Source organism: Polaromonas sp. C04 (assembly GCF_002002705.1).
In the GTDB taxonomy this organism is placed as follows: Bacteria; Pseudomonadota; Gammaproteobacteria; order Burkholderiales; family Burkholderiaceae_C; genus Rhodoferax_A.
Map to the genome: position 1 here is coordinate 110,165 of NZ_MUNS01000030.1, position 54,942 is coordinate 165,106.

At 65.1% G+C, this 54,942-nt stretch carries 56 protein-coding genes (2 of these 56 only partly in view); 30 read left to right on the forward strand and 26 right to left on the reverse strand.

Features of this window, described 5'->3' with window-relative positions:
- Positions 1-24, reverse strand: the start of a protein-coding gene (locus tag B0E49_RS10490) for an ABC transporter substrate-binding protein (protein WP_077562146.1). 963 nt of this gene lie to the left of the window's left edge; only the first 24 of its 987 coding nucleotides appear in the window; the start codon lies at positions 22-24; its stop codon lies off the left edge, out of view.
- A 150-nt stretch (positions 25-174) separates the two neighbouring features.
- Between B0E49_RS10490 and B0E49_RS10495 the strand changes: the two genes are divergently transcribed.
- The gene (locus B0E49_RS10495; RefSeq protein ID WP_077562147.1) at positions 175-1,086 is read left to right on the forward strand and encodes a LysR family transcriptional regulator; all 912 of its coding nucleotides are present in this window, start codon (positions 175-177) and stop codon (positions 1,084-1,086) included.
- Between the two features lie 7 nt (positions 1,087-1,093).
- On the opposite strand, the gene B0E49_RS10500 is transcribed toward B0E49_RS10495, so the two are convergent.
- A complete protein-coding gene (locus B0E49_RS10500) occupies positions 1,094-2,317 on the reverse strand; it encodes an MFS transporter (RefSeq protein ID WP_077562148.1) in 1,224 nt (407 codons plus the stop codon).
- A gap of 263 nt (positions 2,318-2,580) precedes the next feature.
- Here B0E49_RS10500 and B0E49_RS10505 point away from each other — a divergent pair, with 263 nt between their 5' ends.
- From B0E49_RS10505 to B0E49_RS10540, 8 genes are all read left to right on the forward strand, one after another.
- Positions 2,581-3,666, forward strand: coding sequence for a TauD/TfdA dioxygenase family protein (locus B0E49_RS10505; protein ID WP_168175033.1), 1,086 nt, complete (start codon positions 2,581-2,583; stop codon positions 3,664-3,666).
- 13 nt (positions 3,667-3,679) lie between these two features.
- Positions 3,680-5,149 (forward strand): aldehyde dehydrogenase family protein, encoded by a 1,470-nt coding sequence (locus B0E49_RS10510; RefSeq protein WP_077562150.1) that lies wholly within the window; start codon positions 3,680-3,682, stop codon positions 5,147-5,149.
- Positions 5,146-5,754: a BMC domain-containing protein gene (locus tag B0E49_RS10515; RefSeq protein WP_077562151.1), complete on the forward strand. Its 609-nt coding sequence runs from the start codon at positions 5,146-5,148 to the stop codon at positions 5,752-5,754. The genes B0E49_RS10510 and B0E49_RS10515 overlap by 4 nt, the downstream gene beginning before the upstream one ends.
- Positions 5,754-6,218 (forward strand): hypothetical protein, encoded by a 465-nt coding sequence (locus B0E49_RS10520; protein ID WP_077562152.1) that lies wholly within the window; start codon positions 5,754-5,756, stop codon positions 6,216-6,218. The genes B0E49_RS10515 and B0E49_RS10520 overlap by 1 nt, the downstream gene beginning before the upstream one ends.
- Entirely contained in the window at positions 6,215-6,454 is a 240-nt protein-coding gene (locus B0E49_RS10525; RefSeq protein WP_077562153.1) for a EutN/CcmL family microcompartment protein, read from the forward strand. The genes B0E49_RS10520 and B0E49_RS10525 overlap by 4 nt, the downstream gene beginning before the upstream one ends.
- Positions 6,455-6,502: 48 nt before the next feature.
- On the forward strand, positions 6,503-6,781 hold the full coding sequence (locus B0E49_RS10530) for a BMC domain-containing protein (RefSeq protein WP_077562154.1): 279 nt from the start codon (positions 6,503-6,505) through the stop codon (positions 6,779-6,781).
- 36 nt (positions 6,782-6,817) lie between these two features.
- Positions 6,818-7,468 (forward strand): microcompartment protein, encoded by a 651-nt coding sequence (locus B0E49_RS10535; protein ID WP_077562155.1) that lies wholly within the window; start codon positions 6,818-6,820, stop codon positions 7,466-7,468.
- A gap of 252 nt (positions 7,469-7,720) precedes the next feature.
- Entirely contained in the window at positions 7,721-9,001 is a 1,281-nt protein-coding gene (locus tag B0E49_RS10540) for an MFS transporter (protein WP_077562156.1), read from the forward strand.
- Positions 9,002-9,034: 33 nt separating this feature from the next.
- On the opposite strand, the gene B0E49_RS10545 is transcribed toward B0E49_RS10540, so the two are convergent.
- Positions 9,035-9,955 carry a ketopantoate reductase family protein gene (locus B0E49_RS10545; protein WP_077562157.1) on the reverse strand — a complete coding sequence of 307 codons (921 nt, stop codon included), beginning with the start codon at positions 9,953-9,955 and terminating at the stop codon, positions 9,035-9,037.
- Positions 9,956-10,272: 317 nt separating this feature from the next.
- Between B0E49_RS10545 and B0E49_RS10550 the strand changes: the two genes are divergently transcribed.
- The 4 genes from B0E49_RS10550 to B0E49_RS10560 all read left to right on the forward strand — a co-directional run bounded on the left by B0E49_RS10550 (position 10,273) and on the right by B0E49_RS10560 (position 16,860).
- Positions 10,273-12,099, forward strand: coding sequence for a 3'-5' exonuclease (locus B0E49_RS10550; protein ID WP_174571092.1), 1,827 nt, complete (start codon positions 10,273-10,275; stop codon positions 12,097-12,099).
- 75 nt (positions 12,100-12,174) lie between these two features.
- On the forward strand, positions 12,175-13,494 hold the full coding sequence (locus B0E49_RS20165; RefSeq protein WP_144264518.1) for an AAA family ATPase: 1,320 nt from the start codon (positions 12,175-12,177) through the stop codon (positions 13,492-13,494).
- A gap of 73 nt (positions 13,495-13,567) precedes the next feature.
- Positions 13,568-15,448, forward strand: a complete 1,881-nt coding sequence (locus tag B0E49_RS10555; RefSeq protein WP_077562158.1) for an ATP-dependent nuclease — start codon at positions 13,568-13,570, stop codon at positions 15,446-15,448.
- A 2-nt stretch (positions 15,449-15,450) separates the two neighbouring features.
- A complete protein-coding gene (locus B0E49_RS10560) occupies positions 15,451-16,860 on the forward strand; it encodes a DUF2130 domain-containing protein (protein ID WP_077562159.1) in 1,410 nt (469 codons plus the stop codon).
- A 111-nt stretch (positions 16,861-16,971) separates the two neighbouring features.
- Here the strand turns inward: B0E49_RS10560 and B0E49_RS10565 are convergent, their stop codons facing one another.
- Positions 16,972-17,199 (reverse strand): hypothetical protein, encoded by a 228-nt coding sequence (locus tag B0E49_RS10565; protein ID WP_077562214.1) that lies wholly within the window; start codon positions 17,197-17,199, stop codon positions 16,972-16,974.
- A 373-nt stretch (positions 17,200-17,572) separates the two neighbouring features.
- On the opposite strand from B0E49_RS10565, the gene B0E49_RS10570 reads away from it, so the two are divergent.
- Both B0E49_RS10570 and B0E49_RS10575 read left to right on the forward strand, forming a co-directional pair.
- A complete protein-coding gene (locus tag B0E49_RS10570) occupies positions 17,573-18,277 on the forward strand; it encodes a glutathione binding-like protein (RefSeq protein WP_077562160.1) in 705 nt (234 codons plus the stop codon).
- 163 nt (positions 18,278-18,440) lie between these two features.
- The gene (locus B0E49_RS10575; protein ID WP_077562161.1) at positions 18,441-18,809 is read left to right on the forward strand and encodes a DsrE family protein; all 369 of its coding nucleotides are present in this window, start codon (positions 18,441-18,443) and stop codon (positions 18,807-18,809) included.
- 194 nt (positions 18,810-19,003) lie between these two features.
- Here B0E49_RS10575 and B0E49_RS10580 read toward each other — a convergent pair whose 3' ends face one another.
- The 3 genes from B0E49_RS10580 to B0E49_RS10590 all read right to left on the reverse strand — a co-directional run bounded on the left by B0E49_RS10580 (position 19,004) and on the right by B0E49_RS10590 (position 22,541).
- Positions 19,004-20,119, reverse strand: coding sequence for a Fic family protein (locus B0E49_RS10580; protein ID WP_077562162.1), 1,116 nt, complete (start codon positions 20,117-20,119; stop codon positions 19,004-19,006).
- A 136-nt stretch (positions 20,120-20,255) separates the two neighbouring features.
- Positions 20,256-20,981: an aspartate/glutamate racemase family protein gene (locus tag B0E49_RS10585; protein ID WP_077562163.1), complete on the reverse strand. Its 726-nt coding sequence runs from the start codon at positions 20,979-20,981 to the stop codon at positions 20,256-20,258.
- Positions 20,982-21,017: 36 nt separating this feature from the next.
- Positions 21,018-22,541 carry a YifB family Mg chelatase-like AAA ATPase gene (locus B0E49_RS10590; protein ID WP_077562215.1) on the reverse strand — a complete coding sequence of 508 codons (1,524 nt, stop codon included), beginning with the start codon at positions 22,539-22,541 and terminating at the stop codon, positions 21,018-21,020.
- Positions 22,542-22,747: 206 nt separating this feature from the next.
- On the opposite strand from B0E49_RS10590, the gene B0E49_RS10595 reads away from it, so the two are divergent.
- The 4 genes from B0E49_RS10595 to B0E49_RS10610 all read left to right on the forward strand — a co-directional run bounded on the left by B0E49_RS10595 (position 22,748) and on the right by B0E49_RS10610 (position 26,571).
- Complete coding sequence (locus B0E49_RS10595) at positions 22,748-23,554, forward strand: TorF family putative porin (RefSeq protein WP_077562164.1); 807 nt, start codon at positions 22,748-22,750, stop codon at positions 23,552-23,554.
- Between the two features lie 27 nt (positions 23,555-23,581).
- A complete protein-coding gene (gene glnK / locus B0E49_RS10600; protein WP_077562165.1) occupies positions 23,582-23,920 on the forward strand; it encodes a P-II family nitrogen regulator in 339 nt (112 codons plus the stop codon).
- Between the two features lie 29 nt (positions 23,921-23,949).
- A complete protein-coding gene (locus tag B0E49_RS10605) occupies positions 23,950-25,491 on the forward strand; it encodes an ammonium transporter (RefSeq protein ID WP_077562166.1) in 1,542 nt (513 codons plus the stop codon).
- 156 nt (positions 25,492-25,647) lie between these two features.
- On the forward strand, positions 25,648-26,571 hold the full coding sequence (locus tag B0E49_RS10610; RefSeq protein ID WP_077562167.1) for an SMP-30/gluconolactonase/LRE family protein: 924 nt from the start codon (positions 25,648-25,650) through the stop codon (positions 26,569-26,571).
- 77 nt (positions 26,572-26,648) lie between these two features.
- Here B0E49_RS10610 and B0E49_RS10615 read toward each other — a convergent pair whose 3' ends face one another.
- Positions 26,649-27,134, reverse strand: coding sequence for a glutathione peroxidase (locus B0E49_RS10615; RefSeq protein ID WP_077562168.1), 486 nt, complete (start codon positions 27,132-27,134; stop codon positions 26,649-26,651).
- Between the two features lie 174 nt (positions 27,135-27,308).
- On the opposite strand from B0E49_RS10615, the gene B0E49_RS10620 reads away from it, so the two are divergent.
- Positions 27,309-28,430, forward strand: a complete 1,122-nt coding sequence (locus B0E49_RS10620; RefSeq protein ID WP_168175034.1) for a response regulator transcription factor — start codon at positions 27,309-27,311, stop codon at positions 28,428-28,430.
- Between the two features lie 77 nt (positions 28,431-28,507).
- On the opposite strand, the gene B0E49_RS10625 is transcribed toward B0E49_RS10620, so the two are convergent.
- Together B0E49_RS10625 and lplT are read right to left on the reverse strand one after the other, a co-directional pair.
- A complete protein-coding gene (locus tag B0E49_RS10625) occupies positions 28,508-29,425 on the reverse strand; it encodes a DMT family transporter (protein ID WP_174571093.1) in 918 nt (305 codons plus the stop codon).
- A complete protein-coding gene (gene lplT, locus B0E49_RS10630; RefSeq protein WP_077562170.1) occupies positions 29,422-30,705 on the reverse strand; it encodes a lysophospholipid transporter LplT in 1,284 nt (427 codons plus the stop codon). The genes B0E49_RS10625 and lplT overlap by 4 nt, the downstream gene beginning before the upstream one ends.
- A 126-nt stretch (positions 30,706-30,831) precedes the next feature.
- Between lplT and alr the strand changes: the two genes are divergently transcribed.
- On the forward strand, positions 30,832-31,926 hold the full coding sequence (gene alr, locus B0E49_RS10635; protein ID WP_077562171.1) for an alanine racemase: 1,095 nt from the start codon (positions 30,832-30,834) through the stop codon (positions 31,924-31,926).
- Positions 31,927-32,604: 678 nt separating this feature from the next.
- Here alr and B0E49_RS10640 read toward each other — a convergent pair.
- The 11 genes from B0E49_RS10640 to hpaR form a co-directional block, all read right to left on the reverse strand.
- On the reverse strand, positions 32,605-33,597 hold the full coding sequence (locus B0E49_RS10640; RefSeq protein ID WP_077562172.1) for a 2-dehydropantoate 2-reductase: 993 nt from the start codon (positions 33,595-33,597) through the stop codon (positions 32,605-32,607).
- A 38-nt stretch (positions 33,598-33,635) separates the two neighbouring features.
- Positions 33,636-34,403, reverse strand: coding sequence for a class II aldolase/adducin family protein (locus B0E49_RS10645; RefSeq protein ID WP_077562173.1), 768 nt, complete (start codon positions 34,401-34,403; stop codon positions 33,636-33,638).
- 21 nt (positions 34,404-34,424) lie between these two features.
- Positions 34,425-35,231, reverse strand: coding sequence for a 4-hydroxy-2-oxoheptanedioate aldolase (gene hpaI, locus B0E49_RS10650; protein ID WP_077562174.1), 807 nt, complete (start codon positions 35,229-35,231; stop codon positions 34,425-34,427).
- A 17-nt stretch (positions 35,232-35,248) separates the two neighbouring features.
- Positions 35,249-36,052, reverse strand: coding sequence for a 2-oxo-hept-4-ene-1,7-dioate hydratase (hpaH, locus tag B0E49_RS10655; protein WP_077562175.1), 804 nt, complete (start codon positions 36,050-36,052; stop codon positions 35,249-35,251).
- Positions 36,053-36,062: 10 nt separating this feature from the next.
- Positions 36,063-36,515, reverse strand: coding sequence for a 5-carboxymethyl-2-hydroxymuconate Delta-isomerase (locus B0E49_RS10660; protein ID WP_077562176.1), 453 nt, complete (start codon positions 36,513-36,515; stop codon positions 36,063-36,065).
- Between the two features lie 7 nt (positions 36,516-36,522).
- Complete coding sequence (hpaD, locus tag B0E49_RS10665) at positions 36,523-37,446, reverse strand: 3,4-dihydroxyphenylacetate 2,3-dioxygenase (RefSeq protein ID WP_077562177.1); 924 nt, start codon at positions 37,444-37,446, stop codon at positions 36,523-36,525.
- A gap of 21 nt (positions 37,447-37,467) precedes the next feature.
- On the reverse strand, positions 37,468-38,427 hold the full coding sequence (locus B0E49_RS10670; protein ID WP_077562178.1) for a tripartite tricarboxylate transporter substrate binding protein: 960 nt from the start codon (positions 38,425-38,427) through the stop codon (positions 37,468-37,470).
- A gap of 5 nt (positions 38,428-38,432) precedes the next feature.
- The gene (hpaE, locus tag B0E49_RS10675; RefSeq protein ID WP_077562179.1) at positions 38,433-39,893 is read right to left on the reverse strand and encodes a 5-carboxymethyl-2-hydroxymuconate semialdehyde dehydrogenase; all 1,461 of its coding nucleotides are present in this window, start codon (positions 39,891-39,893) and stop codon (positions 38,433-38,435) included.
- Entirely contained in the window at positions 39,890-40,660 is a 771-nt protein-coding gene (locus tag B0E49_RS10680) for a fumarylacetoacetate hydrolase family protein (protein ID WP_077562180.1), read from the reverse strand. The genes hpaE and B0E49_RS10680 overlap by 4 nt, the downstream gene beginning before the upstream one ends.
- Positions 40,661-40,739: 79 nt before the next feature.
- A complete protein-coding gene (locus B0E49_RS10685) occupies positions 40,740-41,408 on the reverse strand; it encodes a fumarylacetoacetate hydrolase family protein (RefSeq protein WP_077562181.1) in 669 nt (222 codons plus the stop codon).
- Positions 41,405-41,836, reverse strand: a complete 432-nt coding sequence (gene hpaR, locus B0E49_RS10690) for a homoprotocatechuate degradation operon regulator HpaR (protein ID WP_077562182.1) — start codon at positions 41,834-41,836, stop codon at positions 41,405-41,407. Before hpaR ends, B0E49_RS10685 begins: the two co-directional genes overlap by 4 nt.
- Before the next feature lie 115 nt (positions 41,837-41,951).
- Here hpaR and radA point away from each other — a divergent pair, with 115 nt between their 5' ends.
- The 6 genes from radA (at position 41,952) to B0E49_RS10720 (ending at position 46,739) form a co-directional block, all read left to right on the forward strand.
- Complete coding sequence (gene radA / locus B0E49_RS10695; protein ID WP_077562183.1) at positions 41,952-43,331, forward strand: DNA repair protein RadA; 1,380 nt, start codon at positions 41,952-41,954, stop codon at positions 43,329-43,331.
- A gap of 65 nt (positions 43,332-43,396) precedes the next feature.
- Positions 43,397-43,831 (forward strand): glycerate kinase, encoded by a 435-nt coding sequence (locus tag B0E49_RS10700; RefSeq protein ID WP_077562184.1) that lies wholly within the window; start codon positions 43,397-43,399, stop codon positions 43,829-43,831.
- A 48-nt stretch (positions 43,832-43,879) separates the two neighbouring features.
- Positions 43,880-44,818, forward strand: coding sequence for a branched-chain amino acid transaminase (locus B0E49_RS10705; RefSeq protein ID WP_077562185.1), 939 nt, complete (start codon positions 43,880-43,882; stop codon positions 44,816-44,818).
- Complete coding sequence (locus B0E49_RS10710; protein ID WP_077562186.1) at positions 44,815-45,027, forward strand: zinc-finger domain-containing protein; 213 nt, start codon at positions 44,815-44,817, stop codon at positions 45,025-45,027. The genes B0E49_RS10705 and B0E49_RS10710 overlap by 4 nt, the downstream gene beginning before the upstream one ends.
- The gene (locus B0E49_RS10715; protein WP_077562187.1) at positions 45,024-45,935 is read left to right on the forward strand and encodes a glycosyltransferase family 2 protein; all 912 of its coding nucleotides are present in this window, start codon (positions 45,024-45,026) and stop codon (positions 45,933-45,935) included. The genes B0E49_RS10710 and B0E49_RS10715 overlap by 4 nt, the downstream gene beginning before the upstream one ends.
- A 21-nt stretch (positions 45,936-45,956) precedes the next feature.
- Positions 45,957-46,739 (forward strand): glycosyltransferase family 2 protein, encoded by a 783-nt coding sequence (locus B0E49_RS10720; protein WP_077562188.1) that lies wholly within the window; start codon positions 45,957-45,959, stop codon positions 46,737-46,739.
- Here the strand turns inward: B0E49_RS10720 and B0E49_RS10725 are convergent.
- From B0E49_RS10725 to B0E49_RS10740, 4 genes are all read right to left on the reverse strand, one after another.
- A complete protein-coding gene (locus tag B0E49_RS10725; RefSeq protein ID WP_168175035.1) occupies positions 46,711-47,964 on the reverse strand; it encodes an O-antigen ligase family protein in 1,254 nt (417 codons plus the stop codon). The genes B0E49_RS10720 and B0E49_RS10725 overlap by 29 nt on opposite strands.
- Positions 47,965-48,104: 140 nt before the next feature.
- A complete protein-coding gene (locus B0E49_RS10730) occupies positions 48,105-49,100 on the reverse strand; it encodes an NAD(P)H-dependent flavin oxidoreductase (protein ID WP_077562190.1) in 996 nt (331 codons plus the stop codon).
- Between the two features lie 278 nt (positions 49,101-49,378).
- Positions 49,379-50,581, reverse strand: coding sequence for an ATP-binding protein (locus tag B0E49_RS10735; protein ID WP_077562191.1), 1,203 nt, complete (start codon positions 50,579-50,581; stop codon positions 49,379-49,381).
- A gap of 22 nt (positions 50,582-50,603) precedes the next feature.
- Entirely contained in the window at positions 50,604-51,308 is a 705-nt protein-coding gene (locus B0E49_RS10740; protein WP_077562192.1) for a response regulator, read from the reverse strand.
- A 103-nt stretch (positions 51,309-51,411) separates the two neighbouring features.
- Here B0E49_RS10740 and B0E49_RS10745 point away from each other — a divergent pair, with 103 nt between their 5' ends.
- Positions 51,412-52,923, forward strand: a complete 1,512-nt coding sequence (locus tag B0E49_RS10745) for a class I adenylate-forming enzyme family protein (protein ID WP_077562193.1) — start codon at positions 51,412-51,414, stop codon at positions 52,921-52,923.
- Positions 52,924-52,940: 17 nt separating this feature from the next.
- On the opposite strand, the gene B0E49_RS10750 is transcribed toward B0E49_RS10745, so the two are convergent.
- Positions 52,941-54,290 (reverse strand): AmpG family muropeptide MFS transporter, encoded by a 1,350-nt coding sequence (locus B0E49_RS10750; RefSeq protein ID WP_077562217.1) that lies wholly within the window; start codon positions 54,288-54,290, stop codon positions 52,941-52,943.
- Positions 54,291-54,470: 180 nt separating this feature from the next.
- Between B0E49_RS10750 and B0E49_RS10755 the strand changes: the two genes are divergently transcribed.
- Positions 54,471-54,917, forward strand: coding sequence for a peptidase associated/transthyretin-like domain-containing protein (locus B0E49_RS10755; protein WP_077562194.1), 447 nt, complete (start codon positions 54,471-54,473; stop codon positions 54,915-54,917).
- A protein-coding gene (locus tag B0E49_RS10760; RefSeq protein ID WP_286137927.1) for a hypothetical protein crosses the window boundary here: on the forward strand, positions 54,914-54,942 show its 5' portion. Its footprint extends 337 nt past the window's final position; 29 of the gene's 366 nt are visible here — the first part of the coding sequence; its start codon is at positions 54,914-54,916; the stop codon falls past the right edge of the window. Before B0E49_RS10755 ends, B0E49_RS10760 begins: the two co-directional genes overlap by 4 nt.

The following is a 54,942-nucleotide window of genomic DNA, read 5'->3' on the forward strand; positions in this document are numbered from 1 at the left end:
CCAGCGTGGAAGTGAACGCGTCATCAATGTCTCCTATATATATCGCTGGTTCAAATGCTCGACCGGCGTGGCGCCAGTGTATGGATGGATTATTTATGCGTCTATTGCATTTTTTCTTGCATTTATATGCAATGTCTGCAAAATTAGGCACAGGTCAACTACGAATGTTTCACCATGAACCTGCGCAAGTTTGCCCACTTCCTGGCCGTGGTGGAAAACCGCAGCTTTCGCAAGGCATCCGAGGCGGTGCACCTGTCGCAGCCAGCCTTGAGCCGCAGCCTGAAATCCCTGGAAGACGAGCTGGGAATTCCGCTGCTGGACCGCGCCTACGGCCGCATCGTGCCCACCGCCTACAGCAAGCCCATCGTCGACCATATCCGCCGGATGACAGCCGAGGCCCGCGCGCTGGAAGAGTCGGTGCGGCGCATCAAGGGCCTGGAGGAAGGCGAGATCGGCATCGGCTTCGGCCCCTTCGCGGCAGTGACAGCCCTGGGGCCTGTGATGCGCGACATGGTGTCGCGCTACCCGAAGCTGCGTGTGCGCATCGAGATCGCCAACTCGGGCCTGTTGCTCGAGTTGCTCAAGCAGGACCGGCTGGACCTCGTGGTCGGCGATTCGCGCTACCAGACCGAGCTGGAAAATGTGGCCATCATCAAGTTGCCCAAACAGCTGATCGCGGTGGTCGCCAGCCGCGACAATGAGCTCGCGCGGCGGCCGGGGCGGCTGTCGCTGGCCGACCTGAAAGACCGCTCGACCGGATCGCCGACGCTGCCCGGCGAACTGCTGCAGATGATCAGGGGCCAGGGTTTGGCGGAGTTCCCCACGGTCACTTGCGACGACATGCGGGTCTTGCTGGAGCTGGCGGAAAACACGCAGTTGATCGCGCTGGTGCCGCAGCTGGTGGTCGACGATCTGGGCGATCGTGATGCGCTGGTGGCGCTGCGCATGCCGATGCCGTTCGACCGCTATGCCCACCCCTGCATCATGCATACAAAAGGGCGCACGCTGGGGCCGGCGGGCAACCTGTTGATTGAACTGGTGAGCGAGCGTTTCGGCGCGGTACGGGCAAAGGGTCGCCTCGGCTGACGGCCGCTCACACCTTCTTCAGTGTGCGCCATTGCGCGAGCAAGCCCGCCAGGCCGGCTGCACCTGCCAGCGCGGCGGCGCAAAAGGCGAGGCCATAGTCTCCCGAGTGATCGCGCAGAACTCCGCCGGCCCAGGTGCCGGCGCCGGCGGCGATGAAGGCCAGGAAATAAATCTCGGCGATACGCCTGCCGGCCTGGCTCACGGGAAACAGTTCGCGTGCGAGCACGGCATAGCCGGGCAGGTAGGCGCCGAAGCCCAGTCCGATCAGTGCGACGCCGATTGCCGTGGCCGCATAGCCGCCGCTGAATGACAGCCAGAGCAGGCCAAGCACATGCAGCATTGATGCGGCGACCAGCACGCGATAGCGGCCCAGTCGCAGGCTCAGTTGCGCCACGCCCAGGCGCGTGGCAAGGCTGGCGCCCAGCATGACGGAAAGCAGCGCCGCTGCGGCAGCCGGCGTGGCACCCAATTCTTCGCCGGCGGCGGTGATGTGGCCCATCACCAGAAAGGTGGCCACGCTGGACAGGCCCAGACAAATGCCCAGATTCGCCAACAGGCCGTTCGGCCCGCGGTGACCGCGTGTCTGGCCGCCAATGGACTCGCACTCCTGCGTGCTGGATTGGTGCCGTTGCGCGCTGGCTGGCGGCGCCCTGCGGAACGCGAAGGCGCAGGCAAGCAGCAGCACCCCGCCTACGACACCGAAGCCGAGCAGCGTAGCGCGCCAGCCATGGTCGCGCGCGGCGATGCGCAGCAGGGGCGGAAACAGCAGACCGCCCACGCTTTGGCCGGTGGCCGCGATGGCGATGGCCAGTGGCCGACGGCGATCGAACCACTGACTGAGCGCCGCCGTCAGAGGGCCAAAAAAGATGCCCTGGCCGCACGCACCCACCAACAGACCGAAGGCCAGATACAAGCCGCCAATGCTTTGCGAGAACGATGCGGCAACAAGACCCGAGGCCGTGGCCAGCGAGCCGACCACTGCCAGCGGGAAAAAGCCGAAGCGATCATGCATGCGGCCGAACACCAGGCCGCCGAACCCCGCACCTATCAGCATGAAGGTGTGGGCCAGGGCCAGCGCCGCCGTGCTCGCGCCCAACTCCCGCGACAGAGGCTTGAGCAGGATGGGCACGCAGGTCGCCGCGCCGAATCCGATGGAGGCGATCAGCAACGTCAGGGCCGCGAGCCACCAGCCATAGGCGGTTTCGATCGAGGGCAGCGGAGTGCGTTGCATGGGAAATGCCTTGGTGGTGTAAAGGGATGCATCGACTCTCGCAGACCGAAGGCTCGCGCGGCACGGGTCGGCCCTGCGCCATGGCGCAAATGCCCCTGTGCATGCATCCCTTTCGCCATGCCCTCATCGCGCCGCGTCTCTCTCGGGAGAACGCAACACGGTGTCGCAATAGCCACTAACGCCGCTTGCCCTGCTCCGCGCAGAATTGTTTCAATCCAAGGCGCTTCGCTGCGATGCGAGGCACAGCAAAAGGAAGCAATGCAATGAAGTTTCGACACATTGAAGTGACACGGATGACGCCCACCATCGGCGCGCTCATCTCCGGCGTGGACCTGAATGCGGTGAAGAACCCCGCGGTCTATGACGAGATCCGCAACGCTCTCTGGGAAAACAAGGCGATCTTCTTTCGCAAGCAGCCGCTGACGCCGCAAGCACACCTGGCGCTGGGCCGCGCGTTCGGCGAGATGGAGAGGCACGAGTTTTTTCCGCACGTGGATGGCCACCCCGAGATCCAGACCATCGCCAACACCGGCAAGAAGTCTCCCGATACCGACCGCTGGCACGCGGATTGCACGTTCCGGGAAAAGCCCAATGCAGTGTCCATCCTGCGCGCCGTGGAGATTCCTCCCGAGGGCGGCGACACACTGTGGGCGTGCATGAACACGGCCTACGAGGCGCTGGACGAGCCGATGAAGAAGATGCTGCTGGAGCTCGATGCGGAGCACGACATCTCCTACGCCTTTCGCAGGATGGGCTACACCGGCGAGGCGCGCCGGCTCGATGCGAGCAACCCGCCCTATATCCATCCTGCTGTGATCAATCATCCAGTGACGGGCAAGCTGTGCCTGTTCGTGAATTCGATCTGGACCAAGCGCTTCACCAATCTCATCGACCGGTATGGCGAGAACCTGCTCAAGTTGCTGCATGAGTGGGTGATGAAGCCCGACTTCCAGGTGCGTTTCCGCTGGGAGCAGGACTCCATCGCGATCTGGGACAACATGGCGACGCAGCATTACGCGGTGTTCGACTATGCGGGGCACAACCGGCGCATGCACCGGGTGACTTGTGAGCCGACGAAGGTTCGCCTGAATGCACGCCCAGAGGCCTCGCGCCCCGCACCGATCGCCGATTTCGGCGAGGCGTCGATGATGACTGCGATGCGGCCCACGCTGCAGGAGTCCATGCAAGGCAACGGCGCACGCCCGCAACCGCAACCAGGCATGGGCATGCTGGACGATTCGCGCATGCAGCGCCTGTCGGACACCGAGCGCCGAGCCGTGAAGGCCGTCTTCGAGGCGATCAGCTCGCTCGACCTGGCCGACATCGCTCGCCGCAGCGCAAACGTCTGAAGAGGGCCGCCTCGTGAACGAAACCTTTGACGACGACCTGGCCGCCCTGCAGGAGACGCGCACCCTGGTGGCCCGCGCGCTGCCTGCCGCGCAGGCCCTGGCGCGCCTTGAGCCAGCCGAGGCCTGGCGCATCGCCGAGCGGGTCTGCCGCGCTTGCGAAGACCGCGCCGAGCACTATGCGCGCCTGGCCGTCGAAGAGACGGGCATTGGCCGCGTGCAGGACAAGGTGTTCAAGAACCTGCTCGCCAGCCGCGATCTCATGGCCTTTTACCAAAACACCGTGCTGGGCGGCATGCGCGTGGATGAAGAACGCAAGATGCTGCTGGTCGGCCGGCCTGCGGGGGTGGTGATGGGCCTGGTTGCGTCGACCAGCCCGATCGCTACCCTGTATTTCAAGGTGCTGTCCTGCCTGATGTCGCGCAACGCCATCATCCTGAGCCCGCATCCGCTGGCGCTGCATTGCTCCATCGACGCGGCGGAGTACCTGCGCGAGGTGGCGCGCGAGGCCGGCGCCCCTGCTGACGCCATCCAGATCCAGAAGACGCCGACGCTGGACGCCACGCACGCGATGATGCGCAACCGTGGCGTGAACCTGATCCTCGCCACTGGTGGCACCCCCATGGTGCGGGCCGCCTACAGCTCTGGCACGCCTTCACTGGGCGTGGGGCCAGGCAACGTCCCGGTGTACGTGGACGCGAGCGCCGACCTTGGACTCGCTGTGGACGAGACGATGGCCGCCAAGACCTTCGACTACGGCTCGGCCTGCTCTACCCCCTCGGCGGTGTTCGTGCACCGCAATGTCGAGGCTGACTTCACCGACAAGATGAAGCGCGCGGGCGCCTTTTATTGCAACGCCGAGCAGCAGCAGCGCCTGGAGGCATTCGCCTTCCCAGAGGGTCGCCTGAATCCGAAGATCGTGGGGCGCGCGGCCGCGTGGATTGCGCAGCAGGCGGGTCTGTCCGGTGCGGGCCACGCGACGGTGCTGGTCGGCACGCTGAACGAAGTCTCGCGCGCCTCGTCAATGGCCAAGGAAAAGCTCTCTCCCATTCTTGGGTTCAAGCGCGTGGACGATCGCGAGCACGCAATCCGCGAGGCGCGCGCCATGCTGGCCGTCTCGGGTGCGGGGCACACATCGGGCATCTTCGCGGAAGACCTCGAAACCATCGCCTTGTGGGGTGGCACGCTGGACGTGAACCGCACGGTCGTGAACAAGGGCACGTCCATGGGCGTGATCGGCGCCGGCACCGGTCTGGCTCCCACTTTCACCATCGGCACGGGCTTCGCGGGCCGCAGCTCCATCGCCGAGAACGTGGGTCCCGAGCATCTCATCAACTGGAAAAAGATCGCCTTCCCCACCGGCGCGGCCGCGCCTCGCAGCGAAGCATCGCCGTCGCAGCGCACCGGCGATGCGCACGACGAGCACATTCGCGACACCGTCCGGGCCATCCTGGCCTTGGCCCTCGAATCCCGGACTACCCCATGACCACATTGCGCTCTTTCGACTTCCTGGACCGCCTGCAGCCCCAGACCATGTGCTATCTCGGCAGCATGGTGCGCGGTTTCCTGCCACGTGCCAACGATGCGGCAATGATCATCGAGATCGCGCCCGGGTTGGACGTCGAATGGCTGACCGATATCGTGCTCAAAGAGATCGACGTGAAGCCCGGCGTGCTCATGGTGGAGCGGCAGTTCGGCTACCTCGAGTTCCATGCGCGCCACGCAGCTTCGGTGAAAGCGGCGGGGGCGGCGGTTCTTCAGGCCCTGGGGCTGTCATCGCCCGAGCTCCCGCAGCGGCAGATCCTGGCCTCGCGGCAGATCGATCGTGTCGACAGCCTGCATTCCTTCCTGGTCAACCGCAACAAGTCTGGCTCGATGCTGCTGCCGGGACAGTCGCTCTTTCTGCTGGAAACCACGCCCGCGGCCGGCGCGCTGCTGGCCGCGAACGAGGCCGAGAAGGCGGCTGACATCACGCTGGTGGACTGCCGCTTCATGGGAGCGAGCGGGCGCCTGTACGTGAGCGGAACCGAGTCCGCCGTGCGCGCGGCCAGCGAGGCCGCGATCGCGGCGCTGACGCCGGAGGCGCGATGATGAGCACGCCGCGCTCCCCAGAGTTCGAAAGCCTCGTCGGCGAAGCGGTGCGCGGCTTTATGCAGACACGCCGCGCTCCCCCGGCGCCGGCGCCATCGGTGCGGTTGCCGCTCACCATTCGCAGCGATGCGGACCTGGCCGAACTTGTTCGCTGGTTCAAGTTGCTGTGTACGAGCGATGCCTTGCGCGAACGTTTCGTGAGTGGGGCGATTGCGCTGGACCTGAAATTGCTGGCGCCCGAGCCTGCGGCTGCGCCCATGCCTGTGGCCATGGCCGCGCCCGGAAATGGCGCGCCGCAAGCCGGCTTGCCCATGACGATCGATGAATCGGTGATTACCGAGGCTGTCTTGCGGCGCCAGCACGCCCGCGGCCAGGTTGTGAGCTTGAGGCGCGGCGCCGTCATCACGCCGGCGGCGCGCGATTACGCCAGGACGGCGGGTATACGAATGGAGCGCAGCGAATGAAAACAGGTACTGTGACCGGTCGCATCTGGGCCACCAAACGACATGAACTGCTGCCGCCGGGCGCCCTGGTGCGCCTGGAGATGGATGGCGGCGGCTCTCTGGTCGCGCTCGACGGATTCGGTGTGGGCATCGGTGACGAAGCCCTCGTGATCCAGGGTTCGGTGGCGGCGCATTACTGCGGTAGTCCGGTGGACGCCATGGTGGTCGGGATCATCGATCCCAGCGGCGAGCGCTAGGCCGCCCCCCTCATTTTTGATCGTAGTTTTTTTAACAGGAGAGATGACATGTCCCAGGCAGTTGGATTGATCGAGACGGTTGGCTACGTGGCGGCTTACGCTGCAGCGGACGCCATGGTGAAGGCGGCGAACGTGACCCTGGTGGGCCGCGAGCAGGTGGGGGCGGGGCTGGTGGCGATTACCGTGACCGGCGACGTCGGGGCCGTCAAGGCCGCCACCGACGCGGGCGCCGAGGCGGCGCGGCATGTGGGTGAAGTCAAGTCCTGCCATGTGATTCCACGGCCGCACGCCGACGTGCTCAAGTATTTCGAAGCCGCCAAGAAGTAAACGCCCTGCCGCCCGGGGGGCGTTGCGAAAGCCGATATGCAAAACGAACTACGCGTTTATCTGATCCTCGAACGCCTGGAGCGGCAGTTTGCCGCCTACCTGAGTTCGCCCACGGGCGGGCGCGGCTACGTTCCGCTGGAAGGCATGAGCTCGCTGATTCTCGAGATCGCACCGGGCCTGGCCATCGAGCGCGTGACCGACACGGCGCTGAAGGCGGCGCCCGAACTGGAGCCGGGCCTGCTGGTCGTCGAACGGCAGTTCGGCGTGCTGGAGGTCCACGCCGACCAGCCCGCAGATCTGGCCCGTGCCGGCGAGGCGATCCTGGCATCGCTGGGCGTGCGCGCCGAGGACCAGCTCAAACCGGAAATCCTGGTGATGGACGTCGTCGAGGACATCACCGACCGCCACGCCGTCATCATCAATCGCAACAAGCAGGCATCCATGGTGCTGCCCGGCGAGAGCGTGCTTCTGCTTGAGCTGGTGCCGGCACTGTTTGCTTCGTACGCGGCGAATGAGGCGGAAAAGGCGGTGCCTGGCATCCGCCTGATCGATCTCCGGATGATCGGGGCCACGGGACGGCTTTACCTCTCGGGGTCACACGAAGATGTGCTGGCAGCGGCAAAGCACATCCAGGCGAAGCTGGCAAAGATTCCGGGTCGGGCGTCGCGCACGGAGAAGAGCCGTTAGGGGTCCGGGTTATCGAATCGGCTCACGCATGACGGCGGCGCTGGAACTGGCCAACAGCGGGCGCGAGGAACGGCCGTAACGCCGGTGCACGCGGTGCACTGGCGAGAGACTATAGTTTTCATAGCTGATTGTGCAGGCCACGCAAGGGCTGCGGGGCCTTTTTGCTTAAGAAACAGGTTGCCGGGCAAGCCGGCGCCAGCCGCAGGGTGAGCCGCGGGCCAAGCCGGTGTACGCTTGGGCGCTGACACCGCCATGAAACCTACCGCTGCGCCACTGCCCCGCTCGCCCTTGGCCACCGCGCCACCCCACGCGTCAATCGACGTCCCGATCTGGCCCATGCTGCTGGCGCTGACCACGGCGTTTGCGCTGAGCCAGGCCTACCGCACCGTGATCGCGCTGATGGCCGTTTCGGTGCAGGGCGACTTTCATCTGGACGAGGAGGCGCTGGGCCTGTTTGCCGCGTGCTATCACTTCGCATTCGCCGGCATGCAGTTATTCATGGGGATTGGCATTGACCTGCACGGCGTGCGCCGCACCGTGCTGGCGGCATTCCCGCTGGCAATTATTGGGGCGGTGGTCTCGGCCATGGCGCATAACTACGCCATGCTGGTGCTGGGCCAGATCCTCATCGGCGTGGGTTGCGCGCCCACGTTCCTGGTCTGCACCGTGTTCATCGCGCGGCACCTGCCGCCGCTGCGCTTTGCGGCCGTGTCCGGCATGGTGCTGGGGCTCGGCGGCATCGGCATGCTGATTACCGGCACGCCGCTGGCGTGGCTGATCCAGGCCACGTCCTGGCGCGGCGGCTACTGGGCACTGGGCGCATTTTCCGTGCTGTCGTGGCTGCTGATCTACGCCCTGGTGCATGAGCCGTCGACTCCCGCGCTGCATGTGGGCGGTGCAGCCCCGCAGCGCGAAACGGTGGGCCAGGCGATCAGGAAATTTGGCGCGCTCTTCATGCTGCCGCACACCTGGGGCATCTTGCTGCTGGCCAGCGTGGGCTATGCATCGTTCATTGCGCTGCGCGGCCTGTGGCTGGGGCCGATGCTGATCCAGCGCCATGGCTTCTCGCTGGTGCAAAGTGGCAATGTGGCGCTGGCGATGTCGTTTTCGTCCATGTTCGGGCCGCCGCTGTTCGGCCGGTTCGACCCCGGCCCGGCGCATCGCCGTCGCTGGATCGTCGGCTTCACGCTGCTGATGGCGGGCCTGTTCGCGATCTTCGTGGTGACGCACAGCGCCGTCATCGATGTGATCGATCCGATCGTGATCGGCCTGCTTTCGGGTTTCATGGTGCTGCAGTACGCCGATGTGCGCGCTGCCTACCCCGCCGCGCTGACCGGGCGCGCCATGGCGCTGTTTACCATGGCCATGTTCATGGGCGTGGCGCTCATGCAATGGTTCACCGGCTTCGTGGCCACGCTGGCCACGGCGCATGGCATCGAGCCCTATGCCGCCGTGCTGGGCAGCATTGCCGCGATCGTGGCCGCGGGCGCGCTGGCGTTCGTGGTGTTGCCGGGGCCGGCCAGGCGGGACTGAAGCGCGCTGACCGTGTGCGCTCGGGGCCAGCCGTCACACCGGCGTGCCGTGCTCGTACAGCACCAGTGCGCGGTACACGGCGCTGTGCGCCGGCGTCGGTACGCCGTGCTGCAGCCCCAGGCCATGCACGCGGCCCGACAGCCATTGCAACTCCAGCGGCTTGCCGCGCTCCAGGTCCTCAGACATGGAGGAGCGGAACGAGCCCGGCAGCGAAGTCAGCCGGCTCATGACGTCATCGGCCAGATCGGCGCGCAGCAACTGGCCCGCGGCGCGCCCCACCGCAACGCCTTCGTCGATCAGCTGGCGCTGGAAGATGCGCGTCTCGGGGTGGCCCATGATTTGCCCCATGCGTGCGCGCAGCAGCGACGTGGCGCCGGCGATGGCGGCCAGCGTGACGAACTTCTCCCAGATCGCGACGCCGATGGCATCAAGGGCCGTGGCCTCCAGCGCGGTGGCCCGCTCGCAGGCCGCGCAAAACGCGGCAATCACCGGGTCGCCGCCGGCCGCATCCACCACGATGCGGTGCATGCCGCCCGGGCTGCGGATGACGCCGGGGCTCTCGATCACGGCCGAGACGTAGATCACCCCGCCCAGCACCCGCGCGCCGGGCAACGCGCCCGAGATCAGCCCGACGCTGTCGATGCCGTTTTGCAGCGTCACGACGCGCGTTTGCGGCCCGAGCAGCGGCGCCATGGCGCGCGCGGCGGCCTCGGTGTCCCACAGCTTGACGGCAAAGATCACGAGGTCCACCGGCCCGATGCTGGAGGGATCGTCGGTGGCCGTGACGCGCTCCAGGTGAAGCGCATGCTCAGGGGTTTCAATTCGCAAGCCGCTTTTCTGCAGCGCCTGCAGATGGGCGCCGCGCGCGATGAAGGCGACGTCTTCCCCCGCGGCCTGCAGCCGCGCGCCGACGTAGGCGCCGACTCCTCCAGAACCCATGATAGCGATGCGCATTCCATTTCTCCTTTTGATGTTTGGGCAATGGTACGCCGGCAAGGCAGGTCAGCGCGTCACGCTACAGTATTCGTAGCTGCTCGCGCATAACCTGTATGGGCCAGACGGTGTTTTGATGATGAAAACCCAAGCGCTCCAGCGAATGAACACCGGCACGTCCATGGAAGCCCGCCATCGGCTTTGGTGAATAAGTCACATAAATGGTCTGTGCAATTGAGTACCTTTGGCGTACTGCACAGGCATAACCACAATGGCCGAGCCAACCATTCAATGCGAGGATGATTGTTGCAAAGTGTTAACAGGTTAGTGACTCCCGGATGGCGACCCTTATTCCTTCGATCGGTACCTGCGTTTCGCGCATGACCGGCGGCGAGCGACGGCTTGCCGAGCGCCTTGAACAAAAGCTCGACGACGATTACCTGCTCTGGTACGACGTGCCGATTGGCCCCCGGCATCTGCATCCCGACTTTGTCGTGATGCACCCGCGCCGTGGCCTGCTGATTCTGGAAGTCAAGGACTGGAGCCCCAAAACCATCCAGCAGGCCAACAAGCAAAGCTGGCAAGTCTTTATTGACGGCACGCTCAAGACCCAGCCGAACCCGGCGGAGCAGGCACGGCAGTATGCGCATGCCGTGGTGGATGCCCTCAAGCGCGACCCGCAACTGGTGCAGCCAGGCGGCGACCATCAGGGCAATCTCGCATTTCCCTGGAGCTATGGCGTCGTGTTTCCCAACATGACGCGCAAGCAGTTCACAGAGGGCCAGCTGGATCAGGTCATCGAGCCGCATCAGGTGATTTGCAGTGACGAGATGCTGGAGAAGGTGGGCGCCGAAGACCTGCAAAGCCGCCTGTGGGACATGTTTCCGTACCTGATGCGCGGCGTCATGTCGCTGCCGCAGCTTGATCGCGTGCGCTGGATTCTGTTCCCGGAAGTGCGCGTGCAAACGCAAGGCGCGCTGTTTGACGATAGCGACGTCGATGCCGAACTGCCCAGCATCATGCGCGTGATGGACCTGCAGCAGGAGCAACTCGCGCGGTCCCTGGGCGACGGCCACCGCGTGATTCACGGCGTGGCCGGCTCGGGCAAGACCATGATCCTCGGCTACCGCGCCGAATACCTGGCCAAGGCCAACACGCCCGCGTCCAAACCCATCCTGATCCTTTGCTACAACGAGCCGCTGGCGGTCAAGCTCGAATCGGTGATGCAGGCCAAGGGCCTTGGCGACAAGGTGCACGCGCGCCACTTTCACAAATGGTGCCGCGATCAATTGGTCACGTACGGCCAAACACTACCGGGGCAGGTCGGGCGCGATCAGTACGTTGCCGAGCTGGTTCAACGCGTCATTCACGGCGTGGACCGCAAGCAGATCCCGTCAGGCCAGTACCAGGCCATCCTGATCGACGAAGGCCACGACTTCGCGCCCGAGTGGCTCCGGCTCGTCACGCAAATGGTGGACCCAACCACCAACAGCTTGCTGCTGCTGTACGACGACGCGCAGAGCATTTACGAACGCTCGCGTTCCAAGCAGTTCAGCTTCAAGAGTGTCGGCGTGCAAGCGCAAGGCCGCACGACGATCTTGAAGATCAACTACCGCAACACCAAACAGATCCTGCAAACCGCCAGCCTGATTGCGGCTGATTTGCTGACGGCCGACGACAAGGACGATGACGGCATTCCGCTGCTCAAGCCGATCAGTTGCGGACGCGATGGCGAAGCGCCCATCCTCATCAAACTGCCCAGCTTGCGCGAAGAGGCATTAGCCATTGCTGACCAACTGAGCAATGCCTACGGCGAGGGCCACGCTTGGGGCGACATGGCCATCCTGTGCACAGATCGCCACACGCGCGACCTATGTGCCAAGGTGCTGCACCAGCGCAAGATTCCCGTGCAAATGCGCATAGGGACAGGCGACTTCGACCCGGCCAGTGACACGGTCAAGGTCATGACCATGAAGGTCAGCAAGGGTCTGGAGTTCCCCGTGGTGGCGCTGCCCGGTGTGGGGCATATGCCTGCGGAGGGTGAAGATGAACAAGAGGCGGCACGGGTGTTTTATGTAGCGGCGACAAGGGCTACGCATCGGCTGGTGATTGGGGTTAGCGGGGATAGAGGGTTTGGCGCCAAGCTTCATGCGCGCGCCATCTAGGGATAGAGGAGATTGCGGGGAAGTCTGCAACGACAGAGAAAATCTGATTGGTGGAACCAAGAGAGGAAACGAAAAATGCATCCAACACTAATGCTTGTTAATGAGGAGTTAGCACAACTAGTTGTGTCGTTAAAAGTTATCAGAAGCAATGAACCCTTCAGCGTCGCTCACGGCGGTTGGAATATTCCTGGGACTACTCGAGACGAACTAGTGGAAGCTGTTGACCGTTTGTTGTCCTTAATTGCCGACCGTGGAACTGATCAACTAACTTCGAATGAGGCGTTAATTGCCGACTATCCACGCAGATTGAATTTCTTACGGGCAAATACAGTGCCCCAGTTATGGAGTGGAAATGCGGCACAGGCCGTTCCTGCTTTCATGATCACAATTCAAGCCTTAAGGGATGCTATCGAAAAAACGCTGCCAGAAAGCGAGGGTCTGACAGAAGCAATTGCGCAAGAGCGCGCCAACGCCAAGACAGCGGCGACTCGTTTGCGTGCACTCGAAGCCCGAATCGCCGATTTGGAGCCTCGATCCACATCTCTCGCTGAGATGGTCGATCGGATTGAAAAAGCGAACGCGGCGGCGGACCAGCTACCCGTTGATCTTCAGGCGCTGAGGGAAGCTCGCAAGACTATTAGTGAGTCGTTGGCAGCCGTCACTCTGGACAGGGGTAAGGTCGGCGTATTTACCACCGCTGCTGATGCCGACAAAGCCACCTTATCGGCACGGGTCAAGGAAGCGGAAGATATCGTTGCGCGTTGCGATTCCGCGTATGCCGCATCAACGAGTCATGGCTTGGCTGCAGCATTCACAGAGCGGTCCGGGGCATTGGCAAAATCCATGTGGGTTTGGGTCGCGGGTCTTGTTGTCGCCCTTGGCCTTGGATCTTGGATTGGTTCGACCCAGCTGCGTAATTTTTCAGAAATAATAAAACAGCCCGGTTCGAATCCGACCGGCGCCTTCATAGACCTTGTTCTGGCGCTCTTGTCTGTAGGTGCAACAGTCTGGTTCTCATGGCTGGCCACCAAGCAGATCGGACAGCGGTTTCGACTTGCTGAAGATTACGCATTCAAAGCATCAGTATCCAGAGCGTATGAGGGGTACCGACGTGAGGCCGCAAACATTGACGAGGAGTTCGTTTCAAGGCTGTTTTCATCGGCGTTGAGCCGGCTTGATGAGCAGCCCCTTCGTTTGGTAGAGACAACGACTCATGGGAGCCCATGGCACGAGCTAGCATCATCCGGTCTCATCAAAAAAGCTGCTGCATTGGTCCCTGATTTCACCGCATCAGTGACACAAATGGCTAAAGACAGCCTTGCTGCGTTAAGGTCTGCTGGCAAAACAACGCCCGTTGTAACGATCTCTAAAGAGATTTCACCAAGCAGTCACTGACTGTTAACGTCACAGTAGTCAGCTTCTCGCGCGCTCGCACTGAGGCGAGATGCACAGGGAGGGAGAACCAACAATGAATATCCAATCCGTTCGTATCAAGAACTTTCGTACATTGAAAGACGTGAAGATCCCCTTCGATTCCGTCACCACATTCATCGGTCCGAACGGCGCCGGCAAATCTACAGTGCTTCGTGCACTCGACTGGTTCTTCAACGGAAAGCCTGGCTCGCTGACGGAAAAGGACTGCTCCTTCGGTGCTGTTGACGAAGACGTCGAGGTCCAAGTCACATTCGCTGACCTTACCGAAAAGGATCGAAATGAGCTTGGGAAATACGCTCCAGCAGGAGTCGCGACTTTTACAGCATGGAAGCTTCGCAGCCCGAGCGGGGCTGAAACCCTATCAGCTAACTCGAAGAGTTATGCACCGTTCAATGGCATCCGCAGTAAGGGATCGGCTGCCGAGAAGAAGGCCGCCTACAACGAACTGCGAACCGCAGATCCATCGATTGGTCTCACGGCCTGGAGTAATTCCGACGCGGCCAACCAAGCAATGACGGCGTGGGAGGCAGGGCATACCGAACAACTCGTCGAAGCGCCTGAGTCTCTGCAGACCAACTTCTTCGGCTTCAACAGCGGCGGAAAGATGAGTGGCCTTTTCGACTTCGTCCTGGTCACTGCCGACCTCCGGGCAAGCGAGGAGTCGATGGACGGGAAGTCTAGCATCATCGGCCGAATCCTTGAGCGTTCAGTCGATCGCGCTGCTGCAGATGAGGAGATTGCGAAGATCGTCGAAGAGTCGCGCGAAAAGCAGCAGAAAGTCTACGAGGAGAAATTTAAGGGGCAGCTTGAGACCATAACGACGCAGCTCAACGAGGTCGTTAAGTCTTACTCGCCTGGTCGCGTTGTCACAGTTTCCCCTGCCGAGGTGGAACTCAAGGCTCCTCGCACGACATTCGACGTGGCCGTGCTAGATGGCAAAACCGAGACTGCTGTGGAACGGCAGGGGCATGGTTTTCAGCGCACACTTCTGATCTCGGCTCTGCAGCTCTTGGCGCAATCGGGCGCGGCTTCAGCAGAGGGCGTCATCTGCCTGGCGATCGAGGAGCCGGAGCTCTTTCAGCACCCGATCCAGGCGCAGGCGTTCGCAAAGGTGCTCCGATCGCTAGCCGAAAACACCGGAAAGCGCATCCAAGTAACCTATGCGACTCATAGCCCTTACTTCCTTGAGGCGCGACATTTCGACCAAGTCAGGCGACTGACGAGGTCGTCTGACGAGACACCTGTGGTCACTGTCCACCTTGCCACGATCGCAGGGGTAAAAGCCAAGTTGAACGGGGTTCTCAACGCCGATACAGTTGATCGCCAGCTTGACGGCATGGTGGCGAATCAGCTTGCCGTGGCGCTTTTCGCGCACCGCACCTTCCTCGTGGAAGGCACAACAGAGTCGTCAGTGTTCTACGGTATTGGCGACAAGACTTCACTCGGATCACTCGAGGCCGCTGGCGTTTCCATCGTCCCCGTGGGAGGCAAGACATCGATCCCCCTCGCACACGCAATCCTGACGTCAATCGGTATCCCGGTCTATGTACTCTTCGATGCGGATGGCGGGTTTGAAGCGCGTGCAATGGCCAAGAGGAAAGCGCAAGAGAAGATTGATGAAGAACGTGGCGGTCACGTGAAAGCGAATCGCGCGCTGCTGAAGTACTTTGGTCGACCTGAAGAGGACTTTCCATCTGCCATCGTGGCTGGCGAGGTAGCGATCTTTGATGATCACCTTGAGGCCTTCCTTTCGACAAACTGGACCGAATGGATCACAGCCTGCAACAACGTCGAAGCTGCCGCAGGCATCAGTCTCGCGAAGAATCAATTTGCGTACCGGACGGCAACACTCAAGGCCGAGGGAACGGTGCCGGATATGCTCATGCAGATTCTGGCCAAGGCGGAGGGTAAGTAATCATGCATGAAATCATCTGCCCGCACTGCGGGAAAGCATTCAAAATTGACGAGGCCGGGTATGCGGACATCATCAAACAGGTTCGCGACGGCGAGTTTGAGCAGCAGTTGCACGAGCGGCTTGAGCTGGCCGAGCGAGACAAGCAGAACGCCGTCGAGCTTGCCCAGGCGAAGGTCGCCAGCGAAATGCAGAAGGCGGCCGTGGCCAAGGACTCCGAGATACAGGAACTGAAGGCCAGACTCGACGCCGGTGAGGTCACGCGGAAGCTCGCTGTGACCGAGGCCCTAAGCGCCGTGGAAAAAGAGCGTGACACACTCGCGAACGAACTTGAGCAGGCGAGACGTGACAAGCAAGCCGCTTCCGAACTGGCCGCGGCAAGGCTCTTGAACGAACTGCAGAAGGCCGCTGCTATGAAGGACGCGGAAATCCAGGGCTTAAAGGCCGAGCTCAGTGCCAAAGAGGTTGCGCAGAAACTCGCTGTGACCGAGGCAGTTGGTGCGGTCGAGAAGGAGCGCGAGGAACTGAAGAGTGGCCTCGAGCGCGCGGAGCTTGAGAATCAGCTCGCCGAAAAGTCGCTCAAAGACAAGTATGAGACGCAGATCAGGGATCGCGAGGACACAATAGAGCGCCTTCGGGACCTGAAAGCTCGTCTGTCGACCAAGATGGTTGGTGAAACCCTGGAGCAGCACTGCGAGACCGAGTTCAACCGCATTCGAGCAACCGCGTTTCCCAGGGCCTATTTCGAGAAGGACAATGACGCTCGGACGGGCAGCAAGGGGGACTACATTTTCCGTGACTCGGATGAGGCGAGCACCGAGATTGTCTCGATCATGTTCGAAATGAAGAACGAGAGCGATCGCACTGCGACGAAAAACAAGAACGAGGACTTCCTGAAGGAGCTCGACAAGGATCGCACCGAAAAGGGCTGCGAGTATGCCGTGCTGGTATCGCTGCTTGAGCCCGATAGCGAGCTCTACAACACCGGAATTGTCGACATGTTCCACCGCCACCCCAAGATGTACATCGTCCGGCCCCAGTTCTTTCTTCCCATCATCACGCTGCTGCGGAATGCAGCGATGAACTCGCTCAAGTACAAGTCGGAGCTTGCGCTTGTTAAGGCGCAGAACATCGATATCACGAACTTTGAAACCAACCTCGAGACATTCAAGACCGCATTCGCACGGAACTACGACCTTGCATCCAATAGCTTCAAAAAGGCAATCGAGGAGATCGACAAGTCGATCGACCACTTGCAGAAAACGAAGGACGCCCTGCTCGGTACTGATCGGAACCTTCGTCTTGCAAACGACAAGGCGCAGGATGTGACGATCAAGAAACTGACGCGGGGCAACCCGACGATGGCAGCCAAGTTCGCCGAGCTCAAGACTCCCGATCCCTTAGATGCAGAATGATTCAGGTCACGGCATGAACGGTCGCACGCCGTTGGCGTCCGTTTGGCCAGTTCGTTGCGCATAGGCTTGAAGTCACCGTGTCACGGCGTCGATGAATGCGCCCTCGAAGTGTTACCTGTTCTTTGAGGCCCAGCCTTTTCGTACGGCTCTGTTAATAAAGCTATTTAGGCCTTGCCCGGCATTGGCCAATTGCTTCATCTGTGCAAGATTCGCAGCGCCGGCACTTTGGTCTGTATAGAGATAAATCGACCCATCTCCAAACTGCACCTGTATCGAAGACGGTTCGATCTCATAGGCGAAAACATTCGAGTCGCCTCCACGATTTGCGTAACGTTCCATCGCGTTTCTCCCTGATTCTTGCGATCTATGACTTTTAATGCTACGCATTTCTCCTTTGAAGGACAAGCTGAATTTCGATTTCTTGAAGTTGACGTTCGTGAAAATCAGCAACTGACCTCAAGACAAAATACAAGGATAGACATGAAGCCATGCAGTGAATTTAGCTCTCAATTTGATAGCTGCTTGCGCAATAACTGTAGGCGCCAGAGCCCCATACAGCTTAAATTCTCAGCAGTCATCGCGCGGAACCTGGCCAGCACCCGCTCATTCACGCAGCAGCAAGTCACCCGTGCACCGAGGCAGCCAATCCCGTGTGAGGTCAAAATGAACCACGCAGAACATCTACCACTGGCATAGGCGCAAAGGATTTCCCATGACCGATCTCTCCACCTTCCCCATCACCCACAAATGGCCCGCCCAGCACCCCGACCGGCTGCAGCTCTACTCCCTGCCCACGCCCAACGGCGTCAAGGTGTCGATCATGCTGGAGGAGACCGGCCTGCCGTACGAGCCGCATCTGGTCAACTTCGCGACGCACGACCAGATATCGCCGGAATTTCTCTCGCTCAACCCGAACAACAAGATCCCGGCCATCCTCGATCCCAACGGGCCTGGGGACAAGCCGCTGGCGCTGTTCGAAACCGGCGCGATCCTGATCTACCTGGCCGAGAAGACCGGCTTGTTTCTCCCGCAGGATGCCGCCGGCCGCTACGAGACGATCCAGTGGCTGATGTGGCAGATGGGCGGCATCGGCCCGATGTTTGGGCAACTGGGCTTCTTCCACAAGTTCGCCGGCAAGGACTACGAGGACAAGCGCCCGCGCGACCGCTACGTGGACGAGTCGAAGCGCCTGCTGGCCGTGCTGGACCAGCGCCTCTCAAGCCGCGCCTGGATCATGGGCGACGCCTACACCATTGCCGACATCGCCGTCTTCCCGTGGGTGCGCAACCTGATTGGCTTTTACGAGGCGGGGGAGCTGGTGGGGTTCGGCGATTACCCGAATGTGCAGCGGGTGCTTGCGGCGTTCGTGGCGCGGCCGGCGGTGGTGAAGGGTTTGGCCATTCCCGCGCGGGTCTGAAGGCGCAGCTGAACGCCGCCTCTGACTCGTAGCCGATTTGTTCGGCCACGTGCGTCAGGACAAGGCCGCCGTTGACGGCTATCTTGTAAGTGTCGGCACACGCGCACAACAACCGCGCCTGCGTCCGGCAAGCATGTCAACCGATCAGCATAGGAGCGCAATCATGTCCGAAGCATCCAGGGAATTGGTCATCCTGATGACCCGAGGTACCGACCACGAGTTGTCGTCGGTCGGCTTCACCATCGCCAATGGCGGCATCACCGCGGGCTTGAAGGTCTATGCCTTCCTCACCAGCGCAGCGGTCGATCTGGTGCGCAAGCGCGCCATCGATCTGACGCACGTCCCGCCGCTCGAACCCCTCAAGGCCCTCATCGATGATTTCCTGAAGCGTGGCGGCACGATCTGGGCCTGTCCGCCCTGCGTCAAGGCGCGCGGCTACGCGCCGGAGGACTTCATCGAGGGCGTGCAGATCGTGGGCGCGAGCGCGATGCATGAGCGACTGCTGGCCGGGGCGGCCTCGCTCAGTTTCTGAACCCGGCTACATGCCGTCATAGTTGCGGCAGGTACTTGTCAAGCAGCTCCTGCACGGCGTCGGCCTGCAGCAGGTCGCGGCGGCGTTTGCGGGCGTCGCGCTTTCATTGGGGAAACCCGGATTTCGGTATATTTTCAAAAAATACTTTTTATGCCGAATATCTATATAAAACAATAGGTTAGCGGGATTGCTATTCAGCGCAATTCATACCCCGTACTACGCCCGCCACCCTCCAGCTTGCGCAGCACCCCGCGCGCCAGCAGGTCGTTGATATCGCGCAGTGCCGTGTCGGTGGAGCACTTGGCAATGGCCGCCCATTTGGCCGTGGTGAGCTTGCCCTCAAAGCCGTCGAGCAGCCGGTTGATGAGCTTGATTTGTCGCTCGTTCAGGGGCGTGCCGGCCCAGCGCTGCCAGAACTGGGCCTTGCCCAGCACGGTGGTCAGGGTGTCGTTGGCGCCTTGCACCGCGCGCAGCAGGCAGCCCAGGAACCAGGCGAGCCAGGGGGTCACGTCCAGCGTGCCTTTTTGCGTGGCCTCCAGCTGGTCGTAATAGTCTTTGCGCTCGCGCTGGATTTGGGCGCTCAGGCTGTAAAAGCGCTGGCTGCTCCCCTCGGCGCGCGCCAGCGCCATGTCGCCTGCGGCGCGTGAGATGCGGCCATTGCCGTCGTCGAAGGGGTGCAGCGTCACCAGCCACAGGTGCGCCACGCCGGCCTTGATGAGTGCGTCGCCCACGGCCTCGGCGTTGAACCACTGCAGGAAGGTCTGGGTTTGCGCGGCCAGCGTGGGGGCAGGCGGTGCTTCGAAGTGCACCTTTTGCCGGCCAATGGGGCCGGAGACAACTTGCATGGGCCCGGTGGCGTCATCTCGCCACGCACCAATGCGGATGCGCGCCATGCCGCTGTAGCCGGTGGGAAACAGGGCGGCGTGCCAGCCAAACAGGCGCTCGACGGTGAGGGGCGCATCGAACCGGCCGGTGGCGTCCAGCACCATGTCCACCACGCCGTCCACATACCGGTCCGCGGGCGCCAGCGCCCCAATGTCCACGCCCAGCCTGCGCGCGATGGACGAGCGCACGGTCTCCAGATTGAGCCGCTCGCCTTCGATCTCACTGGTTTTAACGACTTCCTGCGTGAGCGCCAGCAAGGTGGCCTGCTCGCGCTGTGCCAGCCCCAACTCGGCCATGCGCCCCTGCAGGTGGCCCTGCGCGCGGTGCACCTGCGCCAGCGGCTCGGCCAGTGCGGCGGCGTCGAAGCGCCAGTGCGGCCAGTCGGCTTGCTGCCAGATGTAGAGGGGGTCGGCGTAGGAGGGCATGCGGCGATTATGCGGCTATTCACCGCAAATTGTGCGGCGAATAGCCAGTGCAATCACCGCAGGGTGTTGGCGCGCGCTTGTGGTTTGAACGAGAGCGCTCCGTTTTTGGTAGCTGCCTGTGCAGAGCCTGTATGGGCTAAAGGCCATTTTCTTTCATAATAACCGGTGCTTCACCCTGCACCGCCCGCCGCAAGGCCGCCCGCGCCAGCAGGCGCGTGGAGTCCAGCGTCGGCAGCGGCGAATTCGCGTCGTTCATGATCAGCGGGATCTCGGTGCAGCCGAGGACGACGGCGTCGCAGCCCTGGTCTTTCATCCGCTGAATGACTTGCTGAAAGCTGGCGACCGCCTCGGGTTTGAAGATGCCGCACACCAACTCGTCCATGATGATGCGCTGGATCTCGTCGCGATCAAAGGTGTTCGGGCGCAGGTAGATTAGTCCGCGCGCGGTGAGCTTGTCGGGATAGACCTCGCTGTCCACCAGCCAGCGCGTGCCGGTGATCCCCACGCGCCGGAACCCGCGCCCGGCCGCCTCCAAGGCGACGACGCTGGCGATGTGCAGCCAGGGCCGCGGGGAGCGCGGCTCGACATAGGGGAGCGCCTGGTGGATGGTGTTGTCGGGGCAGATCAAAAAGTCGGCGCCTGCGGCTGCGAGCTTGTGCGCGGACGAGAGCATCAACTCGCCCACGCCGGGCCAGTCGCCGCGCTCCAGGCAGTCCACGTAATCGGCGAGCGAGTGCGTGTGCAGCGAGACCTCGGGGTGCGCGTGCGGGCCGAGCAGCGCCGCGCCTTCCGCGCAGATGGTCTTGTAGCAAAGCGCTGCGCCCTCGGCGGAGCAGCCAACGATTCCGATGTGCTGGGGCATGGCAGGAGCCCTCCTTGGCTCCGGATTATTGCCGGGTCAGGACAAGGCGCGCCGGTACTGGATCGCCTCGGCTACGTGCGTGATCTGCGTGCTGTGCGCGCCGGCCAGGTCGGCGATGGTGCGCGCCACCTTGAGCGCGCGGTGCGTGCTGCGCGCCGACCAGCCGAGCCGGGTGGCGGCGGTGTTGAGGAACTTGACGGCCGCGGCGTCCAGCGCCAGATGCTCGTCGATCTCCTGGCCTTGCAGCGCCTGATTCGTCTTGCCCTGGCGCGCCACGGCGCGCTCGCGGGCCGCGCTGCAGCGCTCGCGGATGTCGCGGCTTGACTCGCCGGCGGGCGCCTGCACCAGGTCCTGCGGCGGCAGTGCCGGCACTTCGACGTGCAGGTCGATGCGGTCCAGCAGCGGGCCGCTGAGCTTGCCCTGGTAGCGCGAGACCTGGTCGGGCGTGCAGCGGCAGGCCTTGAGCGACGAGCCGAGGTAACCGCAGGGGCAGGGGTTCATGGCGCCGATCATCTGGAAGCGCGCCGGAAATTCGGAGCGCCGCGCGGCGCGCGAGATCGTGATGGTGCCGGTCTCCAGCGGCTCGCGCAGGGCCTCGAGCGCGGCCCGGGGGAACTCGGGAAATTCATCCAGAAAGAGCACGCCGTGGTGTGCCAGAGAGATCTCACCCGGGCGCGGTGGCGAGCCGCCGCCGACCAGCGCCACGGCACTGGCCGTGTGGTGCGGGCTGCAGGTGGGACGCACGGCCCAGCGCGCCAGCGAGAAGCGCCCGCCCAGGCTGGCGATGGCCGCGCTTTGCAGCGCTTCCTCCGTTGTCATGGGCGGCAGCAGGCCGGCAAAGCGCTGCGCCAGCATGGATTTGCCGGAGCCTGGCGGGCCCATCAACAGCAGACTGTGACCGCCGGCCGCGGCGATTTCCAGCGCGCGTTTCGCCGCCACCTGGCCCTTGACGTCAGCGAGGTCGGCGTAGGCCGCCGCAGCGGGCATGGCCGTGCGCGTGACGCGCGACCAGCCCTCGGCCGGCTCTGCGGCATCCGCGCCCTGCGGCAGGAACTGGCGCACCACATCGAGCAGATGCGCCGCGCGGTACACCTGCGCGTCGGGCACCAGCGCGGCTTCTTCGGCGCTGCCGGGCGGCAGCACCAGTTGGGTGACGACGTGGCCGGCATGCAGCGCCAGGCTCATGGCCAGCGCGCCGCGTACCGGGCGCAGCTCGCCCGACAGCGACAGCTCGCCGGCAAACTCGTGGCCGGCCAGCCGCGCCGCGTCGATCTGGCCGCTGGCGGCCAGGATGCCCAGTGCGATCGGCAAATCAAAGCGCCCCGAATCCTTGGGCAGATCGGCGGGCGCCAGGTTCACGGTAATGCGCTTGTTGCCCGGAAACTCCAGCCCCGAGTTCTGGATTGCCGAGCGCACGCGCTCGCGCGCCTCTTTCACCTCCACATCGGCGAGCCCAACGAGGGTAAAACTTGGCAATCCGTTGGCCAGATGCACCTCGACGGTGACGGCCGCCGCCTCCAGGCCCAGCAGGGCACGGCTTTGCACCAAAGACAGGCTCATGCGCATTTCTCCCCAACTTGGGGCAATGGCCGCCCGTTGAGGGGGCCGGCATGGCACCGCAACAGTGCAAACTGGTTATTCATACAGTCATCTTAACGCGGACCCGCCCCCATGGGTGCACGCAGAAGGGAAAAAGGAGGGAGGTGCCCGCGCTGGCACGGTCCGTGCATTGACTGAGTGCTCGTAAACCCCTACTGGAGAATCGCATGACATTGAAGACCGCATCTGCACTGACTCTTGCCGTCTTGGCCACCCTGGCCGGGTGGGGCACCGCTTTCGCCCAATCCGAAACCCCGGCCGAGGCCCAGGCCCCGGCCCAGGCCGCCGCGGCGCCGACACCCGACTACACGCTGGCCTACAACATCGGCGTCGTCACCGACTACCGGTACCGCGGCATTTCGCAGTCGCGTCTCAAGCCGGCCCTGCAGGGCGGCGTGGACTTCGCCCACAAGAGCGGCTTTTACCTGGGTGCGTGGGCCTCCACCATCAAGTGGATCAAGGACGCCGGTGCGAGCGACGGTTCCGTGGAGCTCGACCTTTATGGCGGCTACAAGGGCGAGATTGCCAAGGACTTCACCTATGACGTCGGCTACCTGCGCTACCAGTACGTCAACAACACGCTCGGCGACGTGCCCGGCTTTGGCAACGCCAACACCGACGAGCTGTACGGTGCGCTGACCTGGGGCATCGTGACCGTCAAGTATTCGGACAGCGTCTCCAACCTGTTCGGCACGCTGAACAGCAAGAACAGCGGCTACCTCGACGTGAGCGCCAATGTCGATCTGGGCAACGGCTGGTCGGTCGTGCCGCACGTGGGCCACCAGATGGTCAAGAACAACGGCGCGCTGTCCTATACGGATTACGCGCTGACGCTGGGCAAGGACTTCGGCAAGGGTCTCTCGGCCACCCTGGCCGTGGTGGGGACCGATGCCAGCAAAACCCTGTACGTCACGCCGGACGGCAAGTTCACCGGCAGGACCGCCTTGGTGCTGGGCGCCAAGTACACCTTCTGACCGGCCTTGCGCCAAGGAGCCACCATCATGAAACTCGTTACCGCCGTCATCAAACCGTTCAAGCTCGATGAGGTGCGCGAAGCCCTCTCCGGGATAGGCGTGCAGGGCATCACCGTCACCGAAGTCAAGGGCTTCGGCCGCCAGAAGGGCCACACCGAGCTGTACCGCGGGGCTGAATACGTCGTCGACTTCCTGCCCAAGGTCAAGATCGAGGCGGCCGTGACCGACGAGCTGGTCGAGCGCGTGATCGAGGCCGTCGAGGCGGCCGCGCGCACCGGCAAGATCGGCGACGGCAAGATCTTCGTCTACGACCTGGAGCAGGTCGTGCGCATCCGCACCGGCGAGACCGGCAAGGACGCGCTCTAAACATCCCCGTCAACCAGAAAGTCAAGAACATGAAAAAACTACTTGTCTCCCTCGCACTGGGCCTGAGCCTGTTGACGGGCGGCCTCGCCATGGCGCAGGCGCCTGCGGCGGCTGGTGCGGCATCTGCTGCATCGGCCGCGGCCGATGCGACGCCTGTTGATGCTGCCGCGCCGTCGGCCAGCGCTGCTGCTGCTGCGCCGGTTCCCGCGGCTGCCACGGCGCCGGCACCTGCTGCCTCAGCCGCCACCGCGCCCGCGGACACCGTCAACAAGGGCGACACCGCCTGGATGATCGTGGCCACGCTGCTCGTCATCATGATGAGCATTCCGGGCCTGGCCCTGTTCTACGGCGGCCTGGTGCGCAGCAAGAACATGCTCAGCATCCTGATGCAGGTGTTCGTGATCTTCTCGCTCATCGTCATCCTGTGGACCCTCTACGGCTACAGCGTGGCGTTCACGGCCGGCAATCCGTTCTTCGGCAGCCTGGACAAGATCTTCATGAAGGGCATCACGCCGGACTCGATGGCCGCGACCTTCAGCAAGGGAGTGGCGATCCCCGAGTTCATCTACATGGCCTTCCAGGCGACCTTTGCCGCCATCACGGTGGCGCTGGTGATCGGCTCGCTGGCCGAGCGCGCACGCTTCTCCGCCGTGCTGCTGTTTGCCGCGCTCTGGTTCACCTTCAGCTACCTGCCGATCGCCCACATGGTCTGGTACTGGGACGGCCCGGACGGCATCGTCGACCAGGCCGGCCTGGACAAGGTGACGGCGGCCGCCGGCTGGCTCTGGGCCAAGGGCGCGCTGGACTTTGCGGGCGGCACCGTGGTGCACATCAATGCCGCCATGGCGGGTCTGGTGGGTTCCTTCGTGCTGGGCAAGCGCGTGGGCCTGGGGCGGGAGTCGATGGCGCCGCACAGCCTGACCCTGACCATGGTCGGCGCCTCGCTCCTGTGGGTCGGCTGGTTCGGCTTTAACGCCGGCTCCGCGCTGGAAGCCAATGGCTCGGCCGCGCTGGCCTTCGTCAACACGCTGGTCGCCACCGCGGCAGCCACCCTGTCCTGGATGGGCGCCGAGGCGCTGCACAAGGGCAAGGCCTCCATGCTGGGTGCTGCGTCCGGCGCCGTGGCGGGTCTGGTGGCCATCACGCCGGCGGCCGGTTTCGTGGGCGTCATGGGCGCGCTGGTGCTGGGCCTGCTGGCGGGCATGGCCTGCCTGTGGGGCGTGAACGGGCTCAAGCGCCTGCTGGGCGCGGACGATGCGCTGGACGTGTTCGGCGTGCACGGCGTCGGCGGCATATTGGGCGCGCTCATGACGGGCGTGCTGGCGTCGCCCGCGCTCGGCGGCACCGGCATCTGGGACTACGTGGCCAACAAGGTCGCCCCGGACTATTCGATCACTGGCCAGCTCTGGATCCAGTTGCAGGGCGTGCTCACGACCATCGTCTGGTCGGGCGTGGTGGCCTTCATCGCCTTCAAGATCGTCGACATGGTGATCGGGCTGCGCGTGAGCGAAGAGGCCGAGCGCGAGGGCCTGGACATCACCTCGCACGGTGAAACCGCCTACAGCCGCTAGCGCCTGACGCTGTCTGGCGAGCGCCTCGCCGGGAGCTTTGGCCCACCGCCAGGTGGGCCATTTTCATTGGTGGGAGCGAGGTACAACGTGGGGCACAATGGTCGCGGAGGCAAGCGCCATGACGGCCCCAATGACGATTCAAACCGAAAGTGCAACATGACCTGGCAGACCGTTGTGACCGAACCCAGCCAACTGGGCGAATCGCCGTTCTGGCACCCGCAGGAGGAGCTGCTGTACTGGGTCGATATTCCGGCGCGCCAGATCCTGCGCGCCAACGTGTTCACGGGCACGCTCGAGCGCTGGACCATGCCGACGGAGCCCGGCTGCATTGCGCCGGCGCGCAGCGGTGGCCTCGTGATTGCGCTGCGCGATGGCATGTACCGCGCCACCACGTGGGGCGGCGAGCTCAAGCTGCTGCAGCACTTTGACCACGACACGGCCACCACCCGCTTCAACGACGGCAAGGCCGACCCGCTGGGACGCTTTTGGGCCGGCACCATGTACGAGCCGCGCGATCGCGCCGAGGCCGAGCTGTTCTCGCTGGACTGCAGGAATGCGCAGGCCGGCGGCCCGCCCGTGCTGGAGCGCAAGGCCGGTGGCGCCGTGATTGCCAACGGGCTGGCCTGGTCGCCCGATGCCAGCACGGTGTACTGGAGCGACACCACGCGCCACGTCATCTACGCCTGGGACTGGGACGCGGCCAGCAATGCCATGACGCGCCGGCGCGTGTTCCGGCAGCTCCCGGGCAAGCCCGACGGCTGGAAGACCGGCCTGCCGGGATACGGCGGGCGGCCCGATGGCGCGGCGGTGGATTCGCAGGGCAACTACTACAGCGCCATGTTCGAGGGCCGGCGCCTGCTCAAGTTCGCCCCCACCGGCGAGCTGCTGGCCGACATCCCCGTGCCCGTGCAGTGCCCGACCATGCCGTGCTTTGGCGGCGCCGATCTGCAAACCCTGTACCTCACCACGGCCTGCCACGGCCGTCCGGCCGCCGAACTCGCGGCGATGCCGCTGTCGGGCTGCGTGTTCTCGATGCGGGTCGAGGTGCCGGGGCTGCCCGTCAACTTCTTCGTGGACTGAGTGGCGTCGCGGCTGCTACTGAATAAGTAGCTATCAGCCCAGGACCTTCAAGGGCTGCAGGCCGATTTTGTTTGAACTCAGGCGGCCAGCGCGGCCTCGATGTCCTTCGTCAGGCTCTTGGGCGTGTCGGTTGGCGCATAGCGCTTGATCACCTGGCCATCCTTGCCGATCAGGAACTTGGTGAAGTTCCACTTGATGGCCTTGAGGCCGAGCAGGCCGGGGGCCTCGGCCGTGAGCCACTGGTACAGCGGGTCGGCCTTGGCGCCATTCACGTCGATCTTGGCCATCATGGGAAAGCTCACGCCGTAGTTGAGCTGGCAAAAGCTCGCAATCTCCTCGTTGCTGCCGGGGTCTTGCGCGCCGAACTGGTTGCACGGAAAACCCAGTACCACCAGTCCCTTGCTGCCATAGGTCTCGTGCAGCTGCTCCAGCCCGGCGAACTGCGGGGTGAAGCCGCAGGCGCTGGCCGTGTTCACGATCAACAGCGCCTTGCCCGCAAAATTTTTCAGCGGCACGCGCTTGCCGTCCATCTGCTGGGCTTCGAAATCGTAAATAGTTGGCATGTTGGCTCCTGTGGGTTGGTTGCTATTTGGTGCATCTTGCCGCAACATCAGCGCCAACGCTGGCAGGCTGCACCGGGCCGGGTGCCCCGGCACCTGGTTCGCACCCGAGCGGCCCGGAAGTATCCTCCCCCCAATTGCACCTTATCTGAATCAGGCTACACCATCACTATGAGCATGCCCCAGCCCCTTGCCCTGGTCGGTTTTCCGCCCAATGAGGTTTCGGCCTTCAATGCGCTGTTCCGGCTGGCCGCGCGCTCCGGGCCGGGCTATGTCATGGTCGAGCATGTGCAGCAGGCCCACATCGTCGTGGTCAACGCCGACGATATCGATGCGGTACGCCGGTTGTGGAGCAGCCAGCCTGGCGCCCGCGTGCTCTTGATCGGCCAGTCCGATGCCGGCACGGGCTGGCCCGTGCAGCCGCGGCCCATTCAGCTGCTGGCGGTGCTCGAGGCGGTGCGCTCGCTCGGCGCGCCCGCGCCGGAGCAGCACAGCCGCCCCGCCGGGTTTGCCCCCACCATGCCGTTCGAGCCGTCGACGAGGCCCGCTGCCGCGTACGATGGCGAGCCGCTGCCGGGCCGGACCTCTGACCTGCGTCCCGCCTTTGCCGCGACCGAGCCGTTTGCGCCGCTGGAGATGCCGCGCGCCGCGCCGGACTCGAGCGGCTTTCAGCCGACCCAGCCCTATGTGCCGGGCGACGAACTGCTGGCCACGCCCGCAGCCGGCGTCCCTGCCGCGGCGGCGCCTGCCGACGCGATCGATCCCGCGAGCATCGCGCTGTGGCGTGAAGCCCGGCGCGTGAATTCCCCCTCGGCTCCCGTCGCTGCCGAGCCCCCGCCAGTGCCGGCTCGCTCTGAAGTCCACCAGCCTGCGGCGGACCGGATCGACCCTGCCATGTCGGCGTCACCCTGGGGCGACGATGTGCTGGTGGTCGACGGAGGCGATCTTTCCCGGCGCACCCTGGAGCGGCATTTGCAGCAGCATGGCTTTCGTGCCGATCCGGTGCGCAGCGGGGCCGAGGCCGTGCGGCAGCTCGCAACGCGTTCGTACCGGCTGGTGTTCGTGAACGAGCCGGTGGCCGACATGAGTGTGTATCAAGCCTGTCGCACCGTGCGCCGGCAAAAAAACGCCAACGGCACCCGGCCCGCGGTCTTGCTGGTGCTGTCGAACCGCAGCGGATGGTGGGACCGGCTGCGCGCACGGCTGGCCGGCTGCGATGCCTGCCTGGTCCGCCCGTTCGACGAGGTCGTGCTGGGCGGCGTGATGGCGCGCTTTGCCGCGCCCCGAAACAAAGCCTAGTGTGGCCCCCACGCTGGTCGCTTCGCGTACTGCGCTGCCCCCCAAGGGGGCTGCCTTGGCTTGGGGCGGCCCGGCGCCTAGCCCGTCCGCGGGCGCACCGACGGCGCAGGCTTGTCGCAGGCCAGGGCCGACCACAGGGCCGCGAGCAGAATCAGGCCCCCGCCAGCCAAGGTGCGGCCGGTCAATTCGGCCGCGCCCAGTGCGACCGATGAGGCACTGGCAAACACCACTTCCGAGAGCATGATCAGCGCGGTGCCGTGTGAGCTGAGCCGTGCGGCGCCATATTGCAGCGCCAGGTTGCCGATCAAAAATGCCAGGCTCAGCGCCACCGCATACACCAGCCACGAGAGCGCCGGCGCCGGCGGCAGCGCCACCACACCGCGTGCCAGGCCGAGGCCGGCCGCCGAGGTGGCCATCAGCGCGCCGCCGCCAAACATGGCCAGCACGCGCGACTCGGCCGGTGTGTGGCGGAGTTTGCGCAGCAGGATGTTGGTGAGTGCGAAGCTGAAGCCGCCCATCAGGGCGAGCCAGTCGGCCGCGCTCTCGGGCACCGGCCAGGCCGAGTCGCCCGTCTTGAGCACGATCACCACGCCGGCCAGCGCCAGCAGCATGCGCGACAGCGAGGTGGCGGTGGGCTTTTCGCCCAGCAGCGGCCACGCCAGCAGCACTGCCCACAGCGGCATCAGGTAAAACAGCAGCACCACGCGCACCACGTCGCCCACGGTCACGGCCCAGTTGAAGCCGACGTTGGTCAGGCCCGAGGCGATCATCAGCAGCCCCAGCAGGGGGTACTGCAACAGGCCGCGCCAGGCCCGCGGCCGCACTGCGAGCAGGCAGCCCAGCGAGACGACATAAATGATGGCGGTGGCCCACAGCGGATGCACGCCGTGGCTCTCGAGCTGGCGAAACGGCCACCACGACACGCCCCAGACAAAGGCGTTCACCATCAAGGCGGCGGCGGCCAGCAGCGCGCCTTGGCGACTACCAGCGCTCATCCGTGCAGGTTGTCGTTGCGCGCGATGGCGAGCAGATGCTCGATCTCGTCGCGGTATTTGATGCAGTTGTGCTTGTACCAGCGCCGGATCATCCACATCATGAACGCGACCACCACGCCAAAGGTGGTGATGGCGCCAAAGGCCGACAGGCCCAGGCCGGTCGAGAGGCTGTAGAACGCGCCCAGAATCAGGATGCAGGCCTGTTCGTTGAAATTCTGTACCGCGATGGAGCGGCCCGCGCCCATCAGGTTGTGGCCGCGGTGCTGCAAGAGCGCGTTCATGGGCACGACGAGGAAGCCGCCCAGGCCGCCCAGCAGGATCAGGAACGGCGCGGCAATCCAGACGTTGTGGATGTAGTTCATCAGAATCACCAGCACGCCCATGGCAATGCCCATCGGGATCACGCGGGTGGCGGTATCGAGCCGCATGCGCAAGGAGGCCACGACGGCCCCGACGGCGGTGCCGATCGCGACCACGCCGACCAGCGAGGACGCCTGCGTGGTGCTGTAGCCCAGCGCCAGCGCGCTCCAGGCCAGCACGATGTATTTCAGGTTGCCGCTGACGCCCCAGAACAGCGTGGTGGTGGCCAGCGAAATCTGGCCCAGCTTGTCACGCCACAGGCGCGAGTTGCAGCTCAGGAAATCGGGCACCAGTTCCAGATAAGTGCGCGACATGGGGCGCATCTCCACACCGGTCAGCGGGATGCGCAAATTGAACCAGGCCGCCAGCGCATACACAAAGATCAGCACCACGATGGCGGCCTGCGGCGGCGTGTGGATGCCGGTGTTGATGTACGGGAAATCGAACGACAGCAACATGCTCGAGACCTGATGCCCCACCAGCTGCCCGCCGAGCAGCACGCCCAAAATGATGGAGGCAATCGTCAGCCCCTCGATCCAGCCGTTGGCCTTGACCAGTTGCGAGGCCGGCAGCAGTTCGGTCAGGATGCCATACTTGGCCGGCGAGTAGGACGCGGCGCCCAGCCCCACCACCGCGTAAGCCATCAGCGGGTGCGTGCCCACCAGCATCAGCAGGCAGCCCAGCATCTTGATGGCGTTGCTGATGAACATGACCTTGCCCTTGGGCTGCGCGTCGGCAAAGGCGCCGACGAAGGGCGCGAGGATCACATAGAACAGCGCGAACATCGGCACCAGGGCGGCGCGTTGCCATTCGGCGCCACCGCCGCTGCGGATCAGTTCCACGGCGGCCACGAACAACGCGTTGTCAGCCAGCGAACTGAAAAACTGGGCCGACATGATGGTGTAAAAGCCGCGTTTCATGAACTGCTGGTCAAGGCATCAGTGGATCTGATGCGCGATGATTTGTGGGGTCTCCAAATAACAGTGGGTTATAGCATGCCCCCTCAGTGCCAAAATGCCCACCATTACCGTTTTGCTGCTGCCGCCATGCCCCGTCCGATCCAGGCCACCATCCATCTACAGGCCCTGCGCCACAACCTGGCGCGCGCGCGCCGGGCCGCGCCCGATGCCCGCGTCTGGGCGGTCGTCAAAGCCAACGCCTATGGCCATGGCATCGAGCGCGTGTACGAGGGCCTGCGCGGCGCCGACGGCTTTGCGCTGCTGGACCTGGGCGAGGCCGAGCGCGTGCGCGCCCTGGGCTGGCGCGGGCCCATCCTGCTGCTGGAGGGCGTGTTCGAGGTGCGCGACCTGGAGCTGTGCTCGCGCCTTAACCTGTGGCACACCGTGCATTGCGACGAGCAGATCGAGATGCTCGCCACGCACAAGACGCAGGCGCCGCATCGCGTGTTCCTCAAGATGAATTCCGGCATGAACCGCCTGGGCTTCACGCCGCAGCGCTACCGCGCCGCGTGGACGCGGCTCAATGCGCTGCCGCAGGTGGACGAGATCTCGCTGATGACGCACTTCAGCGACGCCGACGGCGCCAAGGGCATTGCGCAGCAACTCGAGGTGTTCAACGCCGCCACGCAGGACCTGCCCGGCGAGCGCACGCTCAGCAACAGTGCCGCCACGCTGCGCTACAACGGCGGCGCGCCGCTGCGCTCGGACTGGGTGCGCCCCGGCATTGCCGTGTACGGCAGCGCGCCCGACTTCCCCGAGCACGATGCGGCGCACTGGGAGTTGCAGCCGGCCATGACGCTTGCTGCAAAAATCATAGCGATCCAGGATCTGGCAGCGGGGGCTACGGTCGGCTATGGCTCCAGCTTTGTGGCCGACGCGCCGCTGCGCATCGGCGTCGTGGCGTGCGGCTATGCCGACGGCTACCCGCGCCACTGCAGCACCGGCACCCCGGTGCTGGTGAACGGCGTGCGCACACGCATGGTCGGGCGCGTCAGCATGGACATGATCACGGTGGACCTCACGCCCGTGCCCGAGGCGGGGTTTGGGTCCGAGGTCACGCTGTGGGGACGCGCCGCGAATGGCGCCGTGCTGTCGATCGACGAGGTGGCGCAGGCGGGGGGCACGGTGGGGTATGAGTTGATGTGCGCGCTGGCGCTCCGAGTGCCGGTCGTGGTGGCGTAGCGGGGATCACCGGCTCCCCCGGTTCCTCTCTCGTCATTCCCGGCTTGACCGGGAATCCACGGTAGTTGGGTGACGATCATTGCGAGCGGCCCGGTTCCGGTTGTTGCCCGACGGGCGGGAGTCGGGATGTGCGCCCGACGGCGCAGTAACTTTTCTTTGAGTGCCCAAAGAAAAGTCACCAAAAGAAAGGGCAGCCGCAGACACGGCCCCTGCGGGGTGCCTTGCGCTGCTCGGGGCCAGCGGGAAGCGCGCAAACTCGCCCTGCGGGCTCAAACAGCGCGCGCTTCTTGATCCGCTTGCCCCTGCGCTGCTCAGCCGTGCCAGGACGGCGGGGAGCCGAATACCGATAACCAATACCGGTACCAAGACAAATTCAGCACCAAACGCAGGGCGCGTCCTTGTCATATTGGTATTGGCTGTTTTGGCCGTCCTCACGCCGTCATGAGGAGGCGAGTAGCGCAGAGCCGGGCGGATCAGGGGCGCAGATGTTTGAGCCCGAAGGGCGAGTTTCTGTGCACCCCGCCCGGATCGAGCAACGCAGCATGCCCGCATAGCGGGCCGACGAATCCGGCTCGCCTTTTCTTTGGTGACTTTCTTTTGGCGACGCAAAAGAAAGTTACTGCGCCGTCGGGCGCACATCCCGACATCTCGTCCGCCGGGGCGAAACCCGGCCTGGTTTCAATACAACCCCAGCCCCCGCGCCCGCAGCCGCGCCAACCCCAGCAGCGCATCGGTATAGGGCGTGGCGACGCCGGTAACCTGCCCCAGCTCGCGCACCACGGTGACCAGTGCATCGAGCTCCACCGCGCGGCCCGCCTCCACGTCCTGCAGCATCGAGGTCTTGAACGCTCCCAGCTTCATCGTCACCGCGTGCCGGTCCTCGGGCCGCTCGGCGATCGGCACGCCGATGCGCGCGCCGATCTCGCGCGCCTCCAGCATGACACTGGAGATGAAGTTGCGCACCAGCTCGTCGCCCATGATCAGGTCGGTGGTGGCGCCGGTAAGCAGGCTGATCGGGTTCACCGTCATGTTGCCCCACAGCTTGTACCAGGTGTCCTTCTGGATCTGCTCGGCGATCACGGTGTCGATGCTGGCGCGCTTCAGCAGCGCGGCGAGTTGCTGCACGCGCGCGGTCACCGCACCGGAGGGCTCGCCCACGATCAGCGTGTTGCCGAAGCGGTGGTTCACAAAGCCCGGCGCGTTCAGTGAGCAGCTGGCGTGCACCACGCAGCCGATCACGTGACTGGCGGGAATGGCCTGGGCGATCTCGCCGGTGGCGTCCACCGCCTGCAGCCGCGTGCCGGCATACGCGCCGCCAAAGCCCTGCAGGAACCACCAGGGCACGCCGTTCATCGCGGTCAGCACGATCGTCTCGGGTCCGATCAGCGGGCCGATCTGGCGCGCCACTTCGAGCAGCGCCGGCGCCTTGACGGCGATGACCACGAGGTCCTGCACGCCGAGATCAGACGGGGCGCTGCTCGCCTGCACCGGTGTGGCCGTCACGGCGTCGCCGCGCTGCACGCGCAGTCCGTGCTGCTGGAGTGCCTGCAGCGTTGCACCGCGCGCCACCACGCTGACGCGGCAGCCGGCGCCGGCCAGGCCGGCGCCGATCCAGCCGCCGATGGCGCCGGCGCCGTAGATGCATGCTTTGGAAATTGCTTTTTCAGTCATTTCGGCTCTTGGCCCTTATGAGGCCTGCGCAATGTGCTCTAGTTTTGATAGTCTTTGCCAATCCGGTCAACCTGCCGCACCAGCGCATCGAACACGTCCTGGCCGGCGCCGAACTGGGCGTCGAACTGGAACGAGTCGTGCGTGGTCTTGCGCGCCACGGCCTCGGGCACGGCGATCGCGGGGCCGAGCGCAGCCTGCGCCAGCTGGATATCGCAGGCGCGCTGCAGCGTCCACAGCCGCACGAAGGCCAGCGGCAAGGTCGGGGCCCAGGCCAGCAGGCCGTGGTTGCGCAGGATCAGCAAGGGCTTGTCGCCGATGTTTTTCAGCAGGCGCGGCGTCTCGTCGGCGTGGATGGTGATGCCCTCGAAGTCGTGGTAGGCCACCAGATTGTCGAGCTGCGCCGAATAAAAGTTGTTCTGCGCCAGGCCGCTCTGGGTGCAGGCGACGGCCACGCCGGAGGTGGTGTGCGTGTGCATCACGCAGTGCGCGTCGGGCAGGGCGCCGTGGATGGCGGCGTGCACGGTGAAGCCCGCAGGGTTTACCGGCCAGGGGCTGTCGTCGAGCTTGTTGCCCTTCAGGTCGATTTTGAGCAGGTTGCTCGCGGTGACTTCGCTGTAATGCAGGCCGAACGGATTGATCAAAAACTGTTTCTGGCCGCCTGTGACGCTGTCGGGCAGGCGTACCGTGATGTGGTTGTAGATCATCTCGGTCCAGCCCAGCATGGCAAAGACGCGGTAGCAGGCGGCCAGTTCGACGCGCGCCTTGCGCTCGTCGGGGTGCAGGGTGGGCTTGAGCACGGCGTTCATGACGGTTCTCCTCAAAAGGGTTCAGTAGGTCTGGCCCGCCGCGGGGGCGGATGTTCCGGTCTTGAAGCGCGCCGCCAGCGCGCTGGTGTGGCGGGCCAGCAGGTTGGTGTCCAGCCCCACGGCCACGAACGTCGCGCCGAGCGCCAGGTAGTGGCGTGCCTGGGCCTCGTCCGGCGTCAGGATGCCGGCGGCCTTGCCGGCCCGGGTGATGCGCCGGATCGCGTCCTCGATCGCCGCCTGAACCTCGGGATGGCCGGGGTTGGCCACATGGCCGAGCGAGGCCGAGAGGTCGGCCGGGCCGATGAAGATGCCGTCCACGCCCTCGGTCGCCGCGATCGCGTCCAGGTGGCTGAGCGCGGTTTGGGTCTCGGCCTGCACCAGCAGGCAGGTCTGGGCGTTGGCCTCGTGCGCGTAGGCCGGGTAGCGGCCCCAGCGCGAGGCGCGTGCGCCGCCCATGCCGCGGATGCCCTGCGGCGGGTAGCGCGTGGCGCGCACCAGCGTGGCGGCCTGCTCGGGCGTGTCGACCATGGGCACCAGCAGGGTTTGCACGCCGAGGTCCAGGTACTGCTTGATCAGCGCCTCGCCAACATGGCCGTGACCCATCGGCACGCGCGCGATCGGGTGCGACGGATAGGCGGCGATCGCCTGCAGCTGCGCGAGGATGCTGCGCAGGTCGTTGGGTGCATGCTCACCATCGACCAGCAGCCAGTCGAAGCCGGCACCGGCGCACAGCTCGGTGCTGTAAGGGTCGGCCAGGCCCAGCCACAGGCCGATCTGGGCGCGCTTGTCGGCCAGGGCCTTCTTGAAGGGATTCACAGGTGTTTGCATGATGACTCCTGCAGGGGTTAGACAAATCGAAAGGCGATGGCGCCCAGTGGACCATAGTCGGCGTGGAAGGTGTCGCCCGGCAGCGCCGGCGTCGGCCGCGTGAAGGAGCCGCCGAGCACGACTTCGCCGGCGTCCAGCGACTCGCCCCAGGCACCCAGCTTGTTGGCCAGCCAGGCCACGCCGTTGGCAGGGTGGTTCAGCACGGCGGCGGCCACACCCGATTCCTCGATCACGCCATTTTTGTAGAGCAGCGCGCCGACCCAGCGCAGGTCCAGCGCGTCGGGCTTGACGGGTCGCCCGCCGGTGATGATGCCGGCGTTGGCGGCGTTGTCGGAGATGGTGTCGTAGACCTTGCGCATCGCCTTGGTGTGGCGGTCGAACTGCTCGATGCGCGCGTCGATGATCTCGATCGCCGGCACCACGTAGTCGGTCGCGGCCAGCACGTCGAAAATCGTGACGCACGGGCCGCGCAGCCGTTTGCCGAGGACGAAGGCGAGCTCGACCTCGATGCGCGGCGCGATGAAGCGCGTGAACGGAATGTCGCTGCCCTCGGGGAAGAACATGTCGTCGAGCAGCGTGCCGTAGTCGGGCTCGGTGATCTGGCTGGACAGCTGCATGGCGCGCGAGGTCAGGCCGATCTTGTGCCCCTTGATCACGCGGCCCTCGGCCAGCTTGATCTCGACCCAGGCGCGCGAGACCGCGTAGCCGTCTTCGATGGTCATGCCGGGGTAGCGTTTGGAAAAATGCTCGAGCTGCACGCGCGCTTTCTCGCTCTGGTGCAGTTCGGCGGCGAGCTTCTGGATCAGCGAGGCATCAAACATGAGGGTGTTTTCATTTCTTGAACAGGGGGTGCAGGTTGCTGTGCTTGGCATCGAACACCTCGGCGCCTTCGTCGATCTGCAGCGTCACGCCCAGGTGTCGCCGCCCGAAAATCGGATCAAAATGAGCCTTGGCCCGCGCCAGCAGTGCGTCACCCACTCTCTTTTTTGTAGCATCCGAGCGGCCGCGGCCCATGCGCAGGTTCAGGTAGGCGAAGGCGTAGTCGCCCGCGTCGCCGCTGGCGCCCTGGGTGTGTGTGCCCGCGGCACGCCCCGCCGCGCCGCCGTCGGCCACCGCGTAGTGGGGTGCCGGATAGGCCAGCACGCGCGTGCCACCAGGCGGGAACACGGGCTTGCCATCCTCGTCCTGCTGCGCGAGCATGGTGTCGGCCAGGCCGCGGCACAGCGCCGTCATGTCGGTGTCGCGATCCAGGTTGGCGGTGTAGAGAATGACCAGATGGGGCATGGCAGCCTCAGAGGCGCGAGACGGCCTGGAAGCCCTCGGCACTGGACGCCTGGGCCTTCGGAATGGCATGGCCATCCTGCGGCGTGACCGGCAAAACGATGTTGATCTGGCCGGTGCCCGAAGAGCCGAAGTAGGGCGTCACCACTTCCGCGTGCCCGTCATAGGCCGACCAGCCCAGCGCGCCGAGGATCATGGCCGTGTCGTGCATGAAGCCCTCGCCGTGGCCCTTGGCCGCGTACTCCGGCAGCATGGTGCAGAACTCGGCCCACTCGCCGTTCTGCCACATGCTCACCACGTCGTGGTCCATGCGTTCGAGCAGCGGGCTCCAGATCCGGTCGGCGAACTGCGGCGCCAGCCCGTTCTGCGCGAAACGGTGGGACAGCGATCCGCTGGCGAAGAAGGCCACGGTGCCGTCGTAGTGGTCTTCCACCGCGCGGCGCATGGCCCAGCCCAGGCGCGCGCTGTCGTTCAGGTAATGGCTGGTGCACAGGGCCGAAACGCAGATCGCCTTGAAGTGCAGGTCCTCGTTCATGTAGCGCATGGGCACCAGCGTTCCGTATTCCGGTCCGAGCGTGGTGGCGTCGTGCGCCAGCGTTTCCACGCCCCATTCGTTGCACACACGTGCCAGCAGCCTGCCCAGTTCCGGGTTGCCCGGAATTTCGTAGGGCATGTTGCTGATGAAGTGCGGCAACTCGTTGCTCGAATAGACGCCCTTGAAGTGTGGGGCGCAGTTCAGATGGTAGCTGGCGTTGACCAGCCAATGCGTATCGAACACGACGATGGTGTCCACGCCCAGTTCGCGGCAGCGCCGGCCGATCTCCCGGTGGCCGTCGATGGCGGCCTGCCGGCTGCCCTTGCGCGGCCCGTCGATCTCGCTCAAGTAGAGCGAGGGCACGTGTGTGATCTTTGCGGCCAATGCCAGCCTACCCATGGGGAGCCTCCTGCATCGTGTTCATAGAGAGATCTTCGAGTCGTGGATGACCTTGGCATACTTTGCCACCTCGCTGCGCAGGAACGCCGCGAAGGCTTCGGGGCTGCCGCCTTGCGCGGCGATGCCGCCCTTCTTGAAGGCCGCCGCTACGTTCGGCGCGTGCAGCGCCTTGTTGACTTCGTCGTTCAGGCGCTTCACGACCGCCTCGGGCGTGGCCGCCGGCGCCAGCAGACCGTTCCATGAGTTCGATTCGATCGGCACGCCCTGTTCGGCCAGCGTCGGAATGTTGGGAGCGTAGACCGAGCGCTTGAGCGTCGCCATGCCGAGCGCCGCCAGTTTGCCGTCTTCGATGTGGCTGCGGAACTCGGGCCAGTTGCCGAACATGATCGACACCTGGCCGCCGAGCAGGTCTGTTAACGCCGGCGCCTGGCCCTTGTACGGCACATGCACGATGTCCAGGCCCAGCTGCGTGCGCAGCATTTCACCCGACAGGTGCGCGGAAGTGCCGGTGCCGAACGACGCGTAGCTAAGCTTGCCTGGATGGTTCTTCGAATACGCGACCAGTTCCGCGACATTCTTCACGCCCAGCCCCGGCGTGGCCACGAGCACATGTTCGGACAAGCCCATCAGCGCAACCGGGCGCAGATCCTTCATGCCATCGTAGGGCAGCGACTTCACCAGCGTCTGGTTGGCTGCGAAGCTGTTGGCCACGCACACCAGCGTGTAACCGTCAGGCGCCGCCTTGGCCACGGCATCGACGCCGATCACCGTGCCGGCCCCCGGCTTGTTGTCGATGACGACCTGCTGACCCAGGCCGCGGCCGACCTCGCCGCCGACCAGGCGTGTCACGTAGTCGGTGGTGCCGCCGGGCGGGAACGGCACGACGATATGCAAGGGGCGCCCCGGCCAGGTCTGCGCGCGCGCCAGTTGCGGCGCGGCGGCCAGCGCCGCAGTGAATGAGATGAAATTACGTCGAAGCATTTTGTTCAAGCCTGTCCCCAGTGCGGAATGTGGTGGGAGCCCAGCGACACGGCCACGTTCTTCGGTTCGAGGAATACCTCGTAGCTCCAGGTGCCGCCTTCGCGCCCCGTGCCCGAGGCCTTGGTGCCGCCGAAGGGCTGGCGCAGGTCTCTGACGTTCTGGCTGTTGACGAAGCACATGCCGGCCTCGATGCTGGCGGCCACGCGGTGCGCGCGGCCCAGATTCTCGGTCCAGACGTAGCTGGACAGGCCGTATTGAATGTCGTTGGCCTTGGCGATCGCGTCGGCCTCGTCGGTGAACGGAATCAGGCAGGCCACCGGGCCGAAGATCTCCTCCTGCGCGATGCGCATGCGGTTGTCGACATCGGCGAACACGGTGGGCAGCACGTAGTTGCCCTTTTTGACGCGCTCCGGCAACTCCGGCGCGCCGAGGCCGCCGCACAAGAGCGTGGCGCCTTCCCTGGACCCGAGCTCGATGTAGCTGCGCACCTTGGCCAGATGGCCCTGCGAAATCATCGGGCCGACGATGGTCTTCTCATCCAGCGGGTCGCCCACGGTAATGCGCTTGGCGCGCTCGACGAACTTCGCCACGAAGTCGGCGTAGATCGATTGCTGCACCAGGATGCGGCTGCCGGCCGTGCAGCGTTCGCCGTTGTTGGAGAAGATCATGAACACGGCGGCATCGAGCGCGCGCGCCAGGTCGGCGTCGTCGAAGATCACGAACGGCGACTTGCCGCCGAGCTCCATGCTGAATTTCTTCAGGCCGGCGGCCTGCACGATGCGGTTGCCGGTGACAGTGGAGCCGGTGAACGAGATGGCGCGCACGTCGGGGTGCATGCACAGCGGCTCGCCGGCCTCGCGGCCGGTGCCGTGCACAACGTTGAGCACGCCCGCGGGAATGCCGGCCTGCAGCGCCAGCTCGCCCAGGCGCGCGGCCGTGAGCGGCGACAGCTCGCTCATCTTGAGCACTGCCGTGTTGCCGAAGGCCAGGCAGGGTGCGACCTTCCAGGTGGCCGTCATGAAGGGCACGTTCCACGGCGAGATCAGCGCACACACGCCGGTCGGGTGGAACAGCGTGTAGTTCAGGTGCGTCGCCGTCGGGTAGGTGTGGCCATCGACGCGCGTGCACATCTCGGCAAAGTAGTAGAAATTGTCGGCCGCGCGCGGGATCAGCTGCTTGCCCGTTTGTGCAATCACCTGGCCGCAGTCGTTGGTCTCGAGCTGCGCGATCTCGGGCACGTGCGCGGCGATCAGGTCGCCGAGCCGGCGCACCAGCCGGGCACGCTCGGGCGCGGGGAGACCGGCCCATTTCGGGAAGGCGGCCTTGGCCGCGGCCACGGCCGCATGGACCTCGGCTTCGCCGCCCGCGGCAACTTCTGCCAGCACGTCCTGCGTGGCCGGATTCACGGTTTCGAAGTAATCCTTGCCAGCCACCGGCTGGCCGTTGATCAGATGCTCGACTCTCATGCGGGTCCTTGTTCAATGGTGTTCATCAATGCGCCAACGCCGTCGATTTCCGTGACGATGACGTCGCCCGGGAGGCAGTCGACCACGCCGTCGGGCGTGCCCGTGAGGATCAGGTCGCCGGGCTGCAGCGTCATGAAACTGCTGAAGTACTCGATCAGGAACGGCACGTCGAAGATCATGCCCTGCGTGTTGCCCGACTGCGTGACCCGGCCGTTCACCGTGGTCTGCAGCGCCAGCGCCATCGGATTGGCGATGTCGGCCGCATCGACGCGCCACGGGCCCAGCGGCGTGCAGGCGTCGCGGTTTTTCACGCGCAGATTCGGGCGGTACCAGTTTTCGAGGTAGTCGCGGATCGCGTAGTCGTTCGCGACCGTGTAGCCCGCGATGAAGTCATAGGCGTCGTCGCGCCGCACCTTCCTGGCGGTGCGGCCGACCACCACCGTGAGCTCGCATTCGTAGTGCATGAACTGCACGTCAGCAGGGCGGCGTGTGACGCTGCGGTGGCCCGTCAGGGTGCTCTCGCTCTTGAGAAACACCAGCGGCTCCTCGGGCGCCTTGAAGGCGAGTTCTTTCGCGTGGTCGGCGTAGTTCAGGCCCAGCGCGAAGATGGTGCGCGGGCGCGGCGTGGCGCTCAGCGGCGGCAGCCAGGTCACGGCATCGGGCGCCACCAGGCGGCCCTTGTGGGGGCCGCTTTCCAGCAGCAACTGGCCGTCACGTTCAGTGGCTTCGTGCGTAATGCCGTCCAGAACAATGCGTGCGTGTTTCATAGGGCCCCCACGCTTGTCACTTCGTGTACTGCGCTGCCCCCCGAGGGGGCCTTCGCATCTTGGAGCGGTCCGGCTCTGCTCATGCAAGTTCCTCCGCCACCAGGGTGTTGGACAGCGTGGCGAAGCCCGGCGCACTGATGTCGATGCGATCGCCGGCCTGCGCCAGCGGGCGGCCGAGGTCGCAGCCGAGCATCAGCACGTCGCCGCGGCGCAGCGTCATGAATTCGCTCACCTCCGTCAGCAGTTGCGCGGCATGGCGTACCAGGTCGGCAAAGCCCACCGACTGCTTGAGTACGCCGTTGATGTGGACTTGCAGCGCGAAGTGCGACGGGTCGCCAGCGGCCTGCGCGGCCATCAGGGCCGGGCCCACGCCGAGGAAGCCGTCGAGGCATTTGTATTTGACCGGCGGGCGGTAGAAGCTCGTGTGCGGAATCGACAAATCGTTCATCAGCACGTAGCCCGCTACGGATTTGAGAGCGGTATCAACCCGTTCCGCCTGGACATCCTGCCCCATGACCATCGCAACCGTGGCGCCGACCTCGACCTGCGGCACCTTTGCGGGAACCGCAATGGCGGCGCCGTGGGCGCTCCAGGTGTTCGCGGGCTTGATATACAAAACCGGTGCCTTGGGTGGCGCCTTGTAGGGCGGCTCGCTCATGTGCGGCGCCAGCGCTTGCACCTCGCCGCGAAAGTTCAGCAGCACGCCGTACACCGTGCCGGACGGCATGAAAAAGGTCGTGGTGCTCATGGCTTTTCCAGTTCGATCACGCTATCGAGCAGCTTGTACAGCTGCGCCAGTTTTTGTTTGCCCAGGGATTGCTCCATCCATGCGTAATGCGCTTCCACGGTTTGCGACAGTTTGGCCACCAGTCTCAAACCCTTCGCCGTGGCTTCGACCACGGTGCGGCGCTGGTCTTCGGGGTCGCGCTCGCGGCGGATCAGCCCGTCGCGCTCCATGCGCGCGAGCACGCCGGTCAGGCTGGGGCCGAGGATGAAGGCCTCGCGCGCGACGCGGCCGGTCTCGACCACGCCGTGCTCGCCCAGCACGCGCAGCACGCGCCACTGCTGGTCGCTCAGGGCGTGCGCGCGCAGGCTGGGGCGGGTGTGCGCCATGACCGACTCGCGCGCCTGCAGCAGCAGGCGGGGCAGATTGCGGTGAACGAAGGGGGTGTTCATGAAGGTGATGATTTATTTAATATATTAAATGATTTCAGGATTTCCGCAAGCGCAACCCTTGCACGGATACCACGGGTAAACCCGTGCTGTCTGCCTGTACAGCTATATTCCCTGCATGGCCAAAGACAAAACCGTTTACACCTGCAACGAATGCGGCGGCACCACGCCCAAGTGGCTGGGCAAATGCCCGCACTGCAACGCCTGGAATACCTTGATTGAATCGGTGGCCGAGAGTGCGCTGCCGGCCAAGAACAGGTTCGCCTCGCTGGCCAAAACCGCCGAAGTCGCCACCCTGGGCGAGATCGACGCCGTCGATACGGCGCGCACGCCGACCGGCCATGAGGAGCTGGACCGGGTGCTGGGCGGCGGCATGGTCGAGGGCGGTGTGGTGCTGATCGGCGGTGACCCGGGCATCGGCAAGTCCACCCTGCTCTTGCAGGCGCTGGATTCGCTGCAGCGCAGCGGGCAAAACACGCTGTACGTGACCGGCGAGGAAAGTGGCGCCCAGGTGGCGCTGCGTTCGCGTCGCCTCGGGCTCGGTCACTCGCAGGTGAAGGTGCTGGCCGAGATCCAGCTGGAGCGCATCCTCGCCACGCTGGAGGCGACGCAACCCGACATCGCGGTGATCGACTCGATTCAAACCGTGTACTCGGACCAGCTCACCTCGGCCCCCGGCTCGGTGGCGCAGGTGCGCGAATGCGCGGCGCACCTGACACGCGCGGCCAAGGCTTCGGGCGTCGCCATCGTGCTGGTGGGCCATGTCACCAAGGAAGGCGCGCTGGCCGGCCCGCGCGTGCTGGAGCACATGGTGGATACGGTGCTGTATTTCGAGGGCGACACGCACAGCAGCTTTCGCCTGGTGCGCGCCATCAAGAACCGCTTTGGCGCAGTCAACGAGATCGGCGTGTTCGCCATGACCGAGAAGGGCCTCAAGGGCGTGTCCAACCCGAGCGCGATTTTTCTGTCCCAGCACAGCGAACCGGTGCCCGGCAGCTGCGTCATGGTCACGCTGGAGGGCACGCGCCCGATGCTGGTCGAAATCCAGGCGCTGGTGGACAGTGGCGGCCCGAGCCCGCGGCGCCTGTCGGTGGGGCTGGACCGGGATCGCCTGGCCATGCTGCTGGCGGTGCTGCACCGGCACGCGGGCATCGCCTGCATGGACCAGGACGTGTTTGTGAATGCCGTGGGCGGCGTGCGCATCAGCGAGCCCGCGGCCGACCTGGCGGTGATGCTCGCCATCACCTCCAGCCTGCGCGGCAAGGCGTTGCCCAAGGGCTTCATCGCGTTTGGCGAGGTCGGGCTGGCCGGCGAGGTGCGCCCCGCGCCGCGCGGCCAGGAGCGGCTGCGGGAAGCGGCCAAGCTGGGCTTCAGCGTGGCGGTGGTGCCCAAGGCCAACGCGCCGAAGAAGGGCGCGAAAGACTTCGAAGGGCTGACCATTCATGCGGTCGAGCGCATCGAACAGGCCATCGACGTGGCGCGCAGCCTGCAGGCCTGAGCGGGCCGCCCGCGTAAGCACTTGCCACACCGCCCCGCGATCGGGAACCCTGAGAAAATGGGGCGATGAACTTTCAAAGAATTTTGATTCCTGTCGGTGGCGTGGTGCTGGTCGCGGCCGCCTATCGTTTCTATGGCTGGGCCGGCGTGGCCATTGCGACCGGGGCTCTGGTCATGTGGCTGCTGCTGCACTTCAACCGCGTGATGCAGGTCCTCAAAAGAGCGGCGAACCAGCCGGTCGGCTATGTGGGCAGTGCGGTCATGCTGAATGCCAAGCTCAAGCCGGGCGTCACACTGCTGCATGTGGTGGCCATGACCCGGGCGCTGGGCGCGCTACAGAGCCCCAAGGACAGCCAGCCCGAGCTGTATCGCTGGACCGATGGCACGCAGTCGCACGTCACCTGCGAGTTTTACAACGGCAAGCTGAAGAAGTGGGATCTGGTACGCCCGGTGCAGGGGGATGAGGCGCCGGCGGACACGGGCGCCGGTCAGGCCCCGTAAAATCGGGCTTTTGCAAGATTTGTACCGCACCTTCTAAAGGAAACACCCATGAGCCCCCAACCCTCTTCGATGGCCGACCGCGACGGAAAAATCTGGATGGACGGCGAGATGGTCAATTGGCGCGACGCCAAGATCCATGTGCTGACCCACACACTGCACTATGGCTGCGGGGCTTTTGAAGGCGTGCGCGCTTACAACACGGTGGGTGGCACGGCCATCTTCCGGCTTGAAGAGCATACCGAGCGCCTGCTCAACAGCTGCAAAATCCTGCGCATGAAGGTTCCCTTCAGCAAGGAAGCACTCAACGAAGCGCAAAAAGCCGTGGTGCGCGAGAACAAGCTCGAGAGTTGCTACCTGCGCCCGCTCACCTGGATTGGCGACAAGAAGCTGGGCGTCTCGCCCAAGGGCAATGACATCCATGTAATGGTCGCGGCCTGGGCCTGGGGCGCCTATCTGGGCGAGGAGGGCATGACGCGCGGCATCCGCGTGAAGACCTCCAGCTACACGCGCCACCACGTCAATATCACCATGACGCAGGCCAAGGCGGTGAGCAACTACACCAACTCCATCCTGGCCAACACCGAGGCCACCGATGACGGCTACGACGAAGCCCTGCTGCTCGATGCCTCGGGTTTTGTGTCCGAAGGCTCGGGCGAAAACGTCTTCGTCGTCAAGGGCGGCGTGGTGTACACGCCCGACCTGTCGGCCGGCGCGCTGAACGGCATCACGCGCAACACCGTGTCCCATATCTGCAAGGACCTGGGCCTGGAGCTAGTGCAAAAACGCATCACGCGCGACGAGGTGTATATCTCTGACGAAGCCTTTTTCACCGGCACGGCGGCCGAAGTCACGCCGATCCGCGAGCTCGATCGCATCGAGATCGGCAGCGGCAGTCGTGGCCCCATCACCGAGAAAATCCAGAGCGCGTTCTTTGACATCGTCAATGGCCGCAATCCGAAATACGCCCACTGGCTGACCAAAGTATGAGTAACGGTAACGCTCCGGTTGAACTGCTGGCTCAGGACCTGACCGACATGGGCGGCGTGTTCTGCCCCAATCCCAAGGCCGACATGAAGATCTGGAACAGCCACCCCAAGGTCTATCTGGACGTGGGCCAGACCGGGTACGTCAAGTGCCCGTATTGCGGTACCGAATACCGCCTCAAGGAAGGCGAAGCCGCAGGACACGGCCATTGAGTGATCCGGCGGCCGCTGCCATCCCGCAGGATTTGCAGGCGCTGCTGGCGCAGGTCACCGTGCTGGTGGTGACCTACAACAGCAGCCACTGCCTGGCAGCGCTCGCCGAGGGCTTGTGCGCGTTGCCGCACGTCATCGTGGTGGATAACGCGAGCCAGGACGACACCTGCGCAGCCGTGCAGACGCATTTGCCAGCCGCCACCCTGCTGCGCCTGCCGGCGAATCGCGGCTACGGCGTGGCCAACAACGAAGGCCTGGCCTGGGTCCGCACGCCGTATGCTCTTTTGCTCAACCCGGACTGTCTGATCACGCCGGCCGAGGTCGCAGCACTGGTGGCGGCGGCTCACACCTGGGACCGGGTGACCCTTTTGGTGCCGCAGCTGGTGGATGGCGCGGGCCGCAAGCAGATCAACTACAGCTGGCCGCGGCACGCGTGGCAGCCGCGCGGTGGCGCGGCCGACGGCCCGCTCAACGTGGGCTATGCCTGCGCCGCCGTGATGCTGATCAACCTGGCACGGCTCCAGGCCACGCTGGCAGATGGCGCCGGCTTCGACCCGCGCTTCTTCCTGTACTACGAGGACGAGGACCTGTGCCTGCGCGTGTTTCAGCGGCACGGGCAGATTCTTGTGCTGCCTCAGGTGGAGGTGGTGCATTTTTCGCGCGGATCGGTCAGGGGCGCGCGGCCGTGGCGTGCCGAATACTGGCGCGGTTTTCACCACGCCCAGTCGAAAATCCGGTTCGTGTACAAGCATTTTGGCGCTGCAGCGGGGCGGCAGGCGCGGCACCGGCTGATGGGCTCGGCCTGCCTCAACGTGCTGGCGCGCGCCCTGCTGCTCTCGCCCAAACACCTGGCGCGGGCCTGGGGCCGGCTGCGCGGTGTGTGGCAGCTCGGTACCGCGGCCACCTGACTCCACAGCGAACGCGCCGCCATGGCCTATCCTCCCCGCCTGACGATAGCGGTGCTGACCAAGAACGAGGCGCAGCGGATCGAGCGCTGCCTGCGCAGTGCGGCATTTGCCGACGAACTGATCGTGGTGGACAGCGGCAGCAGCGACGACACCGTGGCGCTGGCGCGCGCCCTGGGCGCGCAGGTGTTCGTGCATGCCGACTGGCAGGGCTTTGCCGTGCAACGCAACCACCTGCTGGCCCATGCGCATGGCGACTACATCTTCTTTCTCGATGCTGATGAGGAAATCACGCCGGCGTTGCAGCAGGAGCTGTGCGCGGCCGTGCAGTCCGGCGCGCGCGCGGTGGGGTGCATCCGCTGGCGCGTGGTGGCCTTCGGGCGGGAACTCAGGCACTTTCGGTCGCAGGCGCCGGTCGAGCGGCTGTTTCCCCGCGACCGGCTGCAGCGCTTCGAAGGGGCGGTGCATGAACACGCCGTTCTCGCGGGCGAGCCGCTGCCGCGTCATGCGCTGCGCACCCCGCTGCTGCACTACTCGCGCGACTCCGTGCGTGCCAGCCTGGAGAAGCTGACCCAGTATGCGATGCTGGGCGCCGCCAAGCGCGCGCGGGCCGGCAAGCCGGGCGGGATCGGGGCCGGGATGGTGTACGGCGTGTCCGTCTTCATTCGCCTGTATGTCTTCAAGCTGGGCTTTCTGGGCGGCGGCGCGGGCTTTCTGTTTTGCTATTTCATTGCGCTCGAATGTTTTTTCCGCTGTGTGGCGCAACGCTATGACAGCGCTAGCCTGACTGACGCGGTGGGGCGCTGAGCTTGCCGGCGCCTTGAAGCACCGGACCCGCCATCAGCAAAGCCATCATGAACAGGAAGAAATGATTTTCCCGGGCGCTGAACAAGGGCGAGTTGGTCAGGCTGTCGGCGATCAGTGCGCACGCAAAACCGAGGATCAAAAAGCGATCCGGGGCGGCTGCAGCGCGGCCATACGAGACCAGGCAAAAGATCAGAAACAGGTAGGCTAAAAGTCCCGGCAGACCGTTCTCCAGCCAGAAGAACAGGTACTGGTTGTGCGGGTGCCAGCCAAATTCAACACAGTCCGCCGGATTCACGATAATCCGGCAGGACTCGCGGTCGTAGGAGCCGGTGCCCCAGCCTTGCACGGGTCGCTCCCGGATCAGCTCCAGCACCGTCTTGTAGTTGTAGAGACGATGGCCGACGGAGCTGTGGATATCGGTGTTGTGGTTTTTGATTTCAACCCAGGCGGTTTGAAAACGCGCCTCCATCGTCCTGGAGCTCAGCAAACCGGCTGCCAGGACGGCGACCAGTAGCAGTAGCGTTGCGTAGCGGCGGCGTCCGGGGATGGCGCTCAGCACAAAAGTCAGCAGGCAGGCGGCCAATACGAAATAACCGGTTCGCCCCTGGGACAGATTGGTAATGCTGAGCACGGCCAACCCCGCCAGCGCGAGCCACAGCCCCCGCCAGCGATTTTTTTGAGCAGCGATGCACAGCGTGAGGCAGAGCACGGCAAAGAAAGACATCATCACATTCTGGGTGATGTAGTCGCCCACGACGGTATGGTCAACGCCCCAACCCAGCGCCTGTGCGGGGTTGGCCCTCGAACTGACCCAGGGCAGGCGAAACCAGATGCTCGCGTAGACCGATGCCAGAATAAAGAGCATGGCCGCGGCAAAGGCGCCCAGACAGTTCCGGCGCCAGCATGCCTGGTCCAGCAGGGATAAAAAGACCAGGGCGATCAGGAGCTTGCTGTATTTCAGCGTGTGCAGGCGGATGTGCGCCATGTCGCCCGTGGAGTAAAGCGTGCCCAGCAAGATCAGGCCGAACAGCAGCAACGCGGGCAGCACCATGGGGTTGCGGCGGATGGCTTGCCAGCGCTGCCGGTAGTGGCCTGCGGCGAGCCAGCACAGGACCACCACGGCGCTCAAGGTGTTGGCAAGACCCAGGGCCACGGGGAAGCTCAAAAAAACGCCGACCAGGGCCCATTTCGCCGCAATGTCAAAGCGTTCCTGAAGGCGTGTCATCGTGGCAGGTTCAAGCGGCATGTCGTGCCCACTCCCGGTTCAAAAGCAGTCCTGGATTATCAGGGCGCTATTGAGCCCTCATGCACCGCCGCCTCACCCCGGCAAGGGAAGCTTGTAAGTAGATATTGCCCGGATGTCGCTCAACGCCACAGCGCCGCCGCATCACGCGCCATGCGCCGCAAGACGTCTTCGGCCGAAGGGCAATCGTTGATCAACCCAACCGCCTCGCCGACGGTGGCGTGCGCCGCCGAAAAATCCCCCGCCTTGACTGCCTCATCGTAGCGGGCGCGGGCGGCTGCCGGATCGGCGCGCAGCGCCTCCACGCGGTCCTCCCACTGCCGGTGCAGGTCGTTGCGGATGGCGCGAAAGTCGTAGGGTGCGGGCCAGTTCTTGCGTCGCAGGATGTCGAACACCGCGCTTCGGGCAGTGCCGTCACCGTTGGTTCGCAGCGCCTGATCTTTGGCGCCCTGTGCGGCCAGGGACTCGCGCGTCGCCCACAGGCGCGAGCCGACCAGGGCACCATCGGCGCCCAGCACCAGCGCGGCGGCCAGCGTGCGCCCATCCGCAATGCCGCCCGCGGCCAGCAGCAGGGTGTCGGGCGCGTGGGCAGCGAGCCAGTCCGCGAGTTCGGGCACGAACGTCATGGTGGCCCGGCCATTGAGCGAATTCATGCCGTGGCCGCCGGCCTCGGCACCCTGCGCGACGATGACCCGGGCACCGGCTTCGATCGCCTGCGGGACCTGCTCCATGCGCTGTACCTGGCACACCAGCGTGGTGCCGGCGGCCGCAATACGCGCCCCGTAGGGCCGCGGATCGCCGAAGGACAGCATCAGGGCGCGTGGTTTGTCACCGGCTGGCCGGTCCAGCAGCCAGTCCAGCGCCGAGGCGTCTTCGTCCAGCTTCCAGGTGATGAAGCCGCAACCGATGCGGGACCGGGTTGGCGCCGTTTCGGCCGCCTGCAGTGCCAGCGTGTATTCGCGCTGCGTCCAGGCCAGGTCGCCGTAGCCGCCGCCGACCAGGCCCAGCGCGCCTGCGCGGGCGCAAGCCGCCGCCAGGGCGCCGCCGCAGGCCAGCGCCATGGGCGCGAGTGCAACCGGTACGGAGAGATCGAAAAGGGTGGTCAGGCGGGTTTTCATGGCGCTATTGTGAACTTGGGTGCACGAGGCGTCGTCAGGCCAAAAAAAAGCCACCTCGCGGTGGCTTGGAAAAGTCCTTGGAAGGACGTCGTTGGGATTCTTTGCGTGTGTCCGACTCTTGCGAGTTTCGAGCCCTTGTTCCTGTGACAGCAGTACAGTAACTTTACGTAATTTCCTGCATTTGGACATCCCATGTTTGCGGGATAAGCGACGGTACAGGCCAGGTTCGCCCTCTATTGTTGTGACTTTCCACACAGCTCCCCCCGAGAGAGTCGCTGTTACATGTCCGAAGACGGCAAGTCCACCACAAACGTGGCGCCACCGCCGGGGCGATCCTCGCAGCGCACCGTGCCGTGATGGCGCTGCGCAATCGATTTCACCAGCGCCAGGCCCAGGCCAACGCCGCCCTCGCGCTCGCTGGCGCCCGGCAGGCGGTAGAACGGCTCGAAAATGCGCTCGCGCAGGTTGGCCGGCACGCCGGGTCCGCGGTCACTCACGCGCAGCACCGCGCGCTGGTCCTCGCGCTGCACGCTGACGGTGATGGCGCCGGTGCCGTAGCGGCGCGCGTTTTCGATCAGGTTGCGGATGGCGCGGCGCAGCAGCTTGGGCACGCCGTCCACCGTCACGGCCCTGGCGTCGGCTCCAGCATCGCTGTCGGTGTCGAGTTCGATGTTCAGCCGCGCGCACTCCTCGGCTGCCAGTCCGGTCAGGTCGATCTGTTCGACGGTGCCGATGTCGGCCTCCTGGGCATCGAGCCGGCTGGCCAGCAGGATTTCGTCGATCAGCTGGTCCAGCTCGCCGATATTGCGCGAAATCTCGTCCTTGAAAGCCGCTGACGGTGTGCTGCCCATCAGCTCCAGCCCCATGCGAATGCGGGTCAGCGGCGAGCGCAGTTCGTGTGAGGCATTCGCCAGCAGCGACTTGTGCGATTTCACCAGTGTCTCGACGCGCTCGGCCGCGTGGTTGAAGCGTGCGGCCAGGTCCGCCACCTCGTCATGGCCCTGCACCGGCACGCGCACCGAGAGGTCGCCCTCGCCCCAGCGCTGCACACCGCGCTGCAGCGATTCGAGCCGCTGCGTGAGCCGGCGCACGATGGGGTACACGCCGAGCGCCACGGCCAGCCCGACGAGCGCCAGCAGCCACGCAAAACCAAAGGGAGAGCGCGTCCACGCGGGCGGCGGCCCCGCAGGCCGGCGCCCGCGCGGCGGCATTTGCAACGCCAGGGTCTGGCCATTGTCCAGCGTGACGATGAACTCCAGACCCTGCCCCGGCGTGCGGCTCACCTCGGCCTCGGCCGAGCCGATCAACACGCCCGCGGCATTGCGCACCATCACTTCGCGCGGCTCGCGCGGCGCCCGGTAGTGCTCCTCGGAGATCTGCCAGGCCCAGCCCACCACCAGCGTCAGCACCGCCACGCCGCCCACCACGGCGAGCCAGATGCGCAGGTACAGGCGGCGTGAGAGGGCGTTGAAAAGGGGCAAGCGGATCGCTCCCGGTGCTCGATCAGTCCTGCTGCTTGGCAAACACGTAGCCGACGCCGCGCACCGTCAGGATGCGCCGGGGGTTTTTCGCGTCCACCTCGATCGCCGCGCGGATGCGCCCCATGTGCACGTCGATCGAGCGGTCGAACGCCTCCAGCTCGCGCCCGCGCACGGCCTCCATGATCTGGTCGCGGCTGAGCACGCGACCGGCGCGCTCGGCCAGCGCCACCAGCAGGTCGAACTGGTACGACGTCAGGTCGCTGGGCAGGCCGCCCACCGTGACGCTGCGCGCATCGCGATCGATCTCCAGCGAGCCAAAGCGGATGACCTTGGCTGTGGGCTGCGCGCCGTCGCTGCGCCGGCGCAGGATGGCGCGGATGCGCGCCAGCAGCTCGCGCGGCTCGAACGGCTTGGGCAGGTAGTCGTCGGCGCCCAGCTCCAGCCCGATGATGCGGTCCATCGGGTCGCCCTTGGCCGTCAGCATCAGCACCGGCACCTGCGCCACGTCGCCCGGCAGCGAGCGAATGCGCCGGCAGACCTCCAGGCCATCGATGTCGGGCAGCATCAGGTCGAGAATGACCAGATCGGGCGCGAGCTCCTGCAGCCGCGTCAGGCCGCCGAGCCCATCGCCCGCGTGTGAGACCTCGAAGCCCGACTGGCCCAGGTACTCGCCCACCATGCTGGCCAGGCGGGCATCGTCTTCAATCATCAACAGTTGTGAACTCATGGGTGGCAGTTTAGTCTTCACCGGAGCCGGTTGGCGCCAAGTGTTCTGGCCATCGTGCAGGCACTCAATCACGGCGCGTTGAAGCGGCGGTAAAGTAAAGTAAATGCAAACCACTTCCGTTCTGGACGACATCCTGGCCCGCCACGCGCGTGAGCGCCCACACGCGCCGGCCCTTCGCGCCATCGGGGCCGATTCCCGGCACGACTTCAGCTATGAGGATTTGGCGCGCCGCACCGCGCACGCGGCATCCCGGCTGTGGCATGCGTGGGGCGTGCGCCCGGGCGACCGCGTGGCGTACCTGGGACTGAACCAGGCCGACCAGATCGTGCTGCTGTTCGCGCTGGCACGCCTGGGCGCCATCCTGGTGCCGCTCAACTACCGGCTGGCGCCGCCCGAGTGGTCGGCCCTGCTGGCCGACTGCACCCCGCGCTGCCTGCTGCATGACGCCACATGGGCCGCGGCCGCCGCCACGCTGGCGCAGCAGCATGGCCTGCCGGCCCACGCGCTGCAGACGCTGGCCGCCCCCGGCGCGTTGCCGGCCGCGCCCGTGCATGCGGACCCCGCCGCGCCGGCCCTGCTGGTCTACACCTCGGGCACCACCGGACAGCCCAGGGGCGCGCTGCACACGCAGGCCAATTTGATGGCAAATATGGCTGCAGCCATTGATGTGCAAGTGCTGACAGCTTCAGATTTGATAGCAACCGTGCTGCCACTATTCCACGTAGGAGGCCTGTGCATCCAGACCCTGCCGGCGCTGTGTGCGGGCGCCGCCGTGATCCTGAACGCCCGCTTCGATGCCGGCGCAACACTGGCCTGTCTGGCGCAGGACCGGCCCAGCTTGACCCTGCAGGTGCCCGCCACGATGAAGGCGCTGATCGAGCACCCCGACTGGGCCACCACCGACCTGTCGTGCCTGCGCGCCGTCTGGGCTGGCTCGAGCACGCTGCCCGAGGCGCTGGTGGCCGCCTTCCATGCGCGCGGCGTGCCGGTGTGCAATGTGTACGGCGCGACCGAGACCGGGCCGTTTTCCATCGCGCTGCCGCCGGAACACGCCTTCAGCCATGTGGGCTCCTGTGGCTGGCCCGCGCCCGGCGTCGAGGTGCGTCTTGCGCTGCCGACTGAGACGGCAGAGGTGGGCGAGGTACTGCTGCGTGCGCCCCATGTGGTTGCGCACTACTGGCCGCAGCAGCGTGCGCTGGACGATGACGGCTGGTTCCACAGCGGCGACCTCGCGCGCCAGGCGCCGGACGGCAGCTACAGCATCGTCGGCCGCGCCAGGGACCTGATCATTTCGGGCGGAGAAAACATCTACCCCGCCGAGATCGAGCACCTGCTGGCCGGCCACCCGCTGGTGGCCGAGTGCGCGGTGCTCGGGCAGCCCGACGCGCAGTGGGGCGAAATTGCCGTGGCCGTGATTGTTTTGCGGCCGCGGCCCTTGCCGGATATGAACAATGAGCTATCAAACTGGGAGCAAACCCTGCGCGACTTCCTGCACCCCCGCATCGCCCGCTACAAGCAGCCGCGGCGCTGGCTGGCGCTGCCGGCCTTGCCCAAGACCGCGCTGGGCAAGGTGCAAAAACAATTGCTGGTGAAGCAGTTGCTATCGGATATATAGCGCACCGTGCAAGCAAATCAAGGGCCAGGCACCATTTTGACTCTTGAAGCGAGCCACACCAGCAGCAGCACCGGCACGCCCAGCATCGCGGTCATCGTGAAAAACTGCGGGTAGCCAAAGGCATCCACATAGCGTCCCGAGTAGCCCGCCAAAAACTTGGGTAGCAGCAGCATCATGGAGCTGAACAGCGCGTACTGCGTGGCCGAGTAGTTCACGTTCGTGAGCGATGACAGGTAGGCGATGAAGGCCGCCGAGGCGATGCCGCTGGACAGGTTGTCGGCCGAGATCACGGCGATCAGCGCCGTCAGGTCGTGCCCGCGCGAGCCGAGCCAGGCAAACAGCAGGTTGCTGGCAGCGCTCAAAATCGCGCCCAGCATCAGCACGCGCATCACGCCCCAGCGCACCGACATGGCGCCGCCCACGAAGGCGCCCGCCAGGGTCATGATCACGCCGAAGATCTTGGTGACCGCCGCCACCTCGTCCTTGGTGTAGCCCATGTCCACGTAGAACGGGTTCGCCATGATGCCCATCACCACGTCGCTGATGCGGTAGATGGCGATCAGGGCCAGGATCAGCGCGGCCTGCCAGCGGTAGCGCCGCACGAAGTCGGCAAACGGCTCCACCAGCGCGCCGCGCAGCCACTCGGCGGCGTTCCTGGCGGGCGGCAGCACGCGCGGCAGCGGCTCGGGCGAGAACAGCACGGTCGCCATGCCCAGCGCCATCGACGCGGCCATCACCAGATAAGCCGTGTGCCAGGCGCCCTGCTGGTAGCCCACGGTGCCCGCCACCTCGGCGCGGGCCGCCACCCACAGCACGCCGGCACCGGCCCAGATCATGGCCAGCCGGTAGCCGGTCTGGTAGGTGGCGGCCAGCGCGGCCTGGCGCTCCATGCTGGCCGACTCGATGCGAAAGGCGTCCAGCGCAATGTCCTGCGTGGCCGAGCCGAACGCCACCATCAGCGCGCACCACACCACCGGCTCCAGCCCCGCCCGCGGGTCGTTCAGCGACATGCCCACCAGGCCCGCCATCACCACGCCTTGGGCCAGCAGCAGCCAGCTGCGCCGGCGACCCAGCCAGCGCGTGAGCAGCGGAATCGGCAGGCGGTCCACCAGCGGCGCCCAGACCCATTTGAAGCCGTAGGCCAGCCCGACCCAGCTCAGGTAGCCGATGGTGGTGCGGTCGATGCCCGCCTCGCGCAGCCAGAAACTCAGCGTACCCAGCACCAGCAGCAGCGGCAGGCCCGCGGAAAACCCCAGCAGCAGCATGCGCAGCGTGGGGGGCTCGCGGTACACCTTGAGCGTGTCGATCCAGGAGGGTTTGGCGGCGGTGGCGGGCGCTGCGCTGGCGCGGGTCAAGTCGGAACTCATGCGGCGAATAATACGCGGCCGTTTGTCGGGCACGCCCTCGACCTTAAGTCTCATTTAAGCCGCGGGCGTCATTCTTTGCAAACCGGCTGCGCAAAAGCGCAGACCAGGCGATGACGTCCCGGTGATCGCAGGTGGCCGGGTCCATTTTTCCGCCTGCACCGTCTTTCAAGGAGAAATGAGATGAAAGCAAGCATTCGCCAAGCCGCGGCGGTGGCCGCGTTGGGGGCGGCCGTGTTCGGCATGGCATCGGCCCAGGCCGGCGTCGTTCCCCCCATGCAAAAGGTCGACGGGATCGAGACCATGAGCGGCGGCATCGGCGTCGGCGAGGCCGCTGCCATGCAGTCCGAGGCTCGGCACTGGCCGCTGACGCTTGAGTTCGCCATCAAAGACAAGGCCAGGTCCGACTACGCGGCCGACGTCAACGTCCTTGTGCGCGATACCCATGGCCATACCGTGCTGCAAACCACCGCGCAAGGCCCCTTCCTGCTGGCCCGGCTGAACCCCGGCCAGTACACGGTCCAGGCCAGCCTGGATGGCAAAACCCTGCAACAAAAGGTCATGGTCGGCCATCGACCGGCCCGGCACCTTTTCTTGTGGCCCGCCGGGACGGATGAGTCGGCTTCGTGACGCCACCGCAAGCGTCTGACCTCGA

What these genes read in the sequence shown, in the direction of transcription:
- B0E49_RS20165 (WP_144264518.1), top strand. Translation starts at nt 12,175, where the DNA reads ATGCATCCAACACTAATGCTTGTTAATGAGGAGTTAGCACAACTAGTT.
- B0E49_RS10605 (WP_077562166.1), top strand. Translation starts at nt 23,950, where the DNA reads ATGAAAAAACTACTTGTCTCCCTCGCACTGGGCCTGAGCCTGTTGACG.
- B0E49_RS10720 (WP_077562188.1), top strand. Translation starts at nt 45,957, where the DNA reads ATGGCCTATCCTCCCCGCCTGACGATAGCGGTGCTGACCAAGAACGAG.
- B0E49_RS10755 (WP_077562194.1), top strand. Translation starts at nt 54,471, where the DNA reads ATGAAAGCAAGCATTCGCCAAGCCGCGGCGGTGGCCGCGTTGGGGGCG.
- hpaE (WP_077562179.1), bottom strand. Translation starts at nt 39,893, where the DNA reads ATGAGAGTCGAGCATCTGATCAACGGCCAGCCGGTGGCTGGCAAGGAT.
- lplT (WP_077562170.1), bottom strand. Translation starts at nt 30,705, where the DNA reads ATGAAACGCGGCTTTTACACCATCATGTCGGCCCAGTTTTTCAGTTCG.
- B0E49_RS10515 (WP_077562151.1), top strand. Translation starts at nt 5,146, where the DNA reads ATGACCACATTGCGCTCTTTCGACTTCCTGGACCGCCTGCAGCCCCAG.
- B0E49_RS10545 (WP_077562157.1), bottom strand. Translation starts at nt 9,955, where the DNA reads ATGCGCATCGCTATCATGGGTTCTGGAGGAGTCGGCGCCTACGTCGGC.
- B0E49_RS10580 (WP_077562162.1), bottom strand. Translation starts at nt 20,119, where the DNA reads ATGCCCTCCTACGCCGACCCCCTCTACATCTGGCAGCAAGCCGACTGG.
- B0E49_RS10535 (WP_077562155.1), top strand. Translation starts at nt 6,818, where the DNA reads ATGCAAAACGAACTACGCGTTTATCTGATCCTCGAACGCCTGGAGCGG.
- B0E49_RS10555 (WP_077562158.1), top strand. Translation starts at nt 13,568, where the DNA reads ATGAATATCCAATCCGTTCGTATCAAGAACTTTCGTACATTGAAAGAC.
- B0E49_RS10595 (WP_077562164.1), top strand. Translation starts at nt 22,748, where the DNA reads ATGACATTGAAGACCGCATCTGCACTGACTCTTGCCGTCTTGGCCACC.
- B0E49_RS10610 (WP_077562167.1), top strand. Translation starts at nt 25,648, where the DNA reads ATGACCTGGCAGACCGTTGTGACCGAACCCAGCCAACTGGGCGAATCG.
- B0E49_RS10730 (WP_077562190.1), bottom strand. Translation starts at nt 49,100, where the DNA reads ATGAAAACCCGCCTGACCACCCTTTTCGATCTCTCCGTACCGGTTGCA.
- B0E49_RS10645 (WP_077562173.1), bottom strand. Translation starts at nt 34,403, where the DNA reads ATGAACGCCGTGCTCAAGCCCACCCTGCACCCCGACGAGCGCAAGGCG.
- B0E49_RS10670 (WP_077562178.1), bottom strand. Translation starts at nt 38,427, where the DNA reads ATGCTTCGACGTAATTTCATCTCATTCACTGCGGCGCTGGCCGCCGCG.
- glnK (WP_077562165.1), top strand. Translation starts at nt 23,582, where the DNA reads ATGAAACTCGTTACCGCCGTCATCAAACCGTTCAAGCTCGATGAGGTG.
- hpaR (WP_077562182.1), bottom strand. Translation starts at nt 41,836, where the DNA reads ATGAACACCCCCTTCGTTCACCGCAATCTGCCCCGCCTGCTGCTGCAG.
- B0E49_RS10590 (WP_077562215.1), bottom strand. Translation starts at nt 22,541, where the DNA reads ATGAGCCTGTCTTTGGTGCAAAGCCGTGCCCTGCTGGGCCTGGAGGCG.
- B0E49_RS10740 (WP_077562192.1), bottom strand. Translation starts at nt 51,308, where the DNA reads ATGAGTTCACAACTGTTGATGATTGAAGACGATGCCCGCCTGGCCAGC.
- B0E49_RS10700 (WP_077562184.1), top strand. Translation starts at nt 43,397, where the DNA reads ATGAACTTTCAAAGAATTTTGATTCCTGTCGGTGGCGTGGTGCTGGTC.
- B0E49_RS10500 (WP_077562148.1), bottom strand. Translation starts at nt 2,317, where the DNA reads ATGCAACGCACTCCGCTGCCCTCGATCGAAACCGCCTATGGCTGGTGG.
- radA (WP_077562183.1), top strand. Translation starts at nt 41,952, where the DNA reads ATGGCCAAAGACAAAACCGTTTACACCTGCAACGAATGCGGCGGCACC.
- B0E49_RS10680 (WP_077562180.1), bottom strand. Translation starts at nt 40,660, where the DNA reads ATGAAACACGCACGCATTGTTCTGGACGGCATTACGCACGAAGCCACT.
- B0E49_RS10495 (WP_077562147.1), top strand. Translation starts at nt 175, where the DNA reads ATGAACCTGCGCAAGTTTGCCCACTTCCTGGCCGTGGTGGAAAACCGC.
- B0E49_RS10615 (WP_077562168.1), bottom strand. Translation starts at nt 27,134, where the DNA reads ATGCCAACTATTTACGATTTCGAAGCCCAGCAGATGGACGGCAAGCGC.
- B0E49_RS10540 (WP_077562156.1), top strand. Translation starts at nt 7,721, where the DNA reads ATGAAACCTACCGCTGCGCCACTGCCCCGCTCGCCCTTGGCCACCGCG.
- hpaI (WP_077562174.1), bottom strand. Translation starts at nt 35,231, where the DNA reads ATGCAAACACCTGTGAATCCCTTCAAGAAGGCCCTGGCCGACAAGCGC.
- B0E49_RS10505 (WP_168175033.1), top strand. Translation starts at nt 2,581, where the DNA reads ATGAAGTTTCGACACATTGAAGTGACACGGATGACGCCCACCATCGGC.
- B0E49_RS10530 (WP_077562154.1), top strand. Translation starts at nt 6,503, where the DNA reads ATGTCCCAGGCAGTTGGATTGATCGAGACGGTTGGCTACGTGGCGGCT.
- B0E49_RS10745 (WP_077562193.1), top strand. Translation starts at nt 51,412, where the DNA reads ATGCAAACCACTTCCGTTCTGGACGACATCCTGGCCCGCCACGCGCGT.
- hpaH (WP_077562175.1), bottom strand. Translation starts at nt 36,052, where the DNA reads ATGTTTGATGCCTCGCTGATCCAGAAGCTCGCCGCCGAACTGCACCAG.
- B0E49_RS10685 (WP_077562181.1), bottom strand. Translation starts at nt 41,408, where the DNA reads ATGAGCACCACGACCTTTTTCATGCCGTCCGGCACGGTGTACGGCGTG.
- B0E49_RS10710 (WP_077562186.1), top strand. Translation starts at nt 44,815, where the DNA reads ATGAGTAACGGTAACGCTCCGGTTGAACTGCTGGCTCAGGACCTGACC.
- B0E49_RS10570 (WP_077562160.1), top strand. Translation starts at nt 17,573, where the DNA reads ATGACCGATCTCTCCACCTTCCCCATCACCCACAAATGGCCCGCCCAG.
- alr (WP_077562171.1), top strand. Translation starts at nt 30,832, where the DNA reads ATGCCCCGTCCGATCCAGGCCACCATCCATCTACAGGCCCTGCGCCAC.
- B0E49_RS10560 (WP_077562159.1), top strand. Translation starts at nt 15,451, where the DNA reads ATGCATGAAATCATCTGCCCGCACTGCGGGAAAGCATTCAAAATTGAC.
- B0E49_RS10550 (WP_174571092.1), top strand. Translation starts at nt 10,273, where the DNA reads ATGGCGACCCTTATTCCTTCGATCGGTACCTGCGTTTCGCGCATGACC.
- B0E49_RS10565 (WP_077562214.1), bottom strand. Translation starts at nt 17,199, where the DNA reads ATGGAACGTTACGCAAATCGTGGAGGCGACTCGAATGTTTTCGCCTAT.
- B0E49_RS10640 (WP_077562172.1), bottom strand. Translation starts at nt 33,597, where the DNA reads ATGACTGAAAAAGCAATTTCCAAAGCATGCATCTACGGCGCCGGCGCC.
- B0E49_RS10575 (WP_077562161.1), top strand. Translation starts at nt 18,441, where the DNA reads ATGTCCGAAGCATCCAGGGAATTGGTCATCCTGATGACCCGAGGTACC.
- B0E49_RS10750 (WP_077562217.1), bottom strand. Translation starts at nt 54,290, where the DNA reads ATGAGTTCCGACTTGACCCGCGCCAGCGCAGCGCCCGCCACCGCCGCC.
- B0E49_RS10625 (WP_174571093.1), bottom strand. Translation starts at nt 29,425, where the DNA reads ATGAGCGCTGGTAGTCGCCAAGGCGCGCTGCTGGCCGCCGCCGCCTTG.
- hpaD (WP_077562177.1), bottom strand. Translation starts at nt 37,446, where the DNA reads ATGGGTAGGCTGGCATTGGCCGCAAAGATCACACACGTGCCCTCGCTC.
- B0E49_RS10660 (WP_077562176.1), bottom strand. Translation starts at nt 36,515, where the DNA reads ATGCCCCATCTGGTCATTCTCTACACCGCCAACCTGGATCGCGACACC.
- B0E49_RS10620 (WP_168175034.1), top strand. Translation starts at nt 27,309, where the DNA reads ATGCCCCAGCCCCTTGCCCTGGTCGGTTTTCCGCCCAATGAGGTTTCG.
- B0E49_RS10525 (WP_077562153.1), top strand. Translation starts at nt 6,215, where the DNA reads ATGAAAACAGGTACTGTGACCGGTCGCATCTGGGCCACCAAACGACAT.
- B0E49_RS10520 (WP_077562152.1), top strand. Translation starts at nt 5,754, where the DNA reads ATGAGCACGCCGCGCTCCCCAGAGTTCGAAAGCCTCGTCGGCGAAGCG.
- B0E49_RS10725 (WP_168175035.1), bottom strand. Translation starts at nt 47,964, where the DNA reads ATGACACGCCTTCAGGAACGCTTTGACATTGCGGCGAAATGGGCCCTG.
- B0E49_RS10705 (WP_077562185.1), top strand. Translation starts at nt 43,880, where the DNA reads ATGAGCCCCCAACCCTCTTCGATGGCCGACCGCGACGGAAAAATCTGG.
- B0E49_RS10585 (WP_077562163.1), bottom strand. Translation starts at nt 20,981, where the DNA reads ATGCCCCAGCACATCGGAATCGTTGGCTGCTCCGCCGAGGGCGCAGCG.